Here is a 55,930-nt window from a genome sequence, read left to right on the forward strand (position 1 = left end):
CGGGCCACGGCGACCGCATCCTCGACGTCATCGCCGCCGCCGGCGGCAACCGCGCGCCGGTCAACGAGACCTTCGTGCGGCTCTCGCGCGGGCCGGTGACCGCGACCGTGCCGCTGACCACGGTGGTGTCGAACCCCAAGGAGAACATCTACCTGCGGCCCAACGACGTGCTGACGCTCGTGCGCGACCCGCAGACCTTCATCGCGGTGGGCGCGCTGGGCAACAGCACCGAGCTGCCGTTCCAGGCCGACGGCATCACGCTGGCGCAGGCGCTGGCCAAGGCGCGCGGCCTGTCGGACTTCGCCGCCGACCCGGCCGGGACGTTCATCTTCCGGTTCGAGCCGGCCAGCGTCGTGCGCCGGCTCAGCCCCGGCTCGAAGCTTCTGGGCACGCCTCTGGTGCCGGTCGTCTACCGGATCGACATGCGCGACCCCAACAGCCTGTTCGTGTCCCAGGCGTTCCGCATGCGCAACCGCGACCTGATCTACGTGTCGAACGCCCCCTTCACCGAGGTCCAGAAGGTCCTCACCGCCTTCAACGGCGTCACGGGCCCCGTCTCCTCGGCCGCCCTGGCCTATTCCTACGCCAAGTAAGGCGGCGCACCGCGACGCGGGCACCCACCCCACCGCGCGACGGATGCCGGGTTCGCGTCGCGCCGATCCGGCCGATGCGCGCGTCCGACCGAGACCGCGGAGACCGGCCGCCCGAATGCCGAAGGGGGCGCGGATGTGATCCGCGCCCCCTTCTTCGTAACGCTCTCGGGGAACCGGGGCTCCCGGCCCCGGCCGGGCTCAGACGCGCTTCGCCAGCAGTTGCTCGATCAGCGAGCCGCCCTTGTCGATGGCGGCGAGCTCCTCCGCCACCGCGTTCACGGTGTCGCGGATCTGGTCGGGGGTGTGCTCGGAGGTGAGGAAGAAGCGCAGGCGCGAGGCCCGCTCCGGCACGGCCGGGTGGATGATCGGCTGCACGTTGATGCCCCGGCGGAACAGCCGGTCCGACAGCGTCACCGCCTTCAGCGAGTCGCCGACGATGATCGGCACGACCGCGAGGCCGAGGCTGAAGCCGGTGTCGAGGCCGAGCTTCTTGGCGGTGGCCAGGAACAGGGTGCCGTTCTGGCGCAGGCGCTCGACCCGCTCCGGCTCGGCGTGCATCACGGCCAGCGCCGCCTCGGCGGCGGCGGCCAGCGGCGGCGACATGCCGACGCTGTACACGAAGCCGCCGGCCGTGTGCTTCAGGTACTCGATCAGCGCGATCGGGCCGCAGATGTAGCCGCCGCAGGTGGACAGCGTCTTCGACAGCGTGCCCATCCAGATGTCGACCTCGCGGGGATCGACGCCGCAATGCTCGAACAGGCCGGCGCCGGTGCGGCCGGTGACGCCGAGGCCGTGCGCCTCGTCGACCATCAGCCACGCGTCGTAGCGCTTCTTGAGGGCCACGAGCCCGGCGAGGTCCGGCGCGTCGCCGTCCATGCTGTAGAGGCCCTCGACCACGATCAGCGCCCGGCGATGCTCGTGGCGGGTCGACTGGAGCAGGGTCTCCAGGGCGTCGAGGTCGTTATGCGCGAAGGAGCGGCGCTGGGCGCCCGACAGCTGCGCGCCGGTGACGATGCTGTTGTGGGACAGCGCGTCGTGGAAGATCACGTCGCCGGCTTCCAGCAGGGCGCCGATGGTCGTGACGTTGGTGGCGTGGCCGCTCACCATCACGATGCAGCCCTCGGACTGGTAGTGCTTGGCCAGAGCCTGCTCGAGGCTGATGTGCCCGGGCCGCTCGCCCGCCACCACGCGGCTCGCCGACGCGGAGGTGCCGTAGGCCTCGATCGCCTCCCGGGCGGCGTTGCTCACCCGCGGATGGCCGTTGAGGCCGAGGTAATCGTAGGACGAGAAGTTCGTGAAGCTCTTCTGGTCGATCCGCGTTGTGGCCCCGGCCTTGGCGTCGTGGACGCGGAAGAACGGGTTGCCCAGACCGATCAGGTCGGCCGCCTGGCGCTGGAGCTTCAGCTCGCGGTAGCCCGGCAGGTTCTCGAAGTTCTGCGCCGCCGACTTGCCGGCGGGAGAGGCCGTCTTGACGGGGGCCGGGCGCGGCGTCGCGCGCCCGAGCCGGTTGGTCACGAAGCCGGCGAGCGCCGCGCGCCCGCCGTCCGGCCGTGCCGTGTCGGTCATGAGTTGGTCTCTTTGATCTCGCTGGACGTCTGCTCGATGAGTTCCTTGAGAGGCGCGAGGATCTGCGCATCGACCTCACCGCCGACATGCTTCGAGACGAGGCTCATCGCGACGCCGGCCGTCTCGTCCATGGGCGCGGAAACCGCCTGAATTAAGGACTCCGACAGCTCGTTGACGGTCATGCCCGACGAAAGTCCGGCGGGCGGCGCGTCGAGGGCGAAGCGCTCCTGCAGGCTGGCGCCGAGCTCGACGCCCATCAGCGAGTCGAGGCCGATCTCCGAGAGCTGGCGCACGCGGCTGATGTCGTCCTTCGGCAGCCGCAGGATGCGGGCGATGTCCTCGACGATCGCGTCCGACACGGTCTTGCGGACCGCGTCGAGGTCGCCGCCCTTGAGCAGCGACGCGATGTTGATCGCCTGGACGCCGCCGGCCTCGGCCTGCTGGTCCGAGCCGAGTTCGGCGTAGCTCGGCGAGCGCATGGTGGCGAGACGCTCGCGCGCCTTGCCCCAGTGCATCGCCGCGATGGCGATGACCGCCTCGTCGGGGGACGTGCCCTGGCTGCCCAGCGCCTCGGCCATCAGGTCGAGGCAGCGACGGGCCTCCATCGGCGTGACGCCGACGCGGCCGGCGAGGCCTTCCATGACCGCCTTGTTGCGGGCGAGCATGCCGACATCGCCGATGGCGCCCCAGGCCACGGCCAGCGCGGGCAGGCCGCGGCGGCGGCGCTGGCGCGCGAGTCCCTCCATGAAGCCGTTGGCGGCCACGTAGGACCCCTGGCCCGGGTTGCCGATGAAGGTCGTCGCCGAGGAGAACAGGACGAAGTAGTCGAGGCTCCGGTCGCGGGTCGCGGCGTCGAGGTGCTGGGCGCCGATCACCTTGGGGCCGATCACCGCGTCGAGCGCCGCGGCGTCGATGTTGGAGATCAGGCCGTCCTGGAGCACCGCCGCGGCGTGCAGCACGCCGGCGAGCTTCCTGCCGCCCTGCTCGATCCCGGCGATGAGCCGGTCCACCGAGGCGCGGCTCGTGATGTCGACGGCCTTGGCCTCGACGGTCACGCCCCGCGCGGCGAGTTCGGCGACGATCGCCTTGGCCTCGTCGGTGGCCGCGCCCTTGCGGCCCGCGAGCACGAGGTGCTTGGCACCCCGATCGATCAGCCAGCGCGCCGCCTCCAGGCCGAAGCCGCCGAGGCCGCCGGTCAGCAGGTGGACGCCCTCGGCCGAGACCGTGAATGGCCGGGCCGTGTCCTTCATGATCGTGCCGGCCTTGGGCGGGCTGATCACGATCTTCCCGATGTGGCCGGACTGCTGCATCAGCCGGAACGCGTCCGAGGTCTCGGCCGCCGTGAACGGCTGGTACGGCAGGGGCTTCAGGCCGCCGTCGTTGAAAAGGGCCATGACCTCGCGGAACATCCGCGCACCGTCGTCGCCCTGGTGCTGGATCACCTGATCGAGGTCGACGCCGAAGTAGCTGAGGTTCCGCCGGAACGGGCGCAGGCCGATATGGGTGTTGGCGACGTAGTCGCGCTTGCCCAGCTCGACGAAGCGGCCGAAGGGCCGGAGGGCGTTGAGCGAGCGCTCCATCGCCTCGCCGAACAGGCTGTTCAGCACGATGTCGACGCCGTCGCCGGTGATCGCCCGGACCTCGTCCACGAAGGCGAGGGAGCGGGAATCGAGCACGTGCTCGGCGCCCAGCGCCTTCACGAGGGCCCGCTTCTCGCGGGAGCCGGCCGTGGCGATGACCCGCGCGCCCTTGAGCTTGGCGATCTGCAGGGCCGCCAGCCCGACGCCGCCCGCGCCGCCGTGGACCAGCACCCACTCGCCGCGCCGCATCCGGGCGCAGGAGACGAGGCCGTAATAGGCGGTGAGGAAGGCCACCGGCACGGTGGCGGCCGCCATCGGGTCGAGGCCGTGCGGCATCGGCGCGACGACGAGGTCCGGCACAACGATGTGCGTGGCGAAGCCCGACTGCGCGAAGGCGACGACCGGGTCACCGACCTTGAAGCCCTTCACGCCCGGGCCGACGGCGGTGACGCGACCGGCACACTCGAGGCCGAGGCGGGGGCCGGCGAAGCCGTCCTCCAGGATCTCCTCGGGGAGCATCGAGAGCGCCCAGAGAACGTCGCGGAAGTTGAGGCCGGTGGCCTCGACCGCGATCTCCATCTCGCCCTTGCCGGGAGCGCGGCGCTCGGCCGGCCCCCAGACCATCTCGCTCAAGCCGCCGGTGTTGCTGCGCTCCAGGCGCGCGGCCTCGGCCGGGACGGCGTCGGCCGGATCCCGGTGCTGCGGCCGGCCGGCATGGAAGCGCACGACCTGGGTCCGCTCGTCGTCCAGCACGATCTCGGTCTCCGGGGTGCCGGAGAGGATGAGGTCGCGTAGGCGCTCGGAGGCGCGCTTCGACGACATCTCGGGGGAGAGGTCGATGCGGCGGACGTCGAGGTTCGGGGCTTCGTTGGCGAGCGTGCGGGAGAAGGCCCACACGCCGGCCTCGATGTTGGTGGTCTGGCCGCCGCGGTCGCGGGTCGCGCCCGGGGCCACGACCCAGAGCTTGGTCTGGCGCGATCCCAGGTGCTCGGTGCAGCGCTTCAGGCTGAGGCAGCGGTCGCGCAGGCGCTCGGACGCCTCGCCGCCGCGGGTGAAAGCGCCGGCCAGGAACACCACCGTGTCGGGGGTCTCCTTCTCCAGCTCCATCAGGGAGGTCTCGGAGTCGAGGATGATGGAGACGTGCACCCCGCCCGCGACCAGCAGGGTCGCCAGGGAGGAGGCGGTCTCGGCCGCGAACTCGTCGTCCGAGCCGATGATGAAGGCGAAGCTCTGCGCCGGGGCCGGGCCCGGACGCACCGGCGCCTCGGCCGTCAGCAGCAGGTCGTCGCCGTTGGCGGAGGCGGCCCGCTCGACCTCGACCTTGACCAGGCCGTGGGCGCTCAGGATGCGCTGCCAGCCCTCGATGTCCTCGAGCCGGCCCACGGGCAGGCCGCCCGCGGCCTCCTCGAACCAGCCGGCCGTGAGACCGAACACGAGGTCACGGAACAGGGAGGCGCCCGGCTCGACGGCCACCAGCAGGCCGCCGGTGGCGAGCGCCCCGGCGAGCTGGCCCGGCAGGGCCCGGTCACCGCGATGCAGGCTGCCCGACGCCAGGATCAGGTCGAAGCTGCCGGGCGCGAGCTCCTCGGCGGTCTCGACCACGGCGGCGGCACGGCCGAGCGACAGGCGGGCGCGCTCGGCGAGCCGGCGGTCGGTCTCGAAGACGGTGAGCCGGGCCTCGGCGGCGGACGCGAAGGTCGCGGCCTGGGCCGAGAGCGGGCCGAAGCCGACCTGCAGGACGCGGAGCGCCCGCTCCTTCGGGAGCTGGGCACGGCTCCGCTCGATCAGGCCGGCGACCACGTCGGCGCCGTGGCGCGCAGTGGCCGAGCGCAGCACGAAGGCGTCGATCGCCCCCTGCGGCAGGGACGGTGCGTCGGTGAGCGTGCCGGCGAGCAGCCGGTCGACCAGGGCGCCGACATCGGCGATCAGCACGAGCTCGGCCGAGAGGTCCGGATGGTCGCCGGCGATCCAGCGCATGATCTCGTCGGGCGCCGGCAGGGCGGAGCCGTCGCCGAGCGTCCAGTTCTGGCCGGCGCGCTCGGCGAGGCCGCTGCTCTCCAGGGCGTAGAGCGCGTTCAGCAGCCAGGGGCGCAGGGCCTCCGGCACGCGGCTGTCGGTGACCGAGACGGTGGCGCCCTGCGCCAGCCCGGAGGCGAGGCGGTAGGCGAGCGAGGTCGCCCAGCCCTCCAGCAGGAGGTGGCCCGGCGACAGGGCGGCGTCGGACGGCCCTTTCGCCTCGGCGGCGAGCGGGCGCAGACGCGCGGCCACGCTCGGGCGGCGCTCCATCGGGATCGCTGTCGGCTCGGTGGCGAGCTCCGGCACCTGCGAGATCGCGAAGGTCGAGAGGTCGCCGCCGCTCTTGGCGCGCAGGGCCTGGAACCGGCCCTCGCGGATCGTCGCGATGACCGCGCCCTCGGCGTCGAGGAGCGTGAAGTCCGCCAGGATCGAGCGCTCATTGCAGCGGCGGGTGCGGATGATCGAGCGGGCGATCACCGCGCCGGGGCGCAGCATCCGGACCTCGCCGAAGCGCACCGGGATGTAGGCCTTGCCGCCGTTCTCGCCGAGCAGGTCGGCGAACAGCAGGATCAGCCCGTGGAAGCACGCGTCGAGCCGGTTCGGCACCAGGCCGTAGCGGGTGTCGGGCTCGGCCGGCAGCAGGTCGGAGACGATCGTGGCGTCGTCGAGCCGCGCGCTCATCGCCACCTGCTGGAAGCTCGGGCCGAAGCCGAGCCCGGAGGCGAGGGCCTTGGCGTAGAGCGCGTCGCCGGTGAGCACGTGGTCGCCCGCGGTCTCGAAGCTGAAGCCGTCGAGATCCGGTGTCTTCGGGGCCGAGAAGGTGCCCTCGACGATCTTGGCCTGGGCGTGCAGCTGCCAGGGGGTCTGGGTCAGGCGGGGCCGGCTCAGCACCTGGATGCCGTTGCCGGAGCCCGACAGGCGCACCGCGACCTCGCGCAGGGCGTCCTCGGCGAACACCATCGGCGCCACGATCTCGAAGTCGGCCAGCACGACCTCGTCGTCGCGCAGCGCCTCGCGAACGCAGGCCAGGGCCATCTCGACGAAGCCGGCGCCCGGCATGATCACCTGGCCGTCGACCTTGTGATCCTCCAGTTCCGGCACGGTCACCGGGTCGACGAAGCCGTTCCACTCCAGCCCGTCGAAGGTCGTGCGCGACCCGATCAGCGGGTGATAGGGGCGGGGGCTCATCGCGCCGACGCCCTCGGTGGTGTCGGCGAGGCGGAACGGGCGGCGCTGCCACGGGTAGGAGGGCAGGCGGACGTCGCCCTTCGGGGCGTCGCCGAACAGCAGCGTCTCGTCGACCTGCGCGCCCTGGACGAGGGCGGCGCTGACCGCCTTGGCGATCGGGTCGCCGCCGGAAGCCTTGCGGTGCATCACGCCGACCGTGGCGGTCTCGATGCCCAGCGGCTCGACCGCGTCGCCGACGTGCGACATCAGGGTCGCGCGCGGGCCGACCTCCACGAACACGCGGGCGCCGCGGCGGGTGGCGTCCTGCACGGCCTCGCAGAAGCGCACGGGCTCGCGGATGTTGCGCCACCAGTAGCCGGCGCCGAAATTCTCGCCGCCCAGCACCGAGCCGGTCACGGTCGAGACCATCGCGGTGGTGCCGGTCCGCGACTTGAGGCCCGCGAGGTCGCGCAGCAGCGGCTTCTCGGTCGGGTCCATCAGCCGTCCGTGGAAGGCGTAGGCGAGGTCGAGCTTGCGGCCGCGGCGGCGCTTGCGCGACAGGGCCTTGATGGCGGCGTCGATGTCGGCCACCGGCCCGGCGACCGTGACGGCCTTGGGGCTGTTGTAGGCGGCGATGTCGAGGGTCGGGTAATCCTTGAGGAAGGTCTCGACCTCCTCGGCCGGCATCAGCAGCACCGCCATGGTGCCCTGGCCGTGCGTCGTCTCCTGGTGGTGGCTGCGGTAGTAGATGACCCGAACCGCGTCCTCCAGGCTGAGGATCCCGGCGGCCTCGGCGGCCGCGATCTCGCCCACGGAGTGGCCGAGGACATAGGACGGGATCAGGCCCTTCGCCTTGAGCGCGGCCGTCGAGGCGCTCTCGATGGCGAAGATCAGCGGCTGCGAGACGCTGGTCAGCGCGAGGCGCTCGTCGAGGTCGTCGGCGTAGAGCGCGTCCTTCAGCGACCAGTCCGAGTAGGCCCGGAACAGGGTGTCGATCCGGTCGAAGGTCGCGCGGAAGGTCGCGTTCTCCTCGTAGGCCTCGCGGCCCATGCCGGCCCACTGGCTGCCGTTGCCGGAATAGATGAAGGCCACCTCGGCGACGCGGTCGACCGCGGTGCCGGTGAAGGCGTCCTGCGTGTCCTCGCCCTCGCCGACGGCGCGCAGCGCCGCGGCGACGTCGGTCTTGCCGTCGAGCGCGACGGCGAGGCGGGCGGGCATGCGCTCGCGGCGATGCGCCACCGCGGCCGCCACGGTCGCGACCTGCTCGGGGGCGGCCTCGAGGCGCTCGGCGTAGTCGAGGGCGAGCTCGTTCAGCGCCGCCCGGCTCTGGGCCGAGAGCAGCAGCACCTGGGCCTGGGGCTCCGCGGTCGCGGCGGCGGGCTTCGCCCAGGCGGGCGCGTCGGTGATGACGACGTGGGCGTTGGTGCCGCCGAAGCCGAAGGAGTTGACGCCGGCGAAGCGCTCGCGCGAGCCGCGGCCGATCTTCAGCGGCGCGCGCACGACGTCCAGGTTGAGCTCGCCGAAGGGGATCTCGGGATTGAGCTCGGCCGCGTGCAGCGACGGCGGCACGAGATCGTGCTCGAGCGCCAGAGTCGCCTTCATCAGGCCGGCGAGGCCGGAGACCGGCTCGGTGTGGCCGATATTGGTCTTGATCGAACCGATCGGCAGCGGCGCCTGCCGGCCGCGGCCGAGCTTCGAGCCGATGGCCGAGGCCTCGATCGGGTCGCCCACCGGCGTGCCGGTGCCGTGCGCCTCCATGAAGGCGAGGTCGTCGAGGCGGATCTCGGCCTCGCGGTAGACCTTCTCCAGCAGGGCGCCCTGGGCGTAGCCCGAGGGGAGGGAGATGCCGGTGGTCCGGCCGTCGGAGTTGATGCCGGAGGCGGCGACGACCGCGCGCACGGTGGCACCGTTGCGCCGCGCGGCCTCGGCCGACTGCAGCACGAACACCACGCCGCCCTCGGAGCGCACGTAGCCGTCGGCGTTCTTGGAGAACGCCTGGCACAGGCCGGTGCGCGAGAGCATCTGCGCGGTGGAGAAGCAGATGAAGTTGAACGGGCTCGCCAGCACGTTCACGCCGGCGACGACCGCGGTGTCCACGCGGCCCGACCGGATCGCCTGCACGGCGTTGTCGAAGGCAACGAGCGAGGACGAGCAGGCCGTGTCGACCGTGAAGCTCGGGCCCTTGAGGTCGAAGATGTAGGAGATGCGGTTCGAGATGATCGAGAGCGTGTTGCCGGTCGCCGCGTAAGCGTCGCCCGACGGCGCGTCGAGGATGCGCAGGTTGCCGTAATCGAGGGACGAGGCGCCGACGAACACGCCGATATTGCTGCCGGCCACGCTCGACGGGCGCAGGCCCGCGTCCTCGAGGGCTTCCCAGGTCAGCTCGAGCAGCATCCGCTGCTGCGGATCCATCTGCTCGGCCTCGCGGGGCGAGATGCCGAAGACCGACGGGTCGAACGACCAGACGTCGTCGATGACACCGGCCGCCCAGGTGTAGCTCTTGCCGCGCTCATGGGCGCGCGGATGGGCGAACCGCTCCAGGGAGAACCGGTCGGCCGGCACCTTGCTGACGGCGCAGCGCCCTTCGGACAGGAGTGACCAGAGCCCATCCACGCTGGGGGCCCCGGGCAGTCGGCATGCGCGTCCGACGATCGCAATGTCTGTACGTTGTGTCACGTTCGGTTCGCACACGCTCGTTATCGGAAGTCGGCTCGGCTCTCGACGAGTGAGTACCCTCTCACCCCTTACTGTGGCACCATTGCGGTGTCCAACCAGCCCTAACGCGAGGTCATCCCCGCGTGGCAAAATTGCCAGAGGCTGTGACATGTATTCATCAGAAGCTTATCCAATTCCTACGGTCAAAACGCCAAGTTTGAACCGCCAGACCGGCTGCCGAGACGCGGGCTCGATCACGAGAAAGCCACAGTTGCGCCTCCGCGGACGCCGCCCGTCTAGCGGCATCGATGCCGATTCCGGAAGAAATCTTCGCGATGTCGCGCAGGTCCCGCACAGAAATCCGGGCTCGAAGGCCGGCGCAGTGATGATCAAGACCCGATCCGGGCGACGCTCTCCTTGGTTCGTCCGACGCCGCAATAGGTGAAACCGTGGCGCGCGGCGCTCGCGGGGTCGTAGATGTTGCGCAGGTCGATCAGCACGGGAGCCGCCTCACCGGACGACATGGCCTGACGCAGTCGGTCGAGGTCGAGGGCCCGGAACGCGTTCCACTCGGTGACGATCACCACCGCGTCGGCGCCCTCGGCGCAGGCGTAGGCGTTCTCGGCGTAATCCACAGCCGGCATCAGGATCCGAGCCTGCTCCATGCCCTCGGGATCGTAGGCGCGGACCACGGCGCCGGCGTCCTGCAGGCCCGCCACGATCGCCAGCGCGGGCGCGTCGCGCATGTCGTCGGTGTTCGGCTTGAAGGTCAGGCCGAGGATGGCAATCGTCTTGCCCCGGACCGACCCGCCGCAGGCCTTGATCACCTTGCGCGCCATCGCGCGCTTGCGCTGGTCGTTGACCGCCACCACCGTCTCGACCAGCCGCAGCGGCGTGCCCGCATCCTGCGCGGTCTTGACCAGGGCCAGCGTGTCCTTGGGGAAGCACGAGCCGCCGTAGCCCGGCCCGGCATGCAGGAACTTCGACCCGATCCGGTTGTCCAGGCCGATGCCGCGCGCCACCGCCTGCACGTCCGCGCCCACCGCCTCGCACAGGTCCGCCACCTCGTTGATGAACGTGATCTTCGCCGCGAGGAACGCGTTCGCCGCGTACTTGGTCAGCTCGGCCGTCCGGCGCGAGGTGACCATGATCGGCGCCTGGTTGAGGTAGAGCGGCCGGTAGACCTCGCGCATCACAGCCTCGGCCCGGGCCTCCTCGGCGCCGACGACGATGCGGTCGGGGCGCTTGAAGTCGGCGATGGCCGCGCCCTCGCGCAGGAACTCGGGATTCGAGGCGACCGCGAACTGCGCCTCGGGGTTGGTCTCGCGGATGATGCGCTCGACCTCGTCGCCGGTGCCCACCGGAACGGTCGACTTGGTCACAACCACGGTGAAGCCGGACAGGGACCCGGCGATCTCCCGGGCGGCATCGAACACGTAGCTCAGGTCGGCGAAGCCGTCGCCGCGGCGGGAGGGCGTGCCCACCGCGATGAAGACCGCGTCCGCCTCGGCCACGGCGTCCCGCATGGTCGCGCGGAAGGCGAGCCGGCCCTGGCGGACGTTCTCGGCGACCAGGACGTCGAGGCCCGGCTCGTAGATCGGCATGCGGCCGGCGTTCAGGCTGGCGATCTTGTCGGGATCCCGGTCGATGCACACGACCGTGTGGCCGAAATCGGCCAGGCAGGCGCCGGAGACCAGGCCGACATATCCGGCCCCAATCATCGCAATCCGCATCGGGCCCTCCCGGCAGCTCGCCCTCGGCTTGCTGCGATGCAACATGATCCGGGCCGCGTGAGGATGCAACCCGGGCCAGCCTGGATCTGCTCCAGTCTGTCACGGGAATGCAACACCCGCGAAGGATGACTGTAGTTTGACAGCGGGTCCCGGAGCGCCCCGCATCGGCCGCCGATCCGCGCGGCGCGCCTCCGCGACGGCGCGCGGGGCGGCTTCGCAGCGCGGGCGGCTTCCTGTAGAAGCGCCCCCGCCCGACGGGGAGGCCCGGATCCGCCCCCGAGGACCCGACCCAAGGATCGGCGAAGGACCGCGATGACCGAATTGCCCAACGTGCACGTGCGTGCCGAGGTCCTGGCCCAGGCGCTGCCCCACATGCAGCGCTACGACCAGGAGATCGTCGTCATCAAGTACGGCGGCCACGCCATGGGCGACCGGGCCGCGGCCGAGGACTTCGCCGAAGACATCGTCCTGCTGGAGCAGTCCGGCCTGAAGCCGATCGTCGTGCACGGCGGCGGACCGCAGATCGGCAAGATGCTCGACCGGCTCGGCATCCAGTCCGAGTTCCGCGGCGGCCTGCGCGTCACCGACGAGGCCACCGTCGAGGTGGTCGAGATGGTCCTGGCCGGCCTGATCAACAAGCAGATCGTCGGCTGGATCTCGGCCGAGGGCGGCCGGGCGGTCGGCCTGTGCGGCAAGGACGGCAACATGGTCCGGGCCAAGCGGGCGATGAAGACCGTCGTCGATCCCGAGAGCCGCGTGGAGCAGACCGTCGATCTGGGCCTCGTCGGCGAGCCGGACCACGTCGAGCGCGGCGTCCTCGACGCGGTGCTCAAGGCCGAGCTGATCCCGGTCCTGGCGCCGGTCGCCTACGGGGCGGACGGGCAGACCTACAACGTGAACGCCGACACCTTCGCGGGGGCGATCGCCGGGGCGCTCCGCGCCAAGCGCCTGCTGCTGCTCACCGACGTGCCGGGCGTCCTCGACAAGGACAAGAAGCTGATCCCGGAACTCACCGTGGAGGATTGCCGGCGCCTGATCGCCGACGGCACCATCACGGGCGGGATGATCCCGAAGATCGAGACCTGCATGTACGCGATCGAGCGCGGCGTCGAGGCGGTCGTCATCCTCGACGGCAAGGTCAACCACGCCGTGCTGCTCGAGCTGTTCACCGATTACGGTGCCGGCACCCTGATCCGTCGCGGCTGAGATCCGGACCGCCCGCGCACCGTGCCGGATCCCGGCGCGGCGCGCGGGCGCAACCTCCGCGCGCCCAGCGCATTGTCGTACCCCGCCCGCCCCGGAGGGGCCGGCCCAGCAAGGCCCGGGCAAGGTACGGGCAAGCACCGAACTTGCGAGCTTGACCGTTCCGGTCCAGATTCCGGGGCAACAGCAACCTGAGGGGTTCCGGTGCACCACCCCGACAAGGCCCAGTTCACCACGCCCGCGGCGCGCGGCTTCGCCGATGTCGACACCTGGGTGTTCGACCTCGACAACACGCTCTACCCGAGCGACGCGGCGGTCTGGCCGAAGGTCGACGAGCGCATCACCCTGTACGTGATGCAGCTCTACGGGCTCGACGGGATCTCGGCCCGCGCCCTGCAGAAGTACTTCTATCACCGCTACGGCACGACGCTGTCGGCGCTGATGGTCGAGTCGCGGGTCGATCCCCACGACTTCCTCGATTTCGCGCACGACATCGACCACTCGTCGATCAAGCTCGACAAGAGCCTCGGCGACGCGATCGAGCGGCTGCCCGGGCGCAAGCTGATCCTGACCAACGGGTCGCGCCGGCACGCCGAGAACGTCGCCGCCAAGCTCGGCATCCTCGACCATTTCGAGGACGTGTTCGACATCGCCGCCGCCGACTTCGTGCCGAAGCCGGAGCGCACGACCTACGAGCGGTTCCTGGAGAAGCACGCCGTCGAACCGACCCGTGCCGCCCTGTTCGAGGACATCGCCCGCAACCTCGCGGTGCCGCACGACCTCGGCATGGCGACCGTGCTGGTGGTGCCGAAGGTCACCGATCCCTACCGCGAGGCCTTCGAGCAGGAGGCGGTGCGCGAGCCGCATATCGACCACATCACGGACGATCTCGCCGCCTTCCTCTCTGCCTGCGTGCTGCCCGAAGTACGATCCGCATCCGGGGAGCGCCGCTGACGCGAGGCCGGGGCGCCTCCCGGAAAGGGGCGCCGCGCGCGGCGTCCGATGTCGGAGCAGGCGCAAGACGCGGACCCGGCGCTCTCCCGGACAGGCGGCGAGCGGCGGACCCCGATCCGGTATCGACCGACCATCGGCAGCACCGCGGACCGATCGCGGCGGCAACCCAATCGACAAGCCGGCGCCGATCCTGTAGAGAGCCGCCCAACTCACAACAGGATCGCCGAAATCCTGGCGCCGATCGCCCATGAGGGGCGGAACGGCGCGACGGCCGGAGCTATGCCATGAACATCATCGAGCAGCTGGAGCGCGAGGAAGTCTCGCGCCTCGCCAAGACCATCCCGGATTTCGAGCCGGGCGATACGCTCATCGTCAACGTCCGCGTGAAGGAAGGCGAGCGCACCCGCGTCCAGGCCTACGAGGGCGTCTGCATCGCCCGCTCGGGCGGCGGCCTCAACGAGAGCTTCACGGTCCGCAAGATCTCCTACGGTGAGGGCGTGGAGCGCGTCTTCCCGGTCCATTCCCCGATGATCGACTCGATCAAGGTGGCCCGCCGCGGCAAGGTGCGCCGCGCCAAGCTGTACTACCTGCGCGACCGGCGCGGTAAGTCGGCCCGCATCGTCGAGCGCACCGACCGTTACAAGGCCAAGGACACCCCGGCCCAGGCGCCGGCTGCCGCCGAGTAAGCTGTCCGATTCGCTCCGCAGGCCGGAGCGATCGCCCCGTTTCAGACCGGTCCGGCTCAGCCGGGCCGGTTTTTTCGTGGCCGACAGGTCCGTCCAGTCGGCCGATAGCGCGCCTCAGGCAGCCCGGATCCCGTCGAGGAGCCGGTGGATCTCGGCGGAGAGCTGATCGGACCTGCGCGACAGGTCGATCGCGGCGCCGAGGACCTGCTCGGCCGCCTCGCCCGTCGCCTCGGCGCCCTGCGAGACCTCGGCGATGTTGCCGGTGACGGCCTCCGTGCCGGCCGCCGCGCGCGCGACGCTGCGCACGATCTCCTCGGTGGTCGCGCCCTGCTGCTCGATCGCGGCCGCGACGGACGCGGCGAGCGTGCTGACCTCGCCCACACTGCGGCCGATCCCGTGGATCGCCTCCACGGCCTGCCGGGTCGAGGCCTGGACCGCGCCGATCCGCGCGGCGATTTCCTCGGTCGCGGCCGCGGTCTGCTCGGCCAGCGCCTTGACCTCGCCCGCCACGATGGCGAAGCCCCGGCCCGCCTCGCCGGCCCGCGCCGCCTCGATCGTGGCGTTGAGGGCGAGGAGGTTGGTCTGACGGGCGATGCCCGCGATCATGCTGGCGACGGCCCCGATCCGCTCGGCCCCGTCGGCGAGATCGCCCACGAGGGCGTCCGTGCGCCGCGCCTCGGTGGCCGCCCGCGCGGTCTTGGCCGAGGATTGCGCCATCCGTCCGGAGATCTCCTGGATGGTGATCGCCATCTCTTCGGTGGCCGCGGCGACGCTCTGCACGCTCCCGGCGGTCTCCTGCGCGGCCCCGGCGACGCGCGTCGCCCGGGCACTCGTGCGCGACGCCGTCCGCGCCATCGCCTCAGCGGTCGCCTGCATCTCGGTGGCGGCCACGGAGACACCCGTCATCAGCGCCCCGGCCCGGGCCTCGAACGCCCGGGTGAGCGCGTCGAGGGTCTGCGCATGCCGGACCTTGGCCTCAGCTTCGCGCGCGACCGCCCGGTCCGTCTCGGCCTTGGCGACCAGCGCCTGCCGGAACACTTCGACGGTCCGGGCCATCTGACCGATCTCGTCCGTCCGCTCGAGTCCCGGTATCGGCTCCGCACCGTCGCCCCGGGCGAGCGCCTGCATCCGGCGGCCGAGGCGGTCGAGCGGGCGCGTGATGCCGCGCCCGATCAGGACGGAGCCGATCACCCCGAGCGCGCCGACCCCGAGCAGAAGGCCGGTCGTCGCGAGGGCGAGCGCCTGGAAGGCGGCCCTGATGTCGTCGGTGTAGGTCCCGGCCGCGATCATGATGTCCCAGGGCTCGAACCTGACGGCGAGCGTCGTCTTCGGAGACAGGCCTTCGTGCCCCGGCCGGGGGTAGAGATAGCTCAGCGTCGCCGTGTCGGAGGTCTTCAGCCGTTCGATCAGCGTTCCGGCCGCGCGAACGCCGTTGACCCGGGTCTCCAGCTGATTGCTGCCGACGAGACGGCGGTCGGGGACCGCCAGGACCGTGCCGTCCATCGCGTAGATGGCGACGTAGTTGGTGCCGTTATCGAATCGCATGGCCATGGCGGTCTCGGCCAGCTCCGCCAGGGCCGCCTCACGGGACAGGGCGCCGCTCCTGACCCGGCTCTCGAGACTTTGCGCATAGGTGGTGAACAACTCCGTGACCGTGCGCAGGGACTTCAGCCGCCCCGACAGCATCTCTTGGTAATACATGCGCAGTCCGATGACACCGATGACCGATATAAGCAGCCCTATCAAGGCAATCTGCGTCATCATCCGACGTGATAGATTTTTACTCAAAAATCTTCTTATCATAATACGTTCCGCGAGATCGACAAACTCGTCGATGCTGCGGTGTGGCCTGATAAATCTGAGCCCGCATGTCAACGTGATCTCGCAGATCTGGATCGAGATCTGAGAGACACACGGTTCAGGCGCACAGGGCGGGCGAGGAAGCGGTCACTCGCGACGCGGTCTGCGCCGGCGGCAGGAGCGGGCCGTCAGTCGGCGAGCAGAACCTGAGATCGTGCCCGCGGCGCGGGGCCACGCCCGACCAGCCCGAATGACCGGGATCGAACCGCTCCCTTGCACGCAGAGCTCGGGCACGATGGGGATGACGTCATCGGCGGATCGGAGTGGCGCCGCGGCCCGGCGGAACGGCGCGGAGACGGCGCGATCGGGAGCGGGACAGGCGTCTAGCCGATCCGCGCGGTCACCTCGATCTCGACGCGCATCTCGGGGCGCAGGAGGCCCGCCACGACCACGATCGTGGCGGCGGGCCGGACGTCCGCCAGCACCCGCCCGCAGACGGCCAGCACGGCCTCGGCATCGTCCCGGTCGGTGACGTAGTAGGTGGCGCGCAGGACGCCGGCGAGGCCGGTTCCGGCCTCGGCGAGGACCGAACGGATCGTGCGCCAGCAGGCCTCGGCCTGCGCGGCGGCGCCGTCGGGCATCGTCATCGTGGCGTAGTCGTAGCCGGTCGTCCCAGAGAGGTAGACGGTGTCGCCGTCGACCACCGCCCGGGAGTAGCCGTAATCCCGCTCGAACGGGGACCCCGACGTGATCAGCCGCCGGCTCATCCCCCGCGCAGGGCCTCCAGAACCTTGCCGCCGGCGCGGCCCGTCGGTGTCATGCCGAGCCGGCGCTCGACGTCCTTGATGGCGTCGCGCGTCTTCTGGCCGACCTTGCCGTCCGGCTCGCCGACGTCGTAGCCGCGGGCGGCCAGCCGGGTCTGGAGGTCGCGGCGCTCGGCCCGCGACAGGGGCGGGTCGTCGGTCGGCCAGGCGGCCTGGACGCCGGGCCGGCCGCGCAGCCGGTCGGACAGGACCGCGATGGCGAGGCCGTAGGATTCGGCGGCGTTGTACGAGTAGATCGCGTCGAAGTTCCGGGTCACCAGGAAGGCCGGTCCGTCGATGCCGGCGGGCGCCAGGATCCCGGCCGGGCCCTCGCCCGAGAGCGGGCGCCCGTCCGCGCGGGTGACGCCGAGCGACGCCCAGTGGGCGACCGGCTTCTTGTTCTTGCGCCCGGCGGCGCCGACGTTGAAGCCGCGGGGCAGCTTCACCTCGTAGCCCCAGACCTGACCGTTCTGCCACTTGGCGACGCGCAGGAAGTTGGCGGTGGAGGCGACGGCGTCGGCCACCGAGTCGACCACGTCGCGCCGGCCGTCGCCGTCGCCGTCCACGGCGAGTCGCTGATAGGTCGTCGGCATGAACTGGGTCTGGCCGAAGGCGCCCGCCCAGGAGCCGGTCAGCCGCTCCGGCGCGATGTCGCCGCGCTCGATGATCCGCAGGGTGGCGATCAGCTCGCCGCGGAAGAAGTCCCGACGGCGGTTGTTCGAGCAGGCGAGCGTCGCCAGCGACTGCACCAGCGGCATCTTGCCGAGGTTCTTGCCGAAATTCGACTCGACGCCCCAGACCGCCGCGATCGTGTAGCGGTCGACCCCGTAGCGCGACTCGGCCTGGGCGAGCGCCGCCGCGTTCTGGCGCATGGCCGCGCGCCCGTCCTCGACCCGCTCGTCGTCGACGAGCGCCGCCATGTAGTCCCAGATCGGCGTCTTGAACTCGGGCTGCGCCTGGGACAGCTCGATCACCTTGTCGTCGTAGCCGATGCCGCTCGTGGCGGCCCGGAAGGTCTGCGCCGAGACGCCCGCCGCTGCCGCCTGCGACTGGATGCCGGCGAGGCAGCTGTCGAAATCGGCCCGCGCCGGCAGGCTCGCCAGGGGCAGGACCGCGATGCCGGCGAGCAGCCCGAGCGCGCGCGCCGTCCTCGGTCCCGTCGGGTGCTTCGGCATGCTGACGATCCTCACGATGCGGAACGGAGTCTGGGCGCGGATTCAGGCGACATGTGGGTTAACGAACGGTGAGGAAACCCGCCTCGTCTTGACCCTGCGGCCTACCAACCGGTAGGTTGGCACCGTACTGGCGCATCGCCGGTCGGGTCAACGAACAGGGAGACGGGACGCATGATGAAGGACTGGAATCAGTACGGCGCCGAGCTCGTCAGCACGCTCGAGCGCATCGGTGCGGTGAGCCCGGACCTCCTCAAGGCCCACGACCAGCTCGCCGCGGCGGCCCCGACCGAGCGCAAGCTGGACGCGAAGACCCGCGAGCTGATCGCCCTCGCGGTCGCGGTCACGACCCGGTGCGACGGCTGCATCGCGGTGCATTCCGACGCCGCCCGCAAGGCCGGCGCGAGCAAGGAGGAGGTCGTGGAGGCGCTGGGCGTGGCGGTGGCACTGAACGCCGGCGCCGCCCTGGTCTACACCGCCCGCGCCTTCGAGGCGTTCACCGGCGAGTCCGGCTGAGCCGACCGGGATAGGGCCATGTCCGGTTCGCCGGGTCCGGGGCTCGTCTTCAGGACGGCGTGCCGGCCCAATCTCGGCTGCCCAGGCGGTCCAGATAGGCGCAGAGCATGTCGGCCAGGGCGTCCGCGAAGGTCGCCATGGCCGCCTCGGTCCGGACCATCTCCGAGATGCGCTCGCCGACCTCGCCGAGCGTCATCGCGATGATCTCGCCCGCGACCGCTAGGTCCGTCTCGGGCGCCGCGGGAAGTGCCGCGCGCAGGAAGTCGCGGAACGCCTGCGAGCCGGCCAGCTGCGGCTCCGCGGCCTCGGGCGCGTCGCGATAGGCCGGGGCGGCCGCGTCGAGGGCCCGGCGCATCGCGGCCTCCGCGCATTCCGAGCGCACGAAGGCGTGGACGGCGGCGCGCAGGCGCTCGCCGGGCGCGCAAGCGGGATCCGTCAGGATGCCGGCGAGGAGCGCGGACGTGTCCCGCCACTCGTCGCTCTGGAGCTGGAACAGGATCGCCGCCTTGTTGGGGAAGTACTGGTAGAGCGAGCCGATGCTGACGCCGGCGCGCTCGGCGACCCGCGCCGTCGTGAACCGCGCCGCGCCGACCTCCGCCAGAACCTGAGCGGCGGCCTCCAGAACGGCCGCGACGAGGTCGCTGGAGCGCGCCTGCCGGGGCTGCTTTCGCTTGGAGATTCCGAGACTTGGCCGGTTGGGCATGGGGCGGGGCTCGGAACGCGAATAGGCGCGGGCAGGGGGTGCCGGTACTCTGCGTCGTGTTCAGTTGAACGCGCAAGACGGAAAGCAACGCGCCATGTCACTCTCAGCATCCACACTCGCCGAACCGCGTATCGCGTCGCTGTTGGACAGTCTCTTCGCGCAGGCGGAGGCCTCCTCACCCTTGAGCGCCATCGGCGATCTCTCGGCGGAACAGCGGGCGCGCCTCATGGCGAGCCGCACCGGCTACCGGGACTTCTACAGCCGGCTCAAGGACATGCCCCTCGCGGTCTCGCGGGAGACCGGCCGGCTGCTCTACATGCTCGCCCGAACCCGCCGGGCGCGGACGATCGTCGAGTTCGGCACGTCCTTCGGTCTCTCGACCCTGCACCTCGCCGCGGCCCTGCGCGACAACGGCGGCGGCCGGCTGATCACCTGCGAGTTCGAGCCGTCCAAGGTGGTGCGGGCGCGGGCGAACCTGATGGAGGCCGGGCTGGCGGACCTCGTCGAATTCCGCGAGGGCGACGCACTCCAGACCCTCGGCCTCGACCTGCCCGACTCGGTCGACCTGCTGCTCCTCGACGGGGCGAAGGGGCTCTATCCGGAGGTTCTGAGCCTCGTGGAGAGTCGCCTCGGACCGGGGGCCCTGGTGGTCGCCGACAACGCGGACCACAGCCCGGACTACCTGCAGCGGGTGCGCGCGCCGAGCCGCGGCTACCTGTCGGTGCCGTTCGCCGAGGACGTGGAGCTGTCCATGCGGCTCGGGTGAGGCGGGCCCTGGCCTCGGACCGGCGGTCGCCTCAGCGCGACGCGACCGCCGTCGGGACGCGGGTCCGGTCGCTCAGGCCCACTCGCGCTGGGCGAGCTTCTGCTCGTAGGCGTCGATGGAGGAGACGCGCTCCAGCGTCAGCCCGATCTCGTCGAGTCCGTTCAGCAGGTTGTGCTTGCGGCCCTCGTCGACGTCGAAATGCAGGGTGCCGCCGTCCGGTCCCCGGATCGTCTGCGCCGCCAGGTCGACCGTCAGGGTGGCGTTCGCGCCGCGCTCGGCGTCCTCGAAGAGCTTCTCCAGATCCTCGGGCGACACGACGATCGCCAGGATGCCGTTCTTCGCGCAGTTGTTGAAGAAGATGTCGGCGAAGCTCGTGGAGATCACGCAGCGGATGCCGAAATCGGCCAGCGCCCAGGGCGCGTGCTCCCGGGACGAGCCGCAGCCGAAATTGTCGCCGCACACCAGGATCTTGCTGTTCCGGTAGGCCGGCTGGTTGAGGATGAAGTCCGGGTTCTCGGAGCCGTCCTCGCGGTAGCGCATCTCGGCGAACAGGCTCTTGCCGAGGCCGGTCCGCCGGATCGTCTTCAGGTACTTCGCCGGGATGATCCGGTCGGTATCGACGTTGATCGTCCGCAGGGGCGCCGCGACGCCCTCCAGGGTGGTGAACTTTTCCATCGTCTGACGGCTCGTGTCGGTGGTCTCTCTGTCGCGCGGTTTAGCAGCCGCGGGCCCGGGCCGGAAGCGTCAGGCGAGGTCCGGCGCCGTCGCCCGGGACAGGGTGCCGTCGTGGAGGGCCGAGGCGACCAGCGCCCCGGCGATCCCGGCCGCCCGGAGCGCCCGCAGGTCGTCCGGGCCGCGCACGCCGCCCGCCGCGTAGAGGCGGCGATCCGGCGCCCGCGCGCGCAGGGCTCCCAGGGCCGCGAGGTCCGGGCCGGACCCGGCGCCGACCTGCGCCAGCGTCATGGCGATCACCTCCGGGGGCCAGAGCGCGGGATCCTCGTGGAGGGCCGCCGGGCCGAGGCGCTCCGCGCCGCGCGTGTCGAGGGAGAACACCGCCCGGTCGCCGAGCCGCGTCACGAGGTCGGCATCCGCCTGGCTCTCGCTGCCGATCACCGGTCGCCCGAGTCCGGTGTCCAGGAACGCCGCGACGCCGGCCGGCTCGGCGAAGCCGGCATCGACCCACAGGGCGATTCCCGGGCAGGCGCGGGCGATCGCCTCCAGGGCGCGGAGATCGGGCGCGGCGCGGTCGATGATCGCGTCGAGATCGGCGACGTAGAGGATCGCGGCGGGCCACGCGTCGACCAGCCCGCGGGCCACCGCGTCCGGCGCCGAGCCCTTTGCCAAGGGCGTCTCGATCGGGGCATAGGAGGAGCGCTCGCCCCGGCGCGCCCGCACCACGCGGCCGCCCCGGAGATCGAGCACCGGGATCACCGCGAAGCCGGGGCGCCCGATCCTGTGGTCCATCGAGGCGCTCATCGCGGTCCCATGCGCTCATCAAACCCAACGACCATCGGGTGGGACCTCGGCGGGGTCCACGTCAAGGTCGCCCTGGTCGAGGACGGCCGGGTCGCGGCCGCCGCCCAGGTGCCGTGCCCGCTCTGGCAGGGCCTGCCGGCCCTCGACCGGGCGCTGGAGGCCGCCCCCGACTGGGCCCGCGGCGCGGCCCTGCACGCCGTGACCATGACGGGCGAGCTGACCGACTGCTTCGCCGACCGGCGCGACGGCGTCGCGGCGCTCGCCGGATGGGCCGGGTCGCACCTCGCCGGGACCGTGCGGATCTACGCCGGCCGCTCCGGCCTCGTCGCCCCCGAGGCGGCCGCGTCCCTGTCGGCGGACGTGGCCTCGGCCAACTGGCACGCCACCGCGGCGCTCGCCGGCCGGCACGTCCCGGACGCGCTGCTGGTCGATATCGGCTCGACCACCGCCGACCTGATTCCCGTCGTGGGCGGGCGGCCGGCCGCGACCGGCTACAGCGACGCCGAGCGGCTGGAGACCGGCGAGCTCGTCTATACCGGCGCGGTGCGCACGCCGGTGATCGCCCTGTCCGACCACGCCCCCTTCGCGGGCCGCCGGACCCGGCTGATGACCGAGACCTTCGCCCACATGGCGGACGTCTACCGCATCCTCGGCCAGCTCCCCGAGGGCGCCGACCAGCAGCCGAGCGGCGACCGCAAGGGCAAGACGGTCGCCGAGAGCGAGACCCGGCTCGCCCGGATCGTCGGGCGGGACCGGGCGGAGGCGCCCGGAGCGGCCTGGACGGCGCTCGCCGCCCATTTCGCCGAGGCGCAGCTGCGCCTGCTGCACGACGCGGCGGCGGAGATCCTCAGCCGGCCCGACATCGGCGCGGACGCGCCCCTCGTCCTGTGCGGCGCCGGCGCCTTCGTGGGCGCCCGCCTCGCCGAGCGTCTCGGCCGGTCCTCGACACCGCTCGTGACGCTGCTGGCGGACCGGATCGGCGGCGCGCGCGACGGCATCTCGACCTGTGGACCGGCGGTGGCGGTCGGCCTCATCGCCGCGGAGGAGGCACTCGCATGAGCGCAATCAAGATCCTGGCCCGGATCCTGACGGCCCGGGTCGGGCCGCATATCGAGCTGGCCGTCGAGACGGAGACCGGGGAGGTTCTGAAGGTGCTCGCCACCGAGGACCAGGTCGACCGGCTGGTCGACGAGCTCGAGGACATCCTCAACTCGCCCGCCGACCCGGAGGATGACGGGCCGCCCCAGGCGGCCTGAGGCCCCGGGACCCGCCGGTCGCCATGAGCCTGATCGCCGCCAAGATCGTCGTCACGCCGACCCTGATGTGGGCCGTGTCGGCGGCCGCGCGCCGGTGGGGCAGCCTCGTCGGCGGCCTGCTCTCGGGCCTCCCGCTGACCTCGGCGCCGATCTCGATCTACCTCGCCGCCGAGCAGGGCGAGCGCTTCGCCGCCGACGCGGCGATCGGCTCGGTGGAGGGGCTCGGCGCGGTCACCGTCAGCTACCTCGTCTACGCCGTCGCCGCGCCGCGGACGGGGGGCCTCGCGGCCGCGCTGCTCGCCCTCGCGGGCTTCGTCCTCGGCGGCGCGCTGCTGCACGGGGTGATCCAGCCCGGCCTGTGGCTCGCCACGGCGATCGACCTGCCGGCGATGGTCCTGGTGGTCGCCCTGTGCCGGCCGGCCGCGGGGACCGAATCGCCGGCCCGCCGGGCGCGCCCGCCGCGCTGGGACATGCCGGCCCGGCTCGCGGCCGCCACCGCCCTGGTCCTGATGGTCTCGGGGCTGGCGCCGCATCTCGGCTCCGGCCTGAGCGGCGTCCTGGCGCCGATCCCGATCATCTCCTGGCCGCTCATCGTCTTCGCCCGGGCGCAGGACGGCGTCGGCGCCGCCCTGGAAGTGGTGCGCGGCAGCGCCCAGGGCGCGTTCGGCGTGCTGGCCTTCTATGTCTGCGTGCACCTGCTGCTCGGGCGCATCGACCCGGTCGCGGCCTACGCCGCCGCGATCGCGGTGTCGGCAGCCTGCGTGCTGCCGTGGCTGGTCGCGCGGCGGCGCCCGCTTTCCGCGTGACCGGGCCGCGCCGAGGCGACCGCGGAGGGGATCGATGCTGCCGGAGACGGGAATCCCGACCCTCACACCGGGCTACGCGGCGGTGCCGCCCGGCCATCTCGCCACGATCGTCACCAGCCTGGAGATGCTGCGCCCGCCGCCCCCGCGGCCCGGACGGCCGTTCCCGCCCGGGCTCGCCCTCGAGGCCCTGGAACGCACCGACCCGGAGACCTACCGGAGCCTGTTCCGGGCGGTGGGCGCCGACTGGCTCTGGTTCTCGCGCCTCACCCTGGCCGACGAAGCGCTGGCGGCGATCCTGGCCGACCGGGATGTCGAGATCCTCGCGCTGCGGCGGGACGGGCGGAACGTCGGCATGCTGGAACTGGATTTCCGCCGGCCCGGCACCTGCGAGCTGGTCTTCCTCGGACTGACCGGGGACGCGGTCGGTACCGGGATCGGCCGCACGCTGATGAACGCGGCGATCGGCCGGGCCTGGGCGCGCCCGATCGCGCGGTTCTGGCTGCATACCTGCACGCTGGACCATCCCGGCGCGCTCGCTTTCTACCGGCGCTCCGGCTTCGTTCCTTTCGCGATCCACGTCGAGGTCGCGCCCGATCCGCGGCTCGACGGGACCCTGCCGCGCGACTGCGCCCCGCACGTGCCGCGGCTCGGCTGAGGCGCCGCGGGGTCCGGACACGAAGAGACCCGCGGCCTCGCGGCCGCGGGTCTCGTGTCGTCAGTCGCGTGCGCCGGTCAGGCGGCGGTGCGCTTGCGGGCTTCCTGCTTCGTGTCGACGCCGGCCGCTTTGATCTCGGACAGCTTCTGCGCGACGTTGCGCGAGAACACGAACTCGGCCGGGCGCTGGTTCTCCAGGCTGACCTCGGGGGCCATCTCGCCCTCGGTCTTGATGCCGCGGATCGCGTGCACCAGCGGCTTCCAGGGCTTGCGGACCGAATCGACCACCGAGGAGGCCTCGTAGCCCGAGTGGACCATGCAGTCGGCGCACTTCTCGTAGTTGCCGGTGCCGTAGGCGTCCCAGTCGGTGGTCTCCATCAGCTCCTTGAAGGTCGCCGCGTAGCCCTCGCCGAGCAGGTAGCAGGGCTTCTGCCAGCCGAACACGGTGCGGGTCGGGTTGCCCCACGGGGTGCAGTGGTAGGTCTGGTTGCCGGCCAGGAAGTCGAGGAACAGGCCCGACTGCTGGAAGGTCCACTTCTCGCGGCCCTTCTCCTTGCCGTGCCGGAACACGCCGCGGAACAGGTCCTTCGTCGCCTTGCGGTTCAGGAAGTGCTTCTGGTCGGGGGCGCGCTCGTAGGCGTAGCCGGGGGAGACGGTGATGCCGTCGATGCCCATCCGGGTCACGCTGTCGAAGAAGTCGGCGATCTTCTCCGGCTGGGAATTGTTGAAGAAGGTGCAGTTGATGGTGACCCGGAAGCCCATCTCCTTGGCCTTCGCGATCGCCGCCACGGCCTTGTCGTAGACGCCGCGCTGGCACACCGACTGGTCGTGCATCTCCTTGTCGCCGTCCAGATGGATCGACCACGTGAAGTACGGGCTCGGCTTGTACTCCTTGATCTTCTTCTCGAGGAGCAGCGCGTTCGTGCAGACGATCGCGAACTTCTTCTGGGCGATGATGCCCTCGACGATCTGCGGCAGGTCCTTGTGGAGGAGCGGCTCGCCGCCGGCGATCACCACCACCGGGGCGCCGCACTCGCGCACAGATTCGAGCGCGTCGGCGACCGGGAGGCGCTTGTTCAGGATCTCGTCCGGGTAGTCGATCTTGCCGCAGCCGGCGCAGGCCAGGTTACAGCGGAACAGCGGCTCCATCATCATCACAAGCGGGTAACGCTTGCGGCCCGTGAGGTGCTGCTTCAGGATGTAGCCGCCGATCTTCGCGACGTACCGGAGGGGGATACCCAAGATTGCGGCTCCTTACTTCGTCGGCCCCGGGACATCGGGGTGCTTAACGCGAAAAAATCTCGAATTCCAGCGATCTAGCTTGGAACTAATCTGAAATGACCCCGTTTCGGCGGGGCGATGACATCTTATTCCGTGCCTGACGCAACGGCGCCACATGGACCGCGCGTGCGGAGCCCGTGGGCGGACGCGCCCGATCGTCGAGGACAGCACGTGCATTGCGTCGGCAATACGACCGGAATCCCACGATTCGGGTGGCCGCGCCAGAAACGCCGTGCGCTAGCGCACACGGGCGGGCGCGGGATGCGCGCCACGGCGGCCGCGTTGCAATCTGGCATCGCCCTCTTTACTGAGCCTCGTGGCCGCGATGCAAGTCCCGGCCCGCGGCGGATGTCTCGACCGCGGACCGCATCGGGCGCAATCAGTCGGGTGCCGGGCGCGCGCGGCGCGCTCGGATCGGGCGGCGTGGCGTTCCTCGAACCCGATGCGCACCCGGCCGAATCGCGGAGCGTCGCGCGGCGGAGCCCTGAGCCCGCCCGTGTCGGTGGCCCGGGTTCGGACCGGACAGATGGCAGGAGCCGGTCGCGCACGGGGCGCGTCCGATGCGAACAGGCAGGGTGCTCGTGATCGAAAGTCTCGTCGCGTTCTCGGTGCGGTATCGGTGGCTCGTGATCGCCTTCACGGCGTTCCTCACGGTCGCGAGCCTCGGAGTCGCGGCGCACCTGTTCCGAATCAACACCGACGTCGAGCGGCTGATCGACCCGAAGGAGCCGTGGCGGCAGGACGAGATCAATTTCGAGAAGGCGTTCCCGCAGCGCAGCAACACCATCGTCGCGGTCATCAACGGCGAGACGCCGGAGGAGACCGAGGAGGCGGCCGCCAACCTCGCCAAGGCGCTCACGGCGCACAAGAACCTGATCGAGACGGTCTACCGGCCCGACGGCGGCCCGTTCTTCAACAAGAACGGCCTGCTGCTGATGTCGCAGGCGGACCTCGACAAGACCCTGGAGGCGCTGACCCAGCAGCAGGGTCTGCTCGGGCCGCTCGCCGCCGACCCGTCGCTGCGGGGCATCATGCGGGTGCTGACGCTCGGCGCGCGCGGCGTGAAGAGCGGCGAGGCCAAGATCGAGGATCTCGAGAAGCCCATGGGGCAGATCGACGCCACCCTGCAGAAGGTGCTGGCGGGTCAGCGGGCGCGCCTGTCCTGGCAGGAGCTCCTCTCGGGGGGTGAGACCAGCGTCACCGACAAGATGAAGTTCGTGGTGATCCAGCCGGTCCTCGACTTCAACGCCCTGGAGCCCGGCTACCAGGCGACCAAGCTGATCCGCAACGTCGCCAAGGATCTCGGGATCGACGCCCAGAACGGCCTGCGGATGCGCCTGACCGGCACGGTGGCCGTGGCGGACGAGGAGTTCGCGACGCTGTCGGAGGATGCCGGCCTCAACAACAGCATCATCGTCGGCGCGATCGTGCTGTTCCTGTGGCTGGCCCTGCGCTCGGGCAAGCTCGTCGGCGCGGTGATCATCACCACCTTCGCGGGCCTCGTGGTCACGGCCGCCCTGGGCCTCATCATGGTCAAGGAGCTAAACCCGATCTCGGTGGCCTTCGCGGCCCTGTTCGTCGGGCTCGGCATCGATTTCGGCATCCAGTTCTCGGTGCGCTACCGGGCCGACCGCTACGAGCAGCCGACGCTGGAGAGCGCGATCCGCGCCGCCGCCCGGGGCGTCGGCTGGTCGCTGACGCTCGCCGCGGTGTCGCTGGTGGCGGGCTTCTTCGCCTTCCTGCCCACGGCCTTCCGCGGCGTGTCGGAGCTGGGCCTGATCGCCGGCGTCGGCATGATCGTGGCCTTCCTGTTCTCGCTGATCCTGCTGCCGGCCCTGATCGCGGTGTTCAAGCCGGTGGGCGAGAAGGCCGCGGTCCAGACCGAGTGGCTCGTCGGCGTCGACCCGTGGATCATCCGGCACCGCAAGCCGATCCTGATCGGCGTCGGCGTCCTGACCCTGGCCGGCGCGCCGCTCCTCTGGCACCTGCCGTTCGACTCGAACCCGATGCACCTGCGCAGCGCCAAGACGCAGTCCATCGCGACCTATCTGGACCTGATCAAGAATCCCGAGACCAGCCCGAACTTCATCGACGTGCTGGCGCCCAGCGTCGCGGAGGTGCCGTCGCTGTCGAAGACGCTCCTGGCCCTGCCGGTCACCGCCTCGGTCAACAGCATCGACACCTTCGTGCCGCGGGATCAGGACAAGAAGCTGGCCCAGATCGCCGACACGGCCCAGCTGCTCGATCCGGTGCTCAATCCCGGCCGCCGGCCGCCGCCGCCGACCGACGCCGACAACGTCAAGGCGCTCAAGGACGCCGCCGCGGCGCTCAACGGCCTCTCGGCCGACGCCAAGGGCGACGCGAAGGGCGCCCAGGAGGCCAAGCAGCTCGCCGGCACCCTGGACAAGCTCGCCGCCGGCCCGGTGCAGATGCGCGAGGCGGCCTCGGTGGCGCTCACCAAGGATCTGGTGCCGCTGCTCGCCCGCCTGCGCGACCTGCTGCATCCCGAGAAGATCACGCTGGACAACCTGCCGCCTCAGTTGAAGGCCGACTGGGTGGCGGCGGACGGACGGGCGCGCATCGAGGTTCACCCGAAGGGCGACTCGAACGACGACACCGTGCTCCGCCGGTTCTCGGACGAGGTCCTGAAGGTCGCCCCGCACGCGACCGGCGCGCCGGTGGCCACCACGCAGTCGAGCTACACGATCCTGGGCGCCTTCGTGCAGGCGGCGGTGACGGCCTTCGTGCTGATCTTCGTCATCCTCTCGGTCGCCCTGCGCAAGCCGTGGGACGTGGCGATGACCCTCGGCCCGCTGGTGATCGCGACCCTGTGGACGCTGATGGCGATGCGCATCGTCGGCATGCCGCTGAACTTCGCCAACATCATCGCCCTGCCGCTGATGCTCGCGGTCGGCGTGGCGTTCCACATCTACTACGTGATCGCGTGGCGGGCGGGCGTGACCGACATGCTCGCCTCCAGCCTCACCCGGGCGATCTTCTTCTCGGCGCTGACCACGGGCAGCGCCTTCGGGTCGCTGGTCCTGTCGAGCCATCCGGGCACGGCCAGCATGGGCAAGCTGCTGGCGCTGTCGCTGTTCTTCACCCTGGTGGCGGCGTTCTTCGTGGTTCCGGCGACCCTCGGCGAGCCGCCGGAGCAGCCCGACGAGGATCGTCCGGAAGCCGAGAAGGCGGCCGGTGCGGCCCTGCGCAAGTCCGCCCCGCACCAGGATCCGGTGCCCGCCAAGTAGAAGCCGAGCAGCGCCGGCCGGTCGCGGCCGGCGCTTCGGAGAGCCTCAGAGGACCTTCTCGAAGAAGTGGTCCGGATAGGGATCGTCGTTGAAGCGGTCGATCTCCACCCAGCCCGACCGCCGGTAGAGCGCCAGGGCCTCGGGGAGGGCGCTGTTGGTGTCGAGCCGCAGCGTCCGGATCCCGAGGTCGCGGGCGGCGGCCTCGGCTTCCCGCATCAGCCGCTTGGCGAGGCCCAGCCCGCGGGCCGCGGGATCGATCCAGAGCCGCTTGATCTCCGCGACCGCGCCGCCGCCCCCCTTGAGCCCGACGCATCCGACCGGCAGCCCGTCGGCGCTCGCGAGCAGGAACACGCCGCGCGGCCGCACCATGGCGGCGGCCTCCGGGTCGCACGACAGGGCGACGTCGAACCCGCCGGCAAACCGGGTCGCGAGCTCGGCGTAGTAGGCGGCGAGGCAGGCGCGGGCGCCCGCGTCGGTCGGGTCGGCCTCCCGGATCGCGATGGCGTCGCGGCCGAGGGCCAGGGCGATCCGGTCCATGGCGTGCAACAGCGCGTCCACCTGCGGTGCGCGCTCCAGCAGGGCGACGGCGCGGGCATCCGACAGCGCCTCGTAGGCCGCGAACTCGCGCCGCCCGGCCTCGGTCAGGGAGGCGACCCGGCGGCGGGCATCCGCGGGATGCGGCGCGGTCGCCACCAGCCCCTCCTCCTCCAGGCTCCGCAGGAGACGGCTCATCAGGCCGGAATCGAGACCGAGATAGGCGCGGATCTCGCCGATCTCCGCGCGGCCCGCGCCGATGGCGTTCAGGACCCGCGCCGCACCCAGAGGACGGCCGCGACCGAGGAACGAGGAATCGAGCGCGCCGACCTCGGCGGTGACCGCGCGGGCGAAGCGGCGGACGCGGGCGATCTCGGCAGGCTCCATGTTATCTGACTAAAGTCAGATAACGACCTGGGTCAACCGAGGAAGTCGGAGAACCCGCCGCGGACGGCGCCCGACACGTCGGCGGCCGACCGGGATGCGGGGGCGATCAGGGCGTCGCGCTCGTCGGCGTAGCGGTAGCCTGGCGCCTCGCCGGGGAAGCCGCCGGCGGTGGCCGGGTGGGTGTAGAGCTCGGTCAGGCCGTCCGGAAGTTCGGCCAGCAGGGCCGCGACACGGGCGGGCGTCATGGCGCCGGACCACGCGAGGCCGAGGGTGCGGTCGGGGATCAGCAGCCCGGCCTGCCGGGCGCGGACGGCGAGCAGCGCCGCCCAGGGCGCGATGTCGAGGGCGGCTCGCGGCCGCGCGCCGGGCTCGGCGCGGCGCAGGATCTCGCGCGGCTCCCGCGGCACCCGCAGGGCGCGCATCCCGAAATCGCGGCCGACGCGCAGCACCGCCCCGGCGATCAGCGGGTGAACGTGGAAGTGCTTGTGGGCGTTGACGTGGTCCAGCGGCAGGCCGGTGGCCCGGTAGGCCTCGAACTGCGCCCGGATCTCGGCGGCGAGCTGGCGCCGGGCCGCCGGCCTGCGGGCGAAGTCGAGGCCGAGGCGGGCCATGTCGGCCCGCATCAGGCCGGCCTCGTCCGTCAGGTCGGGAAGCTGTTCCGCCGGCAGGGTCGGCCACGCCTCCACGAGGACGAGGTGCAGCCCGACCCGCAGGGACGGCATCCGCCGGGCCCGCGCCACGGCGTCGGCGGCGGCCGGCGCCGAGACCATCAGGCTCGCCGCCGTGAGGATCCCGTCGCGATGGGCCTGCTCGACGGCCTCGTTGACCTCGGGGCTCAGCCCGAAATCATCCGCGGTGACGACCAGACGCTTCACGGTAACCTCGTAACGGGTGTCGAGAGGGCTCGCCCTCTCGCGGGTCCAGGGCGGAGCCCTGGAAGAGGGGCGGGGCTCTCCCCCGCTCCCCGCCGGGGCCGCAGGCCCCGGACCCCTGACTTCAGGCCGCCTTGGCGGTGCCCTGACGCTCCTTGAGGAAGCGGTAGAACTCGACGCCCTCGCGCAGGCGGCGCTTCATCATGTCGGGCGAGCGCACCATCTCGCTGACGATCGAGGCGATCTTCGGCGCCCGGAAGTAGAACTTCTTGTAGAACTCCTCGACCGAAGTGAAGATCTCGGTGTGGGAGAGGTGCGGGTAGTGCAGCGGCGCGACCTGCACGCCGTTCTCGTCGACGAGCTCGGCGTTCTCGATGTCGAGCCAGCCGTTCTCCACCGCCTGCTTGTACAGGAAGGTGCCCGGGTAGGGCGCCGCCAGCGAGACCTGGATCGTGTGCGGGTTGATCCGCTTGGCGAAGTTGATCGTCTCCTGGATCGTCTCCTTCGTCTCGCCCGGCAGGCCGAGGATGAAGGTGCCGTGGATGGCGATGCCGAGGTCGTGGCAATCCTTGGTGAACTTCTCGGCGACCTCGACCCGCATGCCCTTCTTGATGTTGTGCAGGATCTGCTGGTTGCCGGACTCGTAGCCGACCAGCAGCAGGCGCAGGCCGTTCTCCTTGAGCACCTTTAGGGTCTCGCGCGGCACGTTCGCCTTGGCGTTGCACGACCACGTGACGCCGAGCTTGCCGAGTTCGCGGGCGATCTCCTCCGCGCGCGGCAGGTTGTCGGTGAAGGTGTCGTCGTCGAAAAAGAACTCCTTGGTTTGCGGGAACTCCTTCAGGCAGTACTTGATCTCCTCGATCACGTGCGCGACCGAGCGGGTGCGGTAGGTGTGGCCGCCGACCGTCTGCGGCCAGAGGCAGAAGGTGCAGCGGCTCTTGCAGCCCCGGCCCGAATAGAACGAGATGTAGGGGTGCTTCAGGTAACCGATGAAGTACTTCTCCATCTCCAGGTCGCGCTTGTAGACGCTGGTGACGAAGGGCAGCTGGTCCATGTCGGTCATGATCTCGCGGTCCTCGTTGTGGACCACGACACCGTTGGCGTCGCGATAGGACAGCCCCTTGATCTCCGACATCGGGACGCCCTCGGCGACTTCCTTGACGGTGAAGTCGAACTCGTTGCGGGCGCAGAAATCGACCACCGGGGCCTGGGCCATCGCGCCGGCGGCGTCGACCGCGACCTTGGCGCCGATCAGGCCGGCGATGAGCTTCGGGTTGGCGGCCTTGAGCGCCTCGATCGTCTTCACGTCGGACTTGAAGGATGGCACCGAGGTGTGGAGCACGACGAGGTCGAAGTCGTTGGCCTGGGCCACGATCTCGGCGAGCTTGATGTTGTGCGGCGGCGCGTCGATCAGCTTCGAGTTCGGCACCAGGGCGGCCGGCTGGGCCAGCCAGGTCGGGTACCAGAACGACTTGATCTCGCGCTTGGCCTGGTAACGGGAGCCGGCACCGCCGTCGAAACCGTCGAAGGTGGGGGCCTGGAGGAAGAGCGTGCGCATGGGGTTCAAGGCCTCAGGGCAATGCCAGGGGGAGGGCGGAGGACGAGGAAGCCGGGTTCAGCGGAGCGGCGCGCCGGCATCGCGGCCGAGTTCGGCGTCCGGGATCAGGGTGCCATCCGCAACCACGTGATAATCGTGACCTTTCCATGTCACCGCCCCCGACACGAAGGCCCAGGAGAAGTTCAGGAAGGAGAGGATGTCGCGGATCGGCAACAGTCCGTAGGGGTGCGGGGCGAGGCCGAAGGCCCGCTCCAGCTGCCGGCAGAGCAGCACGCGGCTCGCCAGCGCCGCGGCGGCGACCCAGAGGGCGCCGGTGCCGGCGCCGGGCAGGAGCGCGCCCAGCAGGGCGAGCGGGAAGGCGTGGGTGACGATCGAGCCGGCGTAGCCCGCCGGGTCGACGGTGCGAATCGTCCGGTTCCAGCGCAGCTCGTGCCGCCACAGGCCGGAGAGATCGGTGTCGACGCTGGTGTGGCCGATCGTGAAGCTCGGGATCACCACCCGGCCGCCGAGGCCGCGCAGGGCGGCGCCGATGGCGTAATCGTCCGCCAGATCGTTGCGGAAGGTGCGGAAGCCGCCGACCGCCTCCAGGCTCGCCCGGGTGAAGGCCACGGTGGAGCCGAAGCAGGGCTTCGCCAGACCGAGGCTCAGGCCCATCACGACGTTGGGCAGGAAGTGGGTGTCGATCGCGAGCGTCGAGAGCTGGTCGTACAGGCCCCGGAAGGCCGGGACCCCGTGGTACAGGCAGGTGACGCCGGTGACGCCGTCCTGGGACAGCTCCGCGACGAGGCGCTCGAGGTAGTCGGGCCCCACCACCATGTCGCTGTCGGCCAGCACCACCACGTCGTGGGCGATGGCCTCGGCCATGTTGATCAGGTTCGAGACCTTGCGGTTCGACCCGTGCTGCCGGCCGTCGATCACGAGGTCGATGCGGGCCTCGGGATAGGCCTGCTGCAGGCGCTCGACCACGCCGATCGCGGGATCGGTGGGCTTCTGGACGCCGAACAGGACCTGGACCGGCCCGGCGTAGTCCTGGCGCAGCACGGTCTCGAGATTCGCGTAGAGATTGGGCTCGAGGCCGCAGAGCGGCTTCAGCACGGTCACGGAGGGCCGCGTCGCGCCGGCGGGCAGCACCGGCGGGCGGCGGCCCGCGTAGCGGCCCGCGCAGATGGCGGCGGCCAGCCCGTAGACGCAGCCCGCCGCCGCCAGGATCAGGCAGAGCAGCGAGAGCCACGAGAGGCCGAGCAGCGCCAGGGAGGAGACATCCATCCGGTCGGATCCATGCGATCGTCCGGCCGCCGAGGCGGCGATGGCCGCGAACGGCCGGTTCAGGTCGGCGCAGGCGCCGGCGCCGCTCAGGGCGTCGGCTTGGCCGCGAGCATGCCGTCGGCCCGCGCCCGGAGGAACTTCACGACGCCGTCGGCGCCCCCGGACTTCAGCGGCGCCGACAGGGCGTTCCGCTGCGCGGCGATCTCGCTGACGTCGCCGTTGAGCAAGACGTCCTGGATGCGGTTGTCGGCGTTGACGACGAAGTCCACGGCGGAATCGTCGCCGTCCGCGGCGGTGACGCGGGTCGGCACCACGCGCTGGGCGCCCCGCTCCTCGACCTTCGGGGTCACGTCGAACTTGCCGCCGGCGGCGCGGGCCAGGCGGTTGGCGTAGGTCACGGTCAGGCTGCGCTTGAAGGCGTCGATCACCGCCGCCTGCTGCTCCGGGGTGAAGCTCGACCATTTCGAGCCCACCGCGACGCGGGTCATGGCGGGGAAGTCGAACGCCTTGTCGAGCGCGGGGCCGACGGCCTCGACCCGGGCCGGCAGGGGGCCGGGCCCGTCCTTCAGCGCAGCCGAGAAGGCGGCGTAGAGGTCGCGCACGGTCTGAACGGCCGGATCGTCCGCGGCCCATGACGGGGCCGGGACGAGCAGGGTCAGGGCCAGGGGTGCGGCGATGAGGGCGGCCGCGAGCCGGCGGGTCAGGCGCACTTCTTCAACTCCTCGCCGTCGCCGAGCCGCGCCCCCATGCGCGGCGGAGCGTAGCTGTAGAACGGGCCGAGGGTGGCGGGCTGCGCGACCCTCTTGGCCTTGCGCCCGGCCTCCGGCTCAGGCTCGCGCTCCTCTTCCTCGGGCGTCTCGGACCGGAGCCTGGACTCGATCCGGTGCCAGAGCAGGAGGCTCGGGAGCCCGACGCCGAGATCGGCGAAGCGCTTGACCAGCGACAGGGCGAGCGCCGCCTCGGCCGGGATATTGAACAGGCCGCACAGGGCGATCAGTCCGCCCTCCTGCGCGCCCAGGGCGCCGGGCACCGCGAAGGCCGCGCCGCGCACGGCCTGGGCGAGGCTCTCGATCATGAGCGCCTGCGCGAAGTCGATCGGGTAGCCCATGAACCGCAGGCAGACATAGACCTCGAGCGTGCCGATCACCCAGCCGGCGAGGTGGACCACCAGGGCCAACGCGAAGCGACCGTGGTTGCCGTAGAGCCGGCGCAGGCTGTCGTAGAGCTGGTCGATGGCGCCGAAGGCCCGCCACTCGCGCCCGGAGGCGAAGCGGCTGAGCAGCGCCTGGATCAGGCGATGACCGGCCTTGCGCTGGATCAGGTAGAAGGCGCCGAGCGCCGGGACCGCTAGGGCCAGCCCGCCCTCGACCGTGTGGGCGATCGGTCCGTCACCGGAGATCAGGACCAGCAGGGCGAGGCCGGCCACCGTGAACAGGAGCTGCGTCAGCGCCTGGGTCATCAGGTCGACGAACATGCTGGCGCCCGCGAGCGCGCCCGGAACGTTGCGCTTCGACAGGAGGCGGGCGCCGACGAAGTCACCGCCGACGGTGGCGACGGGCAGCAGCGTGTTGATGCCCTCGCGGACGAAGCGGAGCGAGATGCAGTCGGCGAGCTTGGTCGCGCCGGCGGGGAACACGACGTACCAGCCGAGCCCCGCCCAGGCGACGGCCACGAAGCGCGCGAGCACCACCAGGGCGGCGCCCCAGCCGGCGCTCACGACGGCGGCCGACACATCCTCCAGGCCGGAGGACATGAACAGGCCGACGACCGTGCACAGACCGGCGATCGAGGCCAAGGTCGTCAGGCGCTTCATTGTCGTCTTTCAAGCTCGCGTAAGGCTTGATGCGGGAAATCGGTCACGGTCGCGGCAGAAATAGGTCCATCGGCCCGGGAACGTTTCTGTCACGTTGCAGCACGGATTAGCGGTGTCTATCACCCGTTTGACACACCGAGGGCCAAAGCGGCGGCGGGGCGGAGAAGCCCGCGCAGAAGGCCGCGGCACGTCGCAGAAGGGGCACACGTCATGGAGCGCGAATCACCGATCACGGCCCTGGAGGCCGTGACCGACGACACGCATGCGGGCGGCTTTCCGGGCGGGACCGGACCGGGCGTGCCGGCTCCCCAGTCGCCGGTGATGGCCTGGAACGAGTGGGATCCGCTGGAGGAGGTCATCGTCGGCTCGCTCGACGGCGCCACGATCCCGACTCACCACCTGACGGTGATCTTCAACCTGCCGCGCGCCGCGCAGCCGTTCTACCGGCTGGCGAGCGGCTGGAAGTATCCGAAGTTCATGAAGAAGCTCGCCCAGGCCGAGCTCGACAACTTCATCACCATCCTGGCCGGCGAGGGCGTGAAGGTCCGCCGTCCCGACGCGGTGGACTTCTCGAAGAAGTTCAAGGCGCCGCGCTGGTCCTCCCGCGGCTTCTGCGTCGCCTGCCCGCGCGACCCGTACCTCGTGATCGGCGATGAGATCATCGAGAGCCCGATGTGCTGGCGCTCGCGCTACTTCGAGGGCGACGCCTACCGGTCGCTGTTCAAGGAGTACTTCCGCGCCGGCGCCCGCTGGACCTCCGCGCCGCGGCCCCAGCTGACCGACGACCTCTACAACTACGATTACCGGGTGCCGAACCTGAAGGCCGGCGAGCCCATGCAGTTCACGGTCAACGAGTTCGAGCCGGTCTTCGACGCCGCCGACTTCGTCCGCTGCGGCCGCGACCTGTTCGTGACCCGCTCCAACGTGACCAACCTGATGGGCATCGAGTGGCTGCGCCGCCACCTCGGCCCGGGCTTCCGCATCCACGAGATCGAGAGCCGCTGCCCGCAGCCGATGCACATCGACTCGTCGTTCATGCCGCTCGCCCCCGGCAAGGTGCTGGTGAACCCGGACTACGTCGACGTCGAGAAGCTGCCGGCCGTGCTCAAGAAGTGGGACGTGCTGGTCGCCCCGCGCCCCGACCCGGTCGAGGGCTTCATGAGCAAGATCTCGATGTGCTCGCCCTGGACCTCGATCAACGTCCTGGCGATCACCGAGAAGAAGATCGTCGTCGACCAGAGCCAGCCGACGCTGATCAAGGCCCTGAAGGACTGGGGCTTCGACCCGATCCCGGCGCCGTTCCTCAGCTACGGCCCGTTCGGCGGCTCGTTCCACTGCGCGACCCTCGACGTCCGCCGCCGGGGCGTGCTGAAGTCCTACTTCTAGGATCAAGGCGCCGGGCACGCCGTCGTCCCGGGGCGCCGCGAGCGCCCCGGGACGATGGAGGACGGCGCGCGGGCGCCTAGCGCGCCGCGATCCCGGCGATCAGCGCCGTGTTGAACCCCTCCGGATCCGACATCTGCGGCGCGTGGCCGAGATCCGGGAACTCCACGAGCCGCGCGCCCGGGATGGCCCTGGCGCCCGCCTTGCCGAGCTCGGGATAGTTGCCGAGGCTCGCCCGCACCTCCGGCGGCGCGAGGTCCTTGCCGATCGCCGTGTTGTCCTTCTGACCGATCAGGAGCAGCGTCGGCACCGCGATCTGCGGGAACCGGTAGACCACCGGCTGGGTGAGGATCATGTCGTAGAGCAGGGCCGAGTCCCAGGCGACCGCCTCCTTGCCGGGGCCGCCGTTGAGGCCCGCGAGCATCGTGACCCAGGGCTCGTAGCGGGGCTCCCAGGCGCCGGCGTAGTAGGTCGCCGTCTCGTAGGCCCGGATCGAGGCCGCCGTCACCTTCAGCTCGCGCTGGTACCACTGCTCCACCGAGGTCGGCGGCACGCCCTTGGCGGCCCAGTCCTCCAGGCCGATCGGGTTGACCAGCACGAGCTGCGCCACCGCCTTCGGGTAGAGCAGGGCGTAGTGGGCGGCCAGCATGCCGCCCGTGGAGTGGCCGACCAGGATCGGGCGCTCGATCCCGAGCTTGTCCAGGAGCGCGCGGGTGTTCTCGGCGAGCTGCCGGAAGGTGAACTGGTAGGCCTGCGGCTTGCTCGACTTGCAGAAGCCGATCTGGTCCGGCGCGATGACCCGGTACCCGGCGGCGCTGAGCGCCCGGATCTGGCTCTCCCAGGTGGCGGCGCAGAAGTTCTTGCCGTGCAGGAGCACGGCGGTCCGGCCGTTCGGCGTCGCCGGCCGGACGTCGAGATAGGCCATCTGCAGCGGCTGGCGCTGCGACGTGAACGGGAACCGCTCCACCGGGAACGGGTAGGCGAAGCCCTCGAGTTCGGGCCCGTAGGTCGGCTGCTGGGGCGGCTCTGCGGAAGCGGGTCCGGCCGGCACCAGGGCCAGCAGGACGGAAGCGAGGAGGGTTCGAAGCATGGCCGCGTCGGAGCCTGATCTGCGAGCGGCGTGCGGCGCCGCGCCGCCCGCTCAGATCGGTCATCCGGGTGTCCCTGTCCACGCCCCGCGGAGCGCCGCGGCTTCGCGCCCGCCGCAGGGCGCGCTATCTCCCGGGCGCGCTATATGCCGGGCGCGACCGTCTCCCGCCGCGGATGTCCCGATGCTGCGCCTCACCACCCTGACCGCCCTCGCCGGCGCGCTCCTCCTCGGGCCGGCCCCGGCCCGGGCGGCGGATGCCTGCGACGTCCTCGCCGCGCGGGTGATCCGCACCACCGGTGCCTCCCTGGCCGGCCGGGCCGGCCCCGTCGCGGTGTTCCGGGCGCAGGATGCCGAGCGGTTGAGCCTCGATTGCCGCGCCCCCGCCCGCATCACCGTGGCCTCCCGCGAGCGCGAGCCGGCGCCGGCCTACTTCGTCCTGATCGGCCGCGCCGCGCAGGCGCTCGCCGGGGCGGACGCCGCCGCGGTCGAGGTGCTGGCGCTCAACCTCCACCAGGCCAGCCTGCTGGCCGATGCCCCGCGCCGGGGTGGCGCCGGCCGGATCCTGATGCTGTGCGAGACCGGCCCGCGCGCGGACGCCCTCCGAGACGACCGCACGGTCTGTCGGGTCGCGCCCCGGCCCGGGCTTTCGCGGATCCGCCGCGCGGGCTAGACCGGCCGGCATGTCGAAGATCGAGACACCCGGCCCCGTCGTCCAAGTCGGCGACGCGCGCTTCGCCAACCACCTGCCGCTGACGCTGATCGCCGGCCCGTGCCAGCTCGAGGGGCGCCAGCACGCCCTGGAGATCGCCGCCGCCCTCAAGGAGATGGCCGCGGGTCTGGGCGTCGGCCTCGTGTTCAAGACCTCCTTCGACAAGGCCAACCGCACCTCGGGCAGCGCCGCGCGGGGCATCGGCCTCGACGGGGCGCTCCCGGTCTTCGCCGAGATCCGCGAGACCCTCGGGCTGCCGGTACTGACCGACGTGCACGCCGCCGAGCAGTGCGCCCCCGCCGCCGAGGCGGTGGACGTTCTCCAGATCCCCGCCTTCCTGTGCCGCCAGACCGACCTGCTGCTGGCCGCCGCCGCCACCGGCCGGGCGGTCAACATCAAGAAGGGCCAGTTCCTGGCGCCCTGGGACATGAAGCACGTCGCCGCCAAGGTGACGGAGGCGGGCAATCCCAACGTCATCGTCACCGAGCGCGGCGCCTCGTTCGGCTACAACACCCTGGTGTCGGACATGCGCAGCCTGCCGATCATGGCGCAGGTCACGCAGGGCGCGCCGGTGGTGTTCGACGCCACCCACTCGGTGCAGCAGCCCGGCGGGCAGGGGGCGAGTTCCGGCGGACAGCGCGAGTTCGTCGCCGTCCTCGCCCGCGCCGCCGTGGCGGTGGGCGTGGCGGGGGTGTTCATCGAGACCCATCCCGACCCCGACCGGGCGCCCTCTGACGGCCCCAACATGGTGGCGCTGAAGGACATGCCGGCCCTGCTCGAGGAACTCCTCGCCTTCGACCGCCTCGCCAAGAACCGGGCCGCCTGACCGGCTCAGGCGGCCGCCGGCTCCAGGACGTGGATCCGCAGCGGCTGGACGAGGCCGAACTGCCCGTCGGCCTCGCGCGCGGCGGCCTTCAGGAAGGCCTCCTCGACCACGGATCGCCGGTCCCGGATGGTCGCCTCGCGGGCCGGGTCCACGGCGCTGACGCGGGCGAGGAAGGCGTCGAGCGAGTCGAAGCGCTCGCGCCGCTCGATCGTCGCGTCGCGGCGGCACGTGTAGGCGCCGCGGGCGAGGGCGGCCGCGATGGCGTCCTGGGCGGCGGCGCGGATCGCGGTCTCGTCCTCGATCGGCCGCAGGGCCTCGAAGAAGCTGCCCTCCGCCAGGGGCTCCACCACGACGAGCAGCCCGCCCGGGGCCAGGACGCGGGCCGCCTCGGCGAGGGCCGCCGCCGGGTCCGGGACGTGGTGGAGGGAATTCAGCATCACGGCGCCGTCGAAGCTGGCGTCCGGGAAGGGCAGGGCCTCGCCGGTCGCGGCCTCGAAGCGCGCCTCCGGCACGGCGTCCCGCGCCCGGGCGAGCGCCGCCGCGCCGGGATCGATCCCGGTGACCCGCGCGCCCGCGTCGACCAGCCGCCGCGCGAGCGTCCCGGGGCCGCACCCGATATCGACGACCCGCTTGCCGGCCAGCGGCGCGAGGCTCTCGCGGATCAGGGTCAGGGCATCCATCGTCGGTCCTCCCGGCCGATCCGTAGCACGCCCGACCCGCGGCGGGGCGGATTTCCATCTCCGGGACCGGCCGTCCGCCGCGCCGGCCCGCCGCGGCGTTTCAGGTGTTCCCGAAGACTCACCGCAAGAGTTCGAGCGGTTCCGGAAGAGCCGCACCCAAGCTTGACCGCACTCATCGAAGCGGCGGCTACGCTGAACAACGGTTCATAATCCCGACTGGGTGCGGATCCGCACGCAAGTCCGGCGTGAAATCTGGAACTGTCCGGATGCGGCCACGTTATTGGGCATGTTCGATCAGGGATCGAGAAGGAACACTATGCGCAAGATCGGTATCATCGCCACTGCCGCCGCCATGGCTCTCGGCAGTGTTGCCGTCACCACGAGCGCCGAGGCGCGGCCTTACGGCTACCACGGCGGCTACGGCGGCTACGGTCACGGCTACTACCGCGGCCGTCGCGGCATCGGCACCGGCGCCGCCATCGGCCTCGGCATCGCCGGCCTCGCGGCCGGTGCGATCGCCGCGGGCGCGGCCCGCGACAGCTACTACGGCGGCGGCTACGGCTACGCCCCGTCCTACGGCTACGGCTACGCCCCGGTCTACGGCGGCTACGGCTACGCCGCTCCGGGCTACGGCTACTACGGCTACGGCTACTGAGATCGGAGATCCGTAAGGATCGGGGGCGACCGGCGCGAGCCGGTCGCCCTTTTCGTTGGCTCGGTCAGCGTCCGCGGTAGGGCGGCACGCCCGGGTCCGGCAGCCACGCGGTCTTCGGCAAGTCGCCCGTCTGCCAGAAGACGTCGATCGGGATTCCGCCGCGGGGATACCAGAACCCGCCGATTCGCAGGTAGCGCGGTTCCAGCAGGTCGCGGAGCCGCTTGCCGATCGCCACCGTGCAATCCTCGTGGAATGCTCCGTGGTTGCGGAACGCCCCCAGGTAGAGCTTCAGTGACTTCGACTCCACCAGCCAGTCACCGGGCACGTAGTCGATCACCAGGATCGCGAAATCCGGCTGCCCGGTGACCGGGCAGATCGAGGTGAATTCCGGCGCGGTGAAGCGGGCGACATAGTCGGTGTCCGCGTGCGGGTTCGGGACCCGGTCGAGTCGCGCCTCCTCGGGCGAGGCGGGGACGGGCGTCGGCTGGCCGAGCTGGAGGTCGTCGGGAGAGGTCATGGCCGGCCATATAGAGCCTGCCGGCGCCGCGCGCATCCGCCTGATCCGCGACGCTTTCCCGACAAGTGTGGGCTGTGCGCCGTCCGTCCCGGCGCTTGCCGCCGGCCGCGGCTTGACGGATAAGCCGCCGCGATGCGCCGCACCCTCCGATTGGGGCGCGGTCGCCGACCCGCGGCCCCCGCGAGAGGACGTTCCATGACCGCGATCACCAATATCAGCGCCCGCGAGATCCTCGACAGCCGCGGCAACCCCACGGTCGAGGTCGACGTCATCCTGGAGGACGGCTCCTTCGGCCGCGCCGCGGTGCCGTCGGGAGCCTCCACCGGCGCCCACGAAGCGGTGGAGCTGCGCGACGGCGACAAGAACCGCTTCCTCGGCAAGGGCGTGCTGAAGGCGGTCGAGGCGGCCCAGACCGAGATCCTCGACGCGATCGGCGGCATGGAGGCCGAGGACCAAGTCGCGGTCGACGAGGCGATGATCGAGCTCGACGGCACGCCCAACAAGGCCCGCCTCGGCGCCAACGCGATCCTCGGCGTGTCGCTGGCGGTGGCCAAGGCCGCGGCCGAGGCCTCGGGCCTGCCGCTCTACCGCTACGTCGGCGGCGTGCAGGGCCGGGTCCTGCCGGTGCCGATGATGAACATCATCAACGGCGGCGCGCACGCCGACAACCCGATCGACTTCCAGGAATTCATGATCATGCCGGTGGGCGCCGATTCGCTCGCCGAGGCCGTGCGCATGGGCTCCGAGGTGTTCCACACCCTCAAGGGCAAGCTGAAGAAGGCCGGCCACAACACCAATGTCGGCGACGAGGGCGGCTTCGCCCCGAACCTGCCGTCCGCCGAGGCCGCCCTCGATTTCGTGATGGACGCGATCAGCGCCGCCGGCTTCAAGCCGGGCCAGGACATGGCGCTCGCCCTCGACTGCGCCGCCACCGAGTTCTTCAAGGACGGCGCCTACGCGTACGAGGGCGAGGGCAAGACCCGCACCATCGAGGCGCAGGTCGACTACCTCGCGCAGCTCGTCGCCACCTACCCGATCGTCTCGATCGAGGACGGCATGTCGGAGGATGACTGGGCCGGCTGGAAGCTCCTCACCGACAAGATCGGCGACCGCTGCCAGCTCGTGGGCGACGACCTGTTCGTCACCAACGTCGAGCGCCTGTCCCGCGGCATCGCCGAGGGCACGGCCAACTCGATCCTGATCAAGGTGAACCAGATCGGCTCGCTCACCGAGACCCTGGCGGCCGTCGATATGGCCCAGCGCGCCGGCTACACCGCGGTGATGTCGCACCGCTCGGGCGAGACCGAGGACTCGACCATCGCGGATCTCGCGGTGGCCACCAATTGCGGGCAGATCAAGACCGGCTCGCTCGCCCGCTCGGACAGACTGGCCAAGTACAACCAGCTGATCCGCATCGAGGAGGGCCTGGGCCCGCAGGCACTCTACGCCGGCCCGTCGGCGCTCAAGCAGCTCGCCCGCCGCTGATCGGTAAGATCCTGCTGGCCGGCCTGCTCGGTGTCGGGGCGGCCGGCCCCGCCCGCGCGGACCCGCTCTGCGACGGTGCCCGCCCGACGCTCAGCGCGCAGCTGCTGTTCGGCCTGTCGCGGCCGGACGGCGGCCGCGTCTCGGGGGCGGCCTTCGACCGGTTCCTGGCCGAGTGGATCACCCCGCGGTTCCCGGACGGGCTGACCGTGTTCGCCGGCCGGGGCCAGTGGCGCGGGCCGGACGGACGCATCGTCCGCGAGGCCGCCCGCATCGTCCTGATCGTCACCGAACCGACGCCCGAGGCGGTCGCGGCCCTGCGTGAGATCCGGGAGGCCTACCGGCGCCGCTTCGTGCAGGGCGCGGTCGGGCTGGTGCTCCAGCGGAGCTGCGCGCTGTTCTGACGACGTCGGCGCGGCGCCTCCCACCTTGTTCCGGGGCGCCGCAGGCGAGCCCGGAAGACGGCGCTCGCCTCAGGTCATCACCGCACCGGACGACTCCCCCGGCACGGTCCAGACCCGCATCGGCCGCGACAGGCCCCGCAACTCGATCGTCCCGACCGGCTCCAGCCGCCGGGCGCACCGCTCGGCGAAGGAGTCCGACACGAGGAGGTCGTGGCCGAGGGCGGCGCACTGGCTCTCGATCCGGCTCGCCTCGTTGACCGCCCGTCCGATGATCGTGAAGTCGAGGCGCCGCTCGGTCCCGACATTGCCGTACATCACCGTCCCGAAATGCACGACGCCCTCGGCCGGCAGCTCCGGCAGCCCCGCGGCGCGGCGGCGGGCGTTGAGCGCCGCGTTGGCGGCGAGGCCCTCGATCGCGGCGTCGAGCGCCGCACCGCAGACCGGGCAGGGGAGGGTGTCGGCGTCCGGGACCGGGAAGATCGCCAGGAAACCGTCCCCGAGGAATTTCAGGATCTCGCCGCCGTGCCGCGCCACCGGGTCGCCGAGGGCGTCGAAATGCTCGTTGAGCCACGTGACCATGTCGGCCGGATCCACCCGGTCGGCCAGGGCCGTGAAGCCGCGCAGGTCGGTCAGCAGGATCGCCGCCGGCACGGCCCGCCCCTCGCCCCTCCGGATCTGACCGTCGAGGATGCGCTCGGCGGTCGACCGGCCGAGATAGGTGGCCGAGACTTCCCGGAACGTGTGGGCGAGGCCCATCTTGGCCATCGCCAGCGTCAGGAACGGCAGGACGCCGGCGATCGCCGCGAGGTCCGCCTCGGTGAAGCCGGCGGCGGCGCGGGTGCAGAACGAGACCGCGATGCCCCGCAGCGCGGTGCCGGGAGCGAACTCGGCGATGTGCAGCACGTAGTCGACGCCGCCCTGCGCCCCGAGGGCCTTCAGGACCGGGAAGTCCACCGCCAGCCCGGGCGCGTCGAGGCGCCAGCGGCCGAAGGTCTCGCCCGTCTCCACGAGGGCGTAGACGGGGCTCAGGAGCCAGTCGCTCTCCTCGTCGGCGCCGTGGGCGTTGGCGACGAAGGACATGCCCTCGCCCGCGTGCCAGTTGAGGCTGACGCCGCGCAGCGTCGGGTCCAAGGCCGGCGCCATGACGCTGACCCGCCAGACGGGGAGGCCGGCCTCGACCAGCGACTCGCAGAAGCCCGAGAGCAGGGTGTCGTGGTCGTCGGTCGCCGTGGCGTGCGCGGCGATCCAGCGTCCCAGATGCGTCAGGTCCATGCCTCAGGCTCGCCCCTGTTCGTCCCGGCCGCGGTCCGGCCCCGTCGCGGTCCTGCCCCGACCGCGGCGCGGTCGAAAAGAACCGTTAACCTTTCCGCGCGAGGGTCGCGCCATGGTCGTGCGCCGCCGAGTCAGAATGGTCGTGTTGCCGCTGGGTCTCTGGACCCTGTCGGCGCTCGTGGTCGGCTATTTCGTGTGGCAGGCCGAGAGTGGCAACCGTGGCCTCGAGGCCAAGAAGGCCCTGAAGATCCGCGCCTACGGCCTCAGCCAGGAACTCGCCGCCGTGAAGGCCGAGCGCGCCGTCTGGGAGCACCGGGTGAACCTGCTCAAGAGCGACCAGATCGACCGCGACCTCCTTGAGGAGCGCGCCCGGATCGTCCTGGGCCGGGTCCACGCCAACGACGTGGTCATCATCACGCCCTGACAGGTCCGCGGGAGGTCCCGCGATCGTCCCGCGGAAGTCCAGGGGATCGTTTTCCCTAGTCCCGAAAGTCCTCTGACAAGAGCGGCTTCCTGTCAGAGCGGCAGCCCTCGCTTTCCAATCGTCGCTGTCCTACACCCCCACGAAGTCGCGTGGAATCACGGGGAGAGCGCCGATGGACGCCGCCAAGGAGCCTGCCAAAGAGCCCGCCAAGGACGCGTCGTCCGCGCCGGTGCAGGCCGCGAGCCCTCAGGCCGCCGAGGCGCATCGCCCCGCGCCGAACATGCCCCAGTTCACGCGGGACGAGGATCTCCACGCCTATCACGAGATGCTGCTGATCCGGCGCTTCGAGGAGAAGGCCGGCCAGCTCTACGGCATGGGCCTGATCGGCGGCTTCTGCCACCTCTACATCGGCCAGGAGGCCGTGGTGATCGGCATGCAGATGGCCTCGGTCGAGGGCGACCAGGTCATCACCGGCTACCGCGACCACGGCCACATGCTCGCCTGCGGCATGGACCCGAAGGGCGTCATGGCCGAGCTGACCGGCCGCCGCGGCGGCTACAGCCGCGGCAAGGGCGGCTCGATGCACATGTTCAGCCGCGAGAAGCAGTTCTTCGGCGGCCACGGCATCGTCGGCGCGCAGGTCTCGCTCGGCACCGGCCTCGCCTTCGCCGACCATTACCGGGAGAACGGCAAGGTCAGCCTGACCTACATGGGCGACGGCGCCGCCAACCAGGGCCAGGTCTACGAGAGCTTCAACATGGCGGCGCTCTGGAAGCTGCCGGTCGTCTACGTGATCGAGAACAACCGCTACGCCATGGGCACCTCGGTGGCCCGCGCCTCGGCCCAGACGGACTTCTCGAAGCGCGGCCTCTCCTTCGGCATCCCCGGCGAGCAGGTCGACGGCATGGACGTCCGCACGGTGCGCGAGGCCGCGACCCGGGCGATCGAGCACGCCCGGACCGGCCAGGGCCCGTACATCCTGGAGATGCAGACCTACCGCTACCGCGGCCACTCCATGTCCGATCCGGCCAAGTACCGGACCAAGGACGAGGTCTCGAAGATGCGCGACGAGCACGACCCGATCGAGATGGTGCGCAAGCGCCTGCTCGAGCTGCACGCCGTGCCCGAGGCCGAGTTGAAGGCCACCGACGCCAAGGTCCGCGAGGTCGTCAACGCCTCGGCCGAGTTCGCCACCAACGACCCCGAGCCGGATCCGTCCGAGCTCTGGACCGACATCCTGCTCGAAGCGCACGCCTGAGCGCGCACGACAAAGCTGGCCGCCCCTTAACGATAAAGACGACCGCAGAGCTGAGCATGGCGACCGACATCCTGATGCCCGCCCTCTCGCCCACCATGGAGGAGGGCAAGCTCGCCAAGTGGCTGAAGAAGGAGGGCGACCCGATCAAGTCCGGCGACGTGCTGGCCGAGATCGAGACCGACAAGGCCACCATGGAGGTGGAGGCCATCGACGAGGGCATCCTCGCCAAGATCCTGATCGCCGAGGGCACCGAGGGCGTCGCGGTCAACACGCCGATCGCCGTCATCGCCGGCGAGGGTGAGGATCCGGCGAGCGTCCAGTCCGGCGGCGGCGCCAAGCCCAACGGCGCGGGCGGCCACCCGGCCCCGACCCCCGACATGCAGGCCGAGGGCATGGCTGACAAGGCCGCCCCCGCGGCCAAGACCGGCGACGACGCCCCGAAGGCGCCGGCCGCGCCGGCCGTCATCACCAACAAGGCCCAAGAGCCGGTGATGGAGGAGTTCCCGGCCGACACGCCGATGGTCACCCAGACCGTCCGAGAGGCCCTGCGCGACGCCATGGCCGAGGAGATGCGCCGCGACGGCGACGTCTTCGTCATGGGCGAGGAGGTCGCCGAGTACCAGGGCGCCTACAAGGTCACCCAGAACCTGCTGCAGGAGTTCGGGCCGAAGCGCGTCGTCGACACCCCGATCACCGAGCACGGTTTCGCGGGCATCGGCGTGGGCGCGGCGCTGGCCGGCCTGAAGCCGATCGTCGAGTTCATGACCTTCAACTTCGCCATGCAGGCGATCGACCACATCATCAACTCGGCGGCCAAGACCCTCTACATGTCCGGCGGCCAGCTCGGCTGCCCGATCGTGTTCCGCGGGCCCAACGGCGCCGCCGCCCGCGTCGCCGCCCAGCACAGCCACGACTATTCCGCGTGGTACTCCAACGTGCCGGGCCTGAAGGTGATCGCACCCTACACGGCCTCCGACGCCAAGGGCCTGCTCAAGGCCGCGATCCGCGACCCGAACCCGGTGATCTTCCTCGAGAACGAGATCCTGTACGGGCAGTCCTTCCCGGTGCCGAAGCTCGACGACTTCGTGCTTCCGATCGGCAAGGCGAAGATCCACCGCACGGGCAGCGACGTGACCATCGTGTCCTTCGCCATCGGCATGACCTACGCGCTCAAGGCCGCGCAAGCGCTCGCCGAGCAGGGCATCGAGGCCGAGGTGATCGACCTGCGCACGATCCGCCCGATGGACAGCGCGACGGTGGTGGAATCGGTCAAGAAGACCGGCCGCTGCATCACCGTGGAGGAGGGCTTCCCGCAATCCGGCATCGGCGCCGAGATCGTGGCCCGCCTGATGGTCGACGCCTTCGACTTCCTGGACGCGCCGGTCCTGCGCATCACCGGCAAGGACGTGCCGATGCCCTACGCGGCCAACCTCGAGAAGCTGGCGCTGCCGACGGTGGCGGAGGTCGTCGAGGCCGCCAAGAGCGTCTGCTACAAGTGACGGGCGCGCGGGCGACGCCGTCGCCCGCCCCGGCCAGATCGAGGAACAGCCGGCGCGCCATGAGCCAGGATCCCAGCACCGACTTCGCCGAACTCGCTATCCCGCCCGACGCCCTGGAGCAGGGCGGCATCGAGGTGCTGCGCGCGGCCGTGGTCGACGGCGCGGTGAGCGTCGCCCTGCGCCGCTCCTTCGACGATCCGGCGACCTGGGGCCGGCTGCTGGCCGACCTCGCCCGCCAGGCCGCCCGCGCCTACGCGCTGGAGACCGACATGTCGGAGGACGAGGCGGTCGAGCGGATCCGCGCCGGCTGGGAGGCCGAGGGGCTCGACCCCGGCGGCCTCAACTGACGATGGCGGCCGACCATGGCTGAGGCGGCTGTCCGGCAGGCGACTTACGCGGATCTGGAGGCGGTCCCGGAGCATCTCGTCGCCGAGATCATCGACGGCGTGCTGGAGACGCATCCGCGGCCTAGGCCGCGGCATGCCGGCGCGGCTGTGCGGTTGGGGGGTGAGCTCGATCTCACCTTCAGCCGGGGACGCGGCGGTCCAGGAGGCTGGATTATCTTGATCGAGCCGGAACTCCATCTCGGATCTCAGATTATGGTGCCCGACCTCGCGGGCTGGCGCCGTACACGCATGCCCACCGAGCCCGAGGGCGCCTATATCGAGACTTCCCCCGACTGGGTCTGCGAGATCCTCTCGCCATCCACGACCAGCCTCGACCGGGGTCCGAAGCGCCGCATCTACGCCGAGGCCGGGATCGGCCACCTCTGGCTGCTCGATCCGGCCGCGGGCGTGCTCGAAGGCTTCGCCCTCGCGGACGGGCGCTGGGTGCTCCTCGCCACGATCCAGCGCGGCGAGACCGTGGCCCTGCCGCCCTTCGACGCCGTCCCGTTCCCCCTCGACGACCTCTTCCCCTTCGACGATCCGGCCGCCCCGGCCTTGCCCGAGACCTGATGCCATGCCGATCAACGTGCTGATGCCCGCGCTCTCCCCCACCATGGAGAAGGGCAACCTCGCCAAGTGGCTGAAGAAGGAGGGCGATCCGATCAAGTCCGGCGACGTGCTGGCCGAGATCGAGACCGACAAGGCCACCATGGAGGTGGAGGCCATCGACGAGGGCGTGCTCGCCAAGATCCTCGTGCCCGAGGGCACCGCGGACGTGCCGGTCAACGACCTGATCGCCATCATCGCCGCCGAGGGCGAGGATCCGTCGAGCGTGCAGGCCGGCGGCGCGCCGAAGGCGGCCTCGAACGGCGAGGCCAAGACAGAATCCAAGCCTGAGCCCAAGGCCGACGCGTCGACCGCATCGCAGAACACGACGCCCGGCGGCGGCCACATGTCGTACGAGCGGGTGAACGCCGCACCGGAGGGCGCGCAGCCGAGCGGCGCTCCGCAAGGTGGCGCCCAGGCCGGCCCGGGCGGCCGCGTGTTTGCCTCGCCGCTCGCCCGCCGGATCGCCAAGCAGGAGGGCGTCGATCTCGCCGCCGTCCAGGGCAGCGGGCCGCACGGCCGCATCATCGCCCGCGACGTCCAGGCCGCGAAGGCCTCCGGCGCCACCAAGGCACCCGCCGCCGCGCAGGCCGCCGCCGAGGCGCCGAAGGCGGCCGCACCGGCCCCGAAGGCCGCCCCGGCGGGCGGCGCGCCGGCCGGCCTCACGACCGACCAGGTCAAGGGCTTCTTCGCCAAGGATGCCTACGAGGAGGTGCCCCTCGATGGCATGCGCAAGACCATCGCCAAGCGCCTCACCGAGGCGATGCAGGTCGCCCCTCACTTCTACCTGACGGTGGATTGCGAGCTCGACGCGCTGATGAAGCTGCGCGAGACGCTGAACGGCTCGGCCGGCAAGGACAAGGACGGCAAGCCCGCCTTCAAGCTCTCGGTGAACGACTTCGTCATCAAGGCGATGGGCCTCGCGCTGACCCGCGTTCCGGCCGCCAACGCGGTCTGGGCCGAGGACCGGATCCTGCGCTTCAAGCACGCCGAGGTCGGCGTCGCGGTGGCGATCGACGGCGGCCTGTTCACGCCGGTGATCCGCCGGGCGGACGAGAAGACGCTCTCGACCATCTCCAACGAGATGAAGGATTTCGCCGCCCGCGCCCGCGCCAAGAAGCTGAAGCCCGAGGAGTACCAGGGCGGCGTCACCTCAGTGTCGAACCTCGGCATGTTCGGGATCAAGCACTTCACCGCGGTGATCAACCCGCCGCAATCGAGCATCCTGGCGGTGGGCGCGGGCGAGAAGCGCGTGGTCGTGAAGGACGGGGCGCCGGCCGTGGTCCAGGTCATGACCTGCACCCTGTCGTGCGACCACCGGGTGCTCGACGGGGCGCTGGGCGCGGAGCTGGTCTCGGCCTTCAAGGGGCTGATCGAGAACCCGATGGGCATGCTGGTGTGAGGCAGGGCCTCTCCTCCCCCTTGTGGGGAGGAGTTGGAGGTGGGGGTGGTGCAGGAGGCACCGGGACGCTCGATCCTGAACCACCCCCACCCCTGACCCCTCCCCACAAGGGGGAGGGGAAAGTGCGTCGCAGAATGTCGAGGTGGGGGAAGGTGACAGGCACCGGTCAGTACACCCGATCCTGCTGCGATGTGCCGTGCTCCATGCTCACGATGAGCATGCCCCCATCGGCCACGTTCGATTGACCTGCCGCCCCATGCCCTGGAGCCAGCAGCCCCGGAGATCAGCCTCGCCCAGAGCAACCGCGAACGCGAAGACGCTGCGGCGCTCGCTCACGGAGGCGGAGAAGCGGCTCTGGTGGCACCTGCGTCACCGCCTGCCGGTGGACGGCTCGCATTTCCGCAGGCAGGTCGCCCTCGGCCCTTACGTGGCGGATTTCTGCTGCCTCACCGCCCGGCTCATCGTCGAGGTCGACGGGGAGCAGCACGGCTTCGAGGCCAGTACGGCCTACGATGCCCGCCGGGATACCTATCTTTGCTCCGAAGGCTTCCGCGTCCTGCGTTTCCCGAACCGCACGGTCCTGCGGGAGATCGATACCGTCCTCGAGACGATCCACGCGGCCCTTGCCGCATCCGACGCGCCTCTTCCGGATTCAGCCGGCCAGGCGGAGCCACCCCCACCCCCAGCCCCCTCCCCACCAGGGGGAGGGGCGTTCGCGGAGAGGTAAATGTCCGACACCTACGACGTCCTCATCATCGGCGCCGGGCCCGGCGGCTACGTCACGGCGATCCGCGCGGCGCAACTCGGCTTCAGGACCGCCGTGGTCGACCGCGAGCACCTGGGCGGCATCTGCCTGAACTGGGGCTGCATCCCCACCAAGGCGCTGCTCCGCTCGGCCGAGATTTTTCATTATTTCCAGCATCCCGGCGATTACGGCCTGACCGCGGAGAAGGTCGGGTTCGACACCGCCGCGATCGTGAAGCGGTCCCGCGGCGTCTCGGCCCGGCTGAACGGCGGCGTCGGCATGCTGCTCAAGAAGAACAAGGTCGACGTGATCTGGGGCGAGGCCTCGGTCGACAGTGCCGCGCAGGGCAACCAGCCCGGCAAGGTCACCGTGAAGGAGACGAAGCGCGCCGAGGCGCCGAAGGGCGCCAAGGGCGCCGGCACCTACCAGGCCAAGCACATCATCGTCGCGACCGGCGCGCGTCCGCGCGCGATCCCGGGGATCGAGCCCGACAAGAAGCTGATCTGGACCTACTACGAGGCCATGGTCCCCGAGGCGATGCCCAAGAGCCTGCTGGTGATGGGCTCGGGCGCCATCGGCATCGAGTTCGCCTCGTTCTACCGCACCATGGGCGCCGAGGTGACCGTGGTGGAGCTGCTGCCGCAGATCCTGCCCGTGGAGGATGCCGAGATCGCCGGCCTCGCCCGCAAGCGCTTCGAGAAGCAGGGCATCAAGATCCTCACCGGCGCCAAGGTGACCAAGGTCGAGAAGGGCGCCGATTCCGTCACGGCCACCATCGAGGGCGGCGACGGCAAGACCCAGCAGATCACCGCGGAGAAGCTGATCTCGGCGGTGGGCGTCGTCGGCAACATCGAGAATATCGGCCTCGAGAAACTCGGGGTGAAGATCGACCGCGGGATCGTGGTGACGGACGGGCTCGGCCGCACCAACTTGCCCGGCCTCTACGCGATCGGCGACGTCGCCGGGCCGCCGATGCTCGCCCACAAGGCCGAGCACGAGGGCGTCATCTGCATCGAGACCATCAAGGGCCTGCACACCCACCCGATGGACAAGGCCAAGATCCCGGGCTGCACCTACTGCCAGCCGCAGATCGCCAGCGTCGGGCTCACCGAGGCCAAGGCCAAGGAGCAGGGCTTCTCGGTGAAGGTCGGCCGGTTCCCCTTCGCGGGCAACGGCAAGGCGATCGCGCTCGGCGAGCCGGACGGCCTGATCAAGACCGTGTTCGACGCCAAGACCGGCCAGCTGCTCGGCGCCCACATGGTCGGGGCCGAGGTGACCGAGCTGATCCAGGGCTACGTGGTGGCGATGAACCTCGAGAGCACCGAGGAGGAGCTGATGCACACGGTGTTCCCGCACCCGACGCTCAGCGAGATGATGCACGAGAGCGTGCTCGACGCCTACGGCAAGGTGATCCACACCTGATCGGAGGCCGACGCGGCGCGCGGGTCGGACAGGGATCCGAGCCGCGCCGCCACCGGCCGGTCAGTGCGGACCGGTCCGCGCCGCGAGCGTCAGGCTCACGGCCTGGAACAGCAGGATCACCAGAACCGTCGCCACGCTGCCGCCGATCGGGATCAGCAGCAGGGCGATGACCGGATCGAGCCCCCGGACGAGCAGGAGCGTGACGCAGCTGCCGATCACGGAGGCGATGGTCATCCGAAAGATGCAGCATTCGGACGGTTGCATGTGCCCTCCCATCAGGCCCCCGGCGGGAGTGTGAGGACCAGCGCCACAATACGCAACCGGAGATAGTACCTAGCTAAGAATCAATCCCAGACCGCGATTTCGGCGTCCCGCGCGGCAGCGCCTCAGGAGCACCCGCGATCCACGGGCTCGGCCTGGTCCGGCGACGGCACATAGGCGCACCACTCGCAGATGCCGCGTTCGGCGCCCCGCCGCGCGTTGCGCTGCGAGCAGAGCGGGCAGACGAGCAGGATCAGGCGCGAGCCGGTGCGCAGCGCCAGTCCGCGCCCCCGGAAGGTGACCTCGGTCGCCGCGTCGCCCGAAGCGCGGTCGCGGGCGCTCACGGCGTGTCCCTGCCGCCGTGCGGGCGGCGCACCGGTGCGCGCGTGGTCTCTGTTGCCATGGCGATGCCGCCCCCCAGCGTTCCTGCCAAGTTGTCGCTGGGTATAAGCGGCGAGGTGGCGAATGGCTCCGCTTGCGCATGTGGATCGGCGGGATGCGCGCGGGTCGAAAGGCCCGTATGACGGGCTGCGCCCCGGCCTCGCTCCGGCGCGGCCCCGGGCGGATGGTACCCGGACGACGATGCAGGCAACGATGCAGGCGACCATGCACGACACGCAGCCCGGCGGATCCGGCGCGGCCACCGACGGCCTTCCGACCTTCGCGGACGTGGCCCGCGCCGCCGAGCGGATCGCCGGGGCCGCGCACCGCACCCCGGTGCTGACCTCCCGCACGGCCGACGCGATGACCGGCGGCCGCCTGTTCTTCAAGGCGGAGAACCTGCAGCGGGCCGGCGCCTTCAAGTTCCGCGGCGCCTACAACGCGATCAGCGCGCTGCCGGAGGCGGCCCGCACCCGCGGGGTCATCACTTACTCCTCGGGCAACCACGCCCAGGCGATCGCCCTGGCGAGTCGGCTGCTCGGAGCGCCCGCCACGATCATCATGCCGGGCGACGCCCCCGCGGCGAAGATCGCCGCCACCCGCGGCTACGGCGCCGAGGTGGTCCTGTACGACCGCTACACCCAGGATCGCGAGGCCCTGGGCCGCGAGATCGCCGAGGCCCGCGGCCTGACGCTGATCCCGCCCTTCAACCATCCCGACGTCATCGCCGGGCAGGGGACGCTGGCGCAGGAGCTGATCGAGACGGTCGGTCCCCTCGACGTGCTGGTGGCCTGCCTCGGCGGCGGCGGCCAGCTCGCGGGCTGCGCCCTCGCCGCCGCGGAGCTGTCACCGGGCTGCCGGGTGATCGGCGTCGAGCCGGAGGCGGGCAATGACGGGCAGCGCTCGTTCCGCGAGGGCCGGATCGTCACGATCCCGGTGCCCCGCACCATCGCCGACGGTGCGCAGTCGACGGCGCTGGGCGACCTGACCTTCGCGATCATCCGCGCGCGGGTGTCCGACATCCTCACCGTCACCGACGCGCAACTCGTCGAGACCATGCGGTTCTTCGCCAGCCGGATGAAGCTCGTGGTCGAGCCGACCGGCTGCCTCGCGGCGGCGGCGGTGCTGAGCGGCCTCGTGGACGTGACGAACAAGCGCGTCGGCGTGGTGATCAGCGGCGGCAACGTCGATCTCGGGACCTTCGCGCGACTGACCGGCGAGGCCGCCTGAGGGCGCTCCCGCGCGGCGAATGCCGGGCCGGTGTGACCCCGCCGCGGTGGACCGGCCCCGGGCCAATGCTTATCTTGTACGCGTCGGAATGCGCGTCCCCGGGCCTTGAACCCGGATGGGCGGGAGGGTGACGATGTCCGCTGGTTTCAAGGTTCTCTCGCTGACCGATCGCGCCGCCGATCGGATCAAGACGATCATGGCGGAGGCCGACCGGCCGATCGCCGGGCTGCGCGTCGGCGTCCGGAACGGCGGTTGCGCCGGGATGTCCTACACGATGGAATATGCCGAGGCGGCCAAGCCCGGAGAGGACGTGGTCGAGGATCGCGGCGTGCGCGTGTTCGTCGACCCGAAGGCGGTGCTGTTCCTGCTCGGCACCGAGATGGACTTCACCACCAACAAGCTGGCCTCGCAGTTCGTGTTCAACAACCCGAACCAGACCTCGGCCTGCGGCTGCGGCGAGTCGGTGGCGATCACGCCGGTCTCGGCTGACCGCCTGCCCGCGCAGGCCTGACCGGTCCGCGCCCGCCGTCGCGTGTGGCGCGCGTCGCCGCACGGCGCCGCGGCCGGGGCCGGCTCTAGGCCACCTGCATCAACGACTCGGCGGCGTCGTCCAGGAAGCGGTTCCGGCCGGCGCGCTTCGCCGCGAACATGCACAGGTCGGCCCGCTCCATCAGCGAGGCGGGCGTGTCGCCCGGGCGCAGCACCGCCACGCCCAGCGAGATGGTGACCTTGCCGAGCGACTCGCCGGTCGAGCGCTTGACCAGCTCGCGCCCCATGACGCTGGCGCGGACCGTCTCGGCCACCTGCTTGGCCACCGTCCGGTCGACCCCGGGCAGGATGATGCCGAACTCCTCGCCGCCGAACCGGGCGAGCTGCGCCTGCTTGCCGGCGTTCTCGCGCATCACGATCGCCACGAGCCGCAGGACCTGATCGCCCGTGAGGTGACCGTACAGGTCGTTGAATCGCTTGAAGAAGTCGATGTCGAGGATGATCAGGCTCATGGGCGTGCTGCGCGCCCGGGCCGTCTCCATCGACGCTTTCAGCGTCTCCTCGAAATGCTTGCGGTTGGCGAGCCCCGTCAGGGCGTCGGTCAGGCTCTCGCGCCGGGTCGCCTCGAGCTTCTCGCGCAGGGTCTCGATCTCGCTGCGGGTCTCGCGCATGCGGGCTTCGAGGATCCGGTTGTTGGCGGCGACCTCCCGCGTCGTGGCGGCCAGGGTCGCGACGATCTCGCCGAACCGCGCCCGGCTCGGGACGCCCTGGGAGAGGTCCTGGGCGACCGCGCGCAGCGACTCGCTGTACTGCGCCGTCGAGCCCAGGGAGAGGTCCAGGATCTCGGTGACGGCCGCGATCTCGCTGAGGACGATGCGGCTGACGTCGTCGGTGGTGCTCGCGAGGCGGCGCCCGTCGAGATAGGTCTCGTGCAGGTCGTCGATGTCGCCCTCGGTGAGGCAGCCGTTCTGCGTGGTGAGACGCTTCACGGCGTCGGCGAGGAGAGGCAGCTCCCCCGAGACGTAGGCGTACCAGACGGCGTAGGCGCGCGGCGTCGCGGAGGGCCCGTAGTCGCGAATCAGGTCGTGGCTGCGCTTCGCCAACGCGAAGCTGCGATCGCGATCCGAATAGGTCTCCTGGCTCATCCGTATCCCGCGGTCCGGGGCGACCGACGCGCCTGCGTCGTTGCCCTGAGCCAATATACGGCTGCCTGGTAGCCGGACAGTTAAGCCGGAACAGACGTCTGTTACTTATCCTTCTTCGCCAAGACTGGTCGAAGCAGGAACGCAGGAACGTGCGAGCCGAGGCCGACGGGCGTGTCTCCGTCCGCGTCGATCCGGCGCCCGCGCTCCTCGCGCGCGGACTCGCCGCCGCGGCCTGACGCGCGGCCCGACGCGCGCGGCTCCGGACGGTTCTCGGGGCGGCTCTCAGAGCGGCTCTCGGGACGATCGTCCGGGCGGCTCTCCGCGCGCGCCGCGCCGCGGCCGCCGCGCGACCGGGTCGGACGCTCGCGGACCTCCTCGGTCTCGCTCGCGCTCCGGGCACTCTTCTCGACGACGGCCTTGTCGGCGCCCTTGTCGGCACCCTTGTCGCTGCCGCTCTTGTCGCCGCTCCGTCCACCGCTCTTGGCGGAGCGGCCGCCCCGACGCCCGTCGCCCGCGCGGCCGCGGTGGCGCGTCCCGGTATCGCCGGACGCGTCGGCCACGCTGGTCAGGTCGCCGTCCAGCCAGGGGATCGGCTGGCCG

The 55,930-nt window shown here is 71.3% G+C and carries 50 protein-coding genes and 1 pseudogene (1 of these 51 cut by a window edge); 27 read left to right on the forward strand and 24 right to left on the reverse strand.

Going from position 1 to position 55,930, the window contains the following annotated elements; translation table 11 throughout:
• A pseudogene (locus ACLBYB_RS26930) lies at positions 1–593 on the forward strand (polysaccharide biosynthesis/export family protein); the annotation flags it as partial.
• A 198-nt stretch (positions 594–791) separates the two neighbouring features.
• On the opposite strand, the gene ACLBYB_RS26935 reads toward ACLBYB_RS26930, so the two are convergent.
• The 3 genes from ACLBYB_RS26935 to ACLBYB_RS26945 all read right to left on the reverse strand — a co-directional run bounded on the left by ACLBYB_RS26935 (position 792) and on the right by ACLBYB_RS26945 (position 11,310).
• Positions 792–2,159 carry an aminotransferase class I/II-fold pyridoxal phosphate-dependent enzyme gene (locus tag ACLBYB_RS26935; RefSeq protein WP_012317954.1) on the reverse strand — a complete coding sequence of 456 codons (1,368 nt, stop codon included), beginning with the start codon at positions 2,157–2,159 and terminating at the stop codon, positions 792–794.
• Positions 2,156–9,598 (reverse strand): SDR family NAD(P)-dependent oxidoreductase, encoded by a 7,443-nt coding sequence (locus ACLBYB_RS26940; RefSeq protein WP_447700616.1) that lies wholly within the window; start codon positions 9,596–9,598, stop codon positions 2,156–2,158. Before ACLBYB_RS26940 ends, ACLBYB_RS26935 begins: the two co-directional genes overlap by 4 nt.
• Before the next feature lie 368 nt (positions 9,599–9,966).
• Positions 9,967–11,310, reverse strand: a complete 1,344-nt coding sequence (locus tag ACLBYB_RS26945; RefSeq protein ID WP_447700617.1) for a UDP-glucose dehydrogenase family protein — start codon at positions 11,308–11,310, stop codon at positions 9,967–9,969.
• Positions 11,311–11,622: 312 nt separating this feature from the next.
• On the opposite strand from ACLBYB_RS26945, the gene argB reads away from it, so the two are divergent.
• From argB to rplS, 3 genes are all read left to right on the forward strand, one after another.
• Positions 11,623–12,516 (forward strand): acetylglutamate kinase, encoded by an 894-nt coding sequence (gene argB / locus ACLBYB_RS26950; protein WP_020095286.1) that lies wholly within the window; start codon positions 11,623–11,625, stop codon positions 12,514–12,516.
• 201 nt (positions 12,517–12,717) lie between these two features.
• Positions 12,718–13,467, forward strand: a complete 750-nt coding sequence (locus tag ACLBYB_RS26955; RefSeq protein ID WP_042672461.1) for a pyrimidine 5'-nucleotidase — start codon at positions 12,718–12,720, stop codon at positions 13,465–13,467.
• 284 nt (positions 13,468–13,751) lie between these two features.
• Positions 13,752–14,153 carry a 50S ribosomal protein L19 gene (rplS, locus tag ACLBYB_RS26960; RefSeq protein WP_447700618.1) on the forward strand — a complete coding sequence of 134 codons (402 nt, stop codon included), beginning with the start codon at positions 13,752–13,754 and terminating at the stop codon, positions 14,151–14,153.
• Positions 14,154–14,267: 114 nt separating this feature from the next.
• Here the strand turns inward: rplS and ACLBYB_RS26965 are convergent, their stop codons facing one another.
• The 3 genes from ACLBYB_RS26965 to ACLBYB_RS26975 all read right to left on the reverse strand — a co-directional run bounded on the left by ACLBYB_RS26965 (position 14,268) and on the right by ACLBYB_RS26975 (position 17,931).
• Positions 14,268–15,854 (reverse strand): methyl-accepting chemotaxis protein, encoded by a 1,587-nt coding sequence (locus tag ACLBYB_RS26965; protein ID WP_447700619.1) that lies wholly within the window; start codon positions 15,852–15,854, stop codon positions 14,268–14,270.
• Positions 15,855–16,336: 482 nt separating this feature from the next.
• Positions 16,337–16,720: a RidA family protein gene (locus tag ACLBYB_RS26970; protein ID WP_091980913.1), complete on the reverse strand. Its 384-nt coding sequence runs from the start codon at positions 16,718–16,720 to the stop codon at positions 16,337–16,339.
• Positions 16,717–17,931, reverse strand: a complete 1,215-nt coding sequence (locus ACLBYB_RS26975) for a lytic murein transglycosylase (RefSeq protein WP_020095291.1) — start codon at positions 17,929–17,931, stop codon at positions 16,717–16,719. Before ACLBYB_RS26975 ends, ACLBYB_RS26970 begins: the two co-directional genes overlap by 4 nt.
• Positions 17,932–18,102: 171 nt before the next feature.
• Here ACLBYB_RS26975 and ACLBYB_RS26980 point away from each other — a divergent pair, with 171 nt between their 5' ends.
• Positions 18,103–18,444, forward strand: a complete 342-nt coding sequence (locus ACLBYB_RS26980) for a carboxymuconolactone decarboxylase family protein (RefSeq protein ID WP_447700620.1) — start codon at positions 18,103–18,105, stop codon at positions 18,442–18,444.
• A gap of 49 nt (positions 18,445–18,493) precedes the next feature.
• On the opposite strand, the gene ACLBYB_RS26985 is transcribed toward ACLBYB_RS26980, so the two are convergent.
• Positions 18,494–19,147 carry a TetR family transcriptional regulator gene (locus ACLBYB_RS26985; RefSeq protein WP_447700621.1) on the reverse strand — a complete coding sequence of 218 codons (654 nt, stop codon included), beginning with the start codon at positions 19,145–19,147 and terminating at the stop codon, positions 18,494–18,496.
• 94 nt (positions 19,148–19,241) lie between these two features.
• On the opposite strand from ACLBYB_RS26985, the gene ACLBYB_RS26990 reads away from it, so the two are divergent.
• Positions 19,242–19,913, forward strand: a complete 672-nt coding sequence (locus tag ACLBYB_RS26990) for an O-methyltransferase (protein ID WP_447700622.1) — start codon at positions 19,242–19,244, stop codon at positions 19,911–19,913.
• Between the two features lie 72 nt (positions 19,914–19,985).
• On the opposite strand, the gene leuD is transcribed toward ACLBYB_RS26990, so the two are convergent.
• Both leuD and ACLBYB_RS27000 read right to left on the reverse strand, forming a co-directional pair.
• Positions 19,986–20,588, reverse strand: a complete 603-nt coding sequence (gene leuD, locus ACLBYB_RS26995; RefSeq protein ID WP_020095295.1) for a 3-isopropylmalate dehydratase small subunit — start codon at positions 20,586–20,588, stop codon at positions 19,986–19,988.
• Between the two features lie 69 nt (positions 20,589–20,657).
• Entirely contained in the window at positions 20,658–21,389 is a 732-nt protein-coding gene (locus ACLBYB_RS27000) for a HisA/HisF-related TIM barrel protein (protein WP_447700623.1), read from the reverse strand.
• 9 nt (positions 21,390–21,398) lie between these two features.
• On the opposite strand from ACLBYB_RS27000, the gene ACLBYB_RS27005 reads away from it, so the two are divergent.
• The 4 genes from ACLBYB_RS27005 to ACLBYB_RS27020 are packed head-to-tail and all read left to right on the forward strand — an operon-like array spanning position 21,399 to position 24,106.
• Positions 21,399–22,448, forward strand: a complete 1,050-nt coding sequence (locus ACLBYB_RS27005; RefSeq protein WP_091980921.1) for a hydantoinase/oxoprolinase family protein — start codon at positions 21,399–21,401, stop codon at positions 22,446–22,448.
• Positions 22,445–22,645 carry a hypothetical protein gene (locus ACLBYB_RS27010; protein WP_012317969.1) on the forward strand — a complete coding sequence of 67 codons (201 nt, stop codon included), beginning with the start codon at positions 22,445–22,447 and terminating at the stop codon, positions 22,643–22,645. Before ACLBYB_RS27005 ends, ACLBYB_RS27010 begins: the two co-directional genes overlap by 4 nt.
• 23 nt (positions 22,646–22,668) lie before the next feature.
• Complete coding sequence (locus ACLBYB_RS27015; protein ID WP_447700624.1) at positions 22,669–23,451, forward strand: hypothetical protein; 783 nt, start codon at positions 22,669–22,671, stop codon at positions 23,449–23,451.
• Positions 23,452–23,485: 34 nt separating this feature from the next.
• On the forward strand, positions 23,486–24,106 hold the full coding sequence (locus tag ACLBYB_RS27020) for a GNAT family N-acetyltransferase (protein WP_447700625.1): 621 nt from the start codon (positions 23,486–23,488) through the stop codon (positions 24,104–24,106).
• A gap of 77 nt (positions 24,107–24,183) precedes the next feature.
• Here the strand turns inward: ACLBYB_RS27020 and hpnH are convergent, their stop codons facing one another.
• The gene (gene hpnH, locus ACLBYB_RS27025) at positions 24,184–25,347 is read right to left on the reverse strand and encodes an adenosyl-hopene transferase HpnH (protein WP_020095300.1); all 1,164 of its coding nucleotides are present in this window, start codon (positions 25,345–25,347) and stop codon (positions 24,184–24,186) included.
• Between the two features lie 620 nt (positions 25,348–25,967).
• Here hpnH and ACLBYB_RS27030 point away from each other — a divergent pair.
• Positions 25,968–28,634, forward strand: a complete 2,667-nt coding sequence (locus ACLBYB_RS27030; RefSeq protein WP_447700652.1) for an MMPL family transporter — start codon at positions 25,968–25,970, stop codon at positions 28,632–28,634.
• A gap of 45 nt (positions 28,635–28,679) precedes the next feature.
• Here the strand turns inward: ACLBYB_RS27030 and ACLBYB_RS27035 are convergent, their stop codons facing one another.
• From ACLBYB_RS27035 to ACLBYB_RS27060, 6 genes are all read right to left on the reverse strand, one after another.
• Positions 28,680–29,555, reverse strand: a complete 876-nt coding sequence (locus tag ACLBYB_RS27035) for a bifunctional helix-turn-helix transcriptional regulator/GNAT family N-acetyltransferase (RefSeq protein ID WP_447700626.1) — start codon at positions 29,553–29,555, stop codon at positions 28,680–28,682.
• Between the two features lie 32 nt (positions 29,556–29,587).
• Positions 29,588–30,430 (reverse strand): hopanoid biosynthesis-associated protein HpnK, encoded by an 843-nt coding sequence (hpnK, locus tag ACLBYB_RS27040; protein ID WP_447700627.1) that lies wholly within the window; start codon positions 30,428–30,430, stop codon positions 29,588–29,590.
• Positions 30,431–30,551: 121 nt separating this feature from the next.
• Complete coding sequence (hpnJ, locus tag ACLBYB_RS27045; RefSeq protein WP_076729250.1) at positions 30,552–31,985, reverse strand: hopanoid biosynthesis associated radical SAM protein HpnJ; 1,434 nt, start codon at positions 31,983–31,985, stop codon at positions 30,552–30,554.
• Positions 31,986–32,042: 57 nt separating this feature from the next.
• Positions 32,043–33,251, reverse strand: a complete 1,209-nt coding sequence (hpnI, locus tag ACLBYB_RS27050; RefSeq protein ID WP_447683430.1) for a bacteriohopanetetrol glucosamine biosynthesis glycosyltransferase HpnI — start codon at positions 33,249–33,251, stop codon at positions 32,043–32,045.
• Between the two features lie 86 nt (positions 33,252–33,337).
• Positions 33,338–33,961: an MlaC/ttg2D family ABC transporter substrate-binding protein gene (locus ACLBYB_RS27055; RefSeq protein ID WP_132366808.1), complete on the reverse strand. Its 624-nt coding sequence runs from the start codon at positions 33,959–33,961 to the stop codon at positions 33,338–33,340.
• Positions 33,952–35,064 (reverse strand): flippase-like domain-containing protein, encoded by a 1,113-nt coding sequence (locus ACLBYB_RS27060; protein WP_091980928.1) that lies wholly within the window; start codon positions 35,062–35,064, stop codon positions 33,952–33,954. Before ACLBYB_RS27060 ends, ACLBYB_RS27055 begins: the two co-directional genes overlap by 10 nt.
• A 210-nt stretch (positions 35,065–35,274) precedes the next feature.
• Between ACLBYB_RS27060 and ACLBYB_RS27065 the strand changes: the two genes are divergently transcribed.
• A complete protein-coding gene (locus ACLBYB_RS27065) occupies positions 35,275–36,450 on the forward strand; it encodes an amidinotransferase (protein WP_020095308.1) in 1,176 nt (391 codons plus the stop codon).
• A 76-nt stretch (positions 36,451–36,526) separates the two neighbouring features.
• Here the strand turns inward: ACLBYB_RS27065 and ACLBYB_RS27070 are convergent, their stop codons facing one another.
• Positions 36,527–37,537 carry an alpha/beta fold hydrolase gene (locus tag ACLBYB_RS27070; RefSeq protein WP_447700628.1) on the reverse strand — a complete coding sequence of 337 codons (1,011 nt, stop codon included), beginning with the start codon at positions 37,535–37,537 and terminating at the stop codon, positions 36,527–36,529.
• A 181-nt stretch (positions 37,538–37,718) separates the two neighbouring features.
• Here ACLBYB_RS27070 and ACLBYB_RS27075 point away from each other — a divergent pair, with 181 nt between their 5' ends.
• Complete coding sequence (locus tag ACLBYB_RS27075; protein ID WP_020095310.1) at positions 37,719–38,207, forward strand: hypothetical protein; 489 nt, start codon at positions 37,719–37,721, stop codon at positions 38,205–38,207.
• 10 nt (positions 38,208–38,217) lie between these two features.
• Positions 38,218–39,072, forward strand: a complete 855-nt coding sequence (gene kdsA, locus ACLBYB_RS27080; protein ID WP_103986064.1) for a 3-deoxy-8-phosphooctulonate synthase — start codon at positions 38,218–38,220, stop codon at positions 39,070–39,072.
• Positions 39,073–39,077: 5 nt separating this feature from the next.
• Here kdsA and ACLBYB_RS27085 read toward each other — a convergent pair whose 3' ends face one another.
• Positions 39,078–39,752: a class I SAM-dependent methyltransferase gene (locus tag ACLBYB_RS27085; protein WP_447700629.1), complete on the reverse strand. Its 675-nt coding sequence runs from the start codon at positions 39,750–39,752 to the stop codon at positions 39,078–39,080.
• A 316-nt stretch (positions 39,753–40,068) separates the two neighbouring features.
• Between ACLBYB_RS27085 and ACLBYB_RS27090 the strand changes: the two genes are divergently transcribed.
• Entirely contained in the window at positions 40,069–40,407 is a 339-nt protein-coding gene (locus tag ACLBYB_RS27090; protein ID WP_012317985.1) for a hypothetical protein, read from the forward strand.
• Positions 40,408–40,471: 64 nt separating this feature from the next.
• Here the strand turns inward: ACLBYB_RS27090 and queF are convergent, their stop codons facing one another.
• Positions 40,472–40,924, reverse strand: coding sequence for a preQ(1) synthase (gene queF / locus ACLBYB_RS27095; RefSeq protein ID WP_447700630.1), 453 nt, complete (start codon positions 40,922–40,924; stop codon positions 40,472–40,474).
• Between the two features lie 195 nt (positions 40,925–41,119).
• Between queF and eno the strand changes: the two genes are divergently transcribed.
• Positions 41,120–42,409, forward strand: a complete 1,290-nt coding sequence (gene eno / locus ACLBYB_RS27100; RefSeq protein WP_012317987.1) for a phosphopyruvate hydratase — start codon at positions 41,120–41,122, stop codon at positions 42,407–42,409.
• Between the two features lie 104 nt (positions 42,410–42,513).
• Positions 42,514–42,810: a DUF3574 domain-containing protein gene (locus tag ACLBYB_RS27105; protein WP_280142487.1), complete on the forward strand. Its 297-nt coding sequence runs from the start codon at positions 42,514–42,516 to the stop codon at positions 42,808–42,810.
• Between the two features lie 69 nt (positions 42,811–42,879).
• Here ACLBYB_RS27105 and ACLBYB_RS27110 read toward each other — a convergent pair whose 3' ends face one another.
• The gene (locus tag ACLBYB_RS27110) at positions 42,880–44,082 is read right to left on the reverse strand and encodes an adenylate/guanylate cyclase domain-containing protein (RefSeq protein ID WP_447700631.1); all 1,203 of its coding nucleotides are present in this window, start codon (positions 44,080–44,082) and stop codon (positions 42,880–42,882) included.
• Between the two features lie 112 nt (positions 44,083–44,194).
• Here ACLBYB_RS27110 and ACLBYB_RS27115 point away from each other — a divergent pair, with 112 nt between their 5' ends.
• The 8 genes from ACLBYB_RS27115 to lpdA all read left to right on the forward strand — a co-directional run bounded on the left by ACLBYB_RS27115 (position 44,195) and on the right by lpdA (position 51,824).
• On the forward strand, positions 44,195–44,506 hold the full coding sequence (locus ACLBYB_RS27115) for an FtsB family cell division protein (protein ID WP_012317989.1): 312 nt from the start codon (positions 44,195–44,197) through the stop codon (positions 44,504–44,506).
• A 172-nt stretch (positions 44,507–44,678) separates the two neighbouring features.
• On the forward strand, positions 44,679–45,764 hold the full coding sequence (pdhA, locus tag ACLBYB_RS27120) for a pyruvate dehydrogenase (acetyl-transferring) E1 component subunit alpha (protein ID WP_020095317.1): 1,086 nt from the start codon (positions 44,679–44,681) through the stop codon (positions 45,762–45,764).
• A 56-nt stretch (positions 45,765–45,820) separates the two neighbouring features.
• A complete protein-coding gene (locus tag ACLBYB_RS27125; RefSeq protein WP_100253252.1) occupies positions 45,821–47,263 on the forward strand; it encodes a pyruvate dehydrogenase complex E1 component subunit beta in 1,443 nt (480 codons plus the stop codon).
• Positions 47,264–47,322: 59 nt separating this feature from the next.
• Positions 47,323–47,610: a DUF5076 domain-containing protein gene (locus ACLBYB_RS27130; RefSeq protein ID WP_020095319.1), complete on the forward strand. Its 288-nt coding sequence runs from the start codon at positions 47,323–47,325 to the stop codon at positions 47,608–47,610.
• Positions 47,611–47,625: 15 nt separating this feature from the next.
• The gene (locus ACLBYB_RS27135) at positions 47,626–48,219 is read left to right on the forward strand and encodes a Uma2 family endonuclease (RefSeq protein ID WP_447700632.1); all 594 of its coding nucleotides are present in this window, start codon (positions 47,626–47,628) and stop codon (positions 48,217–48,219) included.
• A gap of 4 nt (positions 48,220–48,223) precedes the next feature.
• Positions 48,224–49,657, forward strand: a complete 1,434-nt coding sequence (locus tag ACLBYB_RS27140) for a pyruvate dehydrogenase complex dihydrolipoamide acetyltransferase (RefSeq protein ID WP_447700633.1) — start codon at positions 48,224–48,226, stop codon at positions 49,655–49,657.
• Positions 49,658–49,913: 256 nt separating this feature from the next.
• Entirely contained in the window at positions 49,914–50,384 is a 471-nt protein-coding gene (locus ACLBYB_RS27145) for an endonuclease domain-containing protein (RefSeq protein ID WP_447700634.1), read from the forward strand.
• On the forward strand, positions 50,385–51,824 hold the full coding sequence (gene lpdA, locus ACLBYB_RS27150; protein ID WP_447700635.1) for a dihydrolipoyl dehydrogenase: 1,440 nt from the start codon (positions 50,385–50,387) through the stop codon (positions 51,822–51,824).
• A 60-nt stretch (positions 51,825–51,884) separates the two neighbouring features.
• On the opposite strand, the gene ACLBYB_RS27155 is transcribed toward lpdA, so the two are convergent.
• Together ACLBYB_RS27155 and ACLBYB_RS27160 are read right to left on the reverse strand one after the other, a co-directional pair.
• A complete protein-coding gene (locus ACLBYB_RS27155) occupies positions 51,885–52,058 on the reverse strand; it encodes a hypothetical protein (protein ID WP_447700636.1) in 174 nt (57 codons plus the stop codon).
• A gap of 152 nt (positions 52,059–52,210) precedes the next feature.
• A complete protein-coding gene (locus ACLBYB_RS27160; protein WP_020095325.1) occupies positions 52,211–52,429 on the reverse strand; it encodes a hypothetical protein in 219 nt (72 codons plus the stop codon).
• A gap of 250 nt (positions 52,430–52,679) precedes the next feature.
• Between ACLBYB_RS27160 and ACLBYB_RS27165 the strand changes: the two genes are divergently transcribed.
• Positions 52,680–53,696: a threo-3-hydroxy-L-aspartate ammonia-lyase gene (locus tag ACLBYB_RS27165; protein WP_447700637.1), complete on the forward strand. Its 1,017-nt coding sequence runs from the start codon at positions 52,680–52,682 to the stop codon at positions 53,694–53,696.
• Between the two features lie 133 nt (positions 53,697–53,829).
• The gene (locus ACLBYB_RS27170) at positions 53,830–54,207 is read left to right on the forward strand and encodes a HesB/IscA family protein (protein WP_447700638.1); all 378 of its coding nucleotides are present in this window, start codon (positions 53,830–53,832) and stop codon (positions 54,205–54,207) included.
• Between the two features lie 64 nt (positions 54,208–54,271).
• Here the strand turns inward: ACLBYB_RS27170 and ACLBYB_RS27175 are convergent, their stop codons facing one another.
• Positions 54,272–55,330, reverse strand: coding sequence for a GGDEF domain-containing protein (locus ACLBYB_RS27175; protein ID WP_020095327.1), 1,059 nt, complete (start codon positions 55,328–55,330; stop codon positions 54,272–54,274).
• Positions 55,331–55,431: 101 nt separating this feature from the next.
• Positions 55,432–55,930: the 3' end of a DEAD/DEAH box helicase gene (locus ACLBYB_RS27180; protein WP_447700639.1), read on the reverse strand. Its footprint extends 1,091 nt past the window's final position; the window shows 499 of its 1,590 coding nt (coding positions 1,092–1,590); its start codon lies beyond the right edge, outside the window; the stop codon is at positions 55,432–55,434.

It is taken from the genome of Methylobacterium sp. D54C (assembly GCF_053345595.1).

Bases quoted from the DNA above. Each gene is read 5' to 3' on its own strand.
- ACLBYB_RS26935 (WP_012317954.1), bottom strand. From the start codon at position 2,159: ATGACCGACACGGCACGGCCGGACGGCGGGCGCGCGGCGCTCGCCGGC.
- ACLBYB_RS26945 (WP_447700617.1), bottom strand. From the start codon at position 11,310: ATGCGGATTGCGATGATTGGGGCCGGATATGTCGGCCTGGTCTCCGGC.
- argB (WP_020095286.1), top strand. From the start codon at position 11,623: ATGACCGAATTGCCCAACGTGCACGTGCGTGCCGAGGTCCTGGCCCAG.
- rplS (WP_447700618.1), top strand. From the start codon at position 13,752: ATGAACATCATCGAGCAGCTGGAGCGCGAGGAAGTCTCGCGCCTCGCC.
- ACLBYB_RS26965 (WP_447700619.1), bottom strand. From the start codon at position 15,854: ATGTATTACCAAGAGATGCTGTCGGGGCGGCTGAAGTCCCTGCGCACG.
- ACLBYB_RS26970 (WP_091980913.1), bottom strand. From the start codon at position 16,720: ATGAGCCGGCGGCTGATCACGTCGGGGTCCCCGTTCGAGCGGGATTAC.
- ACLBYB_RS26975 (WP_020095291.1), bottom strand. From the start codon at position 17,931: ATGCCGAAGCACCCGACGGGACCGAGGACGGCGCGCGCGCTCGGGCTG.
- ACLBYB_RS26980 (WP_447700620.1), top strand. From the start codon at position 18,103: ATGATGAAGGACTGGAATCAGTACGGCGCCGAGCTCGTCAGCACGCTC.
- ACLBYB_RS26985 (WP_447700621.1), bottom strand. From the start codon at position 19,147: ATGCCCAACCGGCCAAGTCTCGGAATCTCCAAGCGAAAGCAGCCCCGG.
- ACLBYB_RS26990 (WP_447700622.1), top strand. From the start codon at position 19,242: ATGTCACTCTCAGCATCCACACTCGCCGAACCGCGTATCGCGTCGCTG.
- leuD (WP_020095295.1), bottom strand. From the start codon at position 20,588: ATGGAAAAGTTCACCACCCTGGAGGGCGTCGCGGCGCCCCTGCGGACG.
- ACLBYB_RS27000 (WP_447700623.1), bottom strand. From the start codon at position 21,389: ATGAGCGCCTCGATGGACCACAGGATCGGGCGCCCCGGCTTCGCGGTG.
- ACLBYB_RS27005 (WP_091980921.1), top strand. From the start codon at position 21,399: ATGCGCTCATCAAACCCAACGACCATCGGGTGGGACCTCGGCGGGGTC.
- ACLBYB_RS27010 (WP_012317969.1), top strand. From the start codon at position 22,445: ATGAGCGCAATCAAGATCCTGGCCCGGATCCTGACGGCCCGGGTCGGG.
- ACLBYB_RS27015 (WP_447700624.1), top strand. From the start codon at position 22,669: ATGAGCCTGATCGCCGCCAAGATCGTCGTCACGCCGACCCTGATGTGG.
- ACLBYB_RS27020 (WP_447700625.1), top strand. From the start codon at position 23,486: ATGCTGCCGGAGACGGGAATCCCGACCCTCACACCGGGCTACGCGGCG.
- ACLBYB_RS27035 (WP_447700626.1), bottom strand. From the start codon at position 29,555: ATGGAGCCTGCCGAGATCGCCCGCGTCCGCCGCTTCGCCCGCGCGGTC.
- hpnJ (WP_076729250.1), bottom strand. From the start codon at position 31,985: ATGCGCACGCTCTTCCTCCAGGCCCCCACCTTCGACGGTTTCGACGGC.
- hpnI (WP_447683430.1), bottom strand. From the start codon at position 33,251: ATGGATGTCTCCTCCCTGGCGCTGCTCGGCCTCTCGTGGCTCTCGCTG.
- ACLBYB_RS27060 (WP_091980928.1), bottom strand. From the start codon at position 35,064: ATGAAGCGCCTGACGACCTTGGCCTCGATCGCCGGTCTGTGCACGGTC.
- ACLBYB_RS27065 (WP_020095308.1), top strand. From the start codon at position 35,275: ATGGAGCGCGAATCACCGATCACGGCCCTGGAGGCCGTGACCGACGAC.
- ACLBYB_RS27070 (WP_447700628.1), bottom strand. From the start codon at position 37,537: ATGCTTCGAACCCTCCTCGCTTCCGTCCTGCTGGCCCTGGTGCCGGCC.
- ACLBYB_RS27075 (WP_020095310.1), top strand. From the start codon at position 37,719: ATGCTGCGCCTCACCACCCTGACCGCCCTCGCCGGCGCGCTCCTCCTC.
- kdsA (WP_103986064.1), top strand. From the start codon at position 38,218: ATGTCGAAGATCGAGACACCCGGCCCCGTCGTCCAAGTCGGCGACGCG.
- ACLBYB_RS27085 (WP_447700629.1), bottom strand. From the start codon at position 39,752: ATGGATGCCCTGACCCTGATCCGCGAGAGCCTCGCGCCGCTGGCCGGC.
- ACLBYB_RS27090 (WP_012317985.1), top strand. From the start codon at position 40,069: ATGCGCAAGATCGGTATCATCGCCACTGCCGCCGCCATGGCTCTCGGC.
- queF (WP_447700630.1), bottom strand. From the start codon at position 40,924: ATGACCTCTCCCGACGACCTCCAGCTCGGCCAGCCGACGCCCGTCCCC.
- eno (WP_012317987.1), top strand. From the start codon at position 41,120: ATGACCGCGATCACCAATATCAGCGCCCGCGAGATCCTCGACAGCCGC.
- ACLBYB_RS27110 (WP_447700631.1), bottom strand. From the start codon at position 44,082: ATGGACCTGACGCATCTGGGACGCTGGATCGCCGCGCACGCCACGGCG.
- ACLBYB_RS27115 (WP_012317989.1), top strand. From the start codon at position 44,195: ATGGTCGTGCGCCGCCGAGTCAGAATGGTCGTGTTGCCGCTGGGTCTC.
- pdhA (WP_020095317.1), top strand. From the start codon at position 44,679: ATGGACGCCGCCAAGGAGCCTGCCAAAGAGCCCGCCAAGGACGCGTCG.
- ACLBYB_RS27125 (WP_100253252.1), top strand. From the start codon at position 45,821: ATGGCGACCGACATCCTGATGCCCGCCCTCTCGCCCACCATGGAGGAG.
- ACLBYB_RS27130 (WP_020095319.1), top strand. From the start codon at position 47,323: ATGAGCCAGGATCCCAGCACCGACTTCGCCGAACTCGCTATCCCGCCC.
- ACLBYB_RS27135 (WP_447700632.1), top strand. From the start codon at position 47,626: ATGGCTGAGGCGGCTGTCCGGCAGGCGACTTACGCGGATCTGGAGGCG.
- ACLBYB_RS27140 (WP_447700633.1), top strand. From the start codon at position 48,224: ATGCCGATCAACGTGCTGATGCCCGCGCTCTCCCCCACCATGGAGAAG.
- ACLBYB_RS27145 (WP_447700634.1), top strand. From the start codon at position 49,914: ATGCCCTGGAGCCAGCAGCCCCGGAGATCAGCCTCGCCCAGAGCAACC.
- lpdA (WP_447700635.1), top strand. From the start codon at position 50,385: ATGTCCGACACCTACGACGTCCTCATCATCGGCGCCGGGCCCGGCGGC.
- ACLBYB_RS27155 (WP_447700636.1), bottom strand. From the start codon at position 52,058: ATGACCATCGCCTCCGTGATCGGCAGCTGCGTCACGCTCCTGCTCGTC.
- ACLBYB_RS27165 (WP_447700637.1), top strand. From the start codon at position 52,680: ATGCAGGCGACCATGCACGACACGCAGCCCGGCGGATCCGGCGCGGCC.
- ACLBYB_RS27170 (WP_447700638.1), top strand. From the start codon at position 53,830: ATGTCCGCTGGTTTCAAGGTTCTCTCGCTGACCGATCGCGCCGCCGAT.
- ACLBYB_RS27175 (WP_020095327.1), bottom strand. From the start codon at position 55,330: ATGAGCCAGGAGACCTATTCGGATCGCGATCGCAGCTTCGCGTTGGCG.